The 57,671-nt window shown below is 56.6% G+C and carries 52 protein-coding genes and 1 pseudogene (1 of these 53 running past the window's edge); 24 read left to right on the forward strand and 29 right to left on the reverse strand.

What is annotated here, in order from left to right; genetic code table 11:
- The 5 genes from COMA2_RS19640 to COMA2_RS00030 all read left to right on the forward strand — a co-directional run.
- Window positions 1–97, forward strand: a 97-nt coding sequence (locus tag COMA2_RS19640; RefSeq protein ID WP_139076923.1) for an IS3 family transposase, incomplete at its 5' end; no start/stop codon positions are given.
- A 47-nt stretch (window positions 98–144) separates the two neighbouring features.
- Window positions 145–525 carry a helix-turn-helix domain-containing protein gene (locus COMA2_RS00005; protein ID WP_090893509.1) on the forward strand — a complete coding sequence of 127 codons (381 nt, stop codon included), beginning with the start codon at window positions 145–147 and terminating at the stop codon, window positions 523–525.
- A 1,487-nt stretch (window positions 526–2,012) separates the two neighbouring features.
- The gene (locus COMA2_RS19645) at window positions 2,013–3,413 is read left to right on the forward strand and encodes a PD-(D/E)XK nuclease domain-containing protein (RefSeq protein WP_139076925.1); all 1,401 of its coding nucleotides are present in this window, start codon (window positions 2,013–2,015) and stop codon (window positions 3,411–3,413) included.
- A gap of 166 nt (window positions 3,414–3,579) precedes the next feature.
- Window positions 3,580–3,834, forward strand: coding sequence for an Lrp/AsnC ligand binding domain-containing protein (locus tag COMA2_RS00025; RefSeq protein ID WP_090894181.1), 255 nt, complete (start codon window positions 3,580–3,582; stop codon window positions 3,832–3,834).
- Window positions 3,831–4,316: a hypothetical protein gene (locus COMA2_RS00030; RefSeq protein ID WP_090893516.1), complete on the forward strand. Its 486-nt coding sequence runs from the start codon at window positions 3,831–3,833 to the stop codon at window positions 4,314–4,316. The genes COMA2_RS00025 and COMA2_RS00030 overlap by 4 nt, the downstream gene beginning before the upstream one ends.
- Here the strand turns inward: COMA2_RS00030 and COMA2_RS00035 are convergent.
- The 6 genes from COMA2_RS00035 to COMA2_RS00060 form a co-directional block, all read right to left on the reverse strand.
- A complete protein-coding gene (locus COMA2_RS00035) occupies window positions 4,313–5,725 on the reverse strand; it encodes a sigma-54-dependent transcriptional regulator (RefSeq protein WP_090893519.1) in 1,413 nt (470 codons plus the stop codon). The two genes, COMA2_RS00030 and COMA2_RS00035, sit on opposite strands and share 4 nt — an antisense overlap.
- Window positions 5,725–6,897 carry a sensor histidine kinase gene (locus COMA2_RS00040; protein ID WP_090893521.1) on the reverse strand — a complete coding sequence of 391 codons (1,173 nt, stop codon included), beginning with the start codon at window positions 6,895–6,897 and terminating at the stop codon, window positions 5,725–5,727. The genes COMA2_RS00035 and COMA2_RS00040 overlap by 1 nt, the downstream gene beginning before the upstream one ends.
- Window positions 6,898–6,967: 70 nt before the next feature.
- Window positions 6,968–9,220 carry a 4-alpha-glucanotransferase gene (malQ, locus tag COMA2_RS00045; RefSeq protein WP_090893523.1) on the reverse strand — a complete coding sequence of 751 codons (2,253 nt, stop codon included), beginning with the start codon at window positions 9,218–9,220 and terminating at the stop codon, window positions 6,968–6,970.
- A gap of 162 nt (window positions 9,221–9,382) precedes the next feature.
- Entirely contained in the window at window positions 9,383–10,738 is a 1,356-nt protein-coding gene (locus COMA2_RS00050; RefSeq protein ID WP_090893525.1) for a TolC family protein, read from the reverse strand.
- Between the two features lie 4 nt (window positions 10,739–10,742).
- On the reverse strand, window positions 10,743–12,137 hold the full coding sequence (locus COMA2_RS00055) for an HlyD family type I secretion periplasmic adaptor subunit (RefSeq protein WP_090893527.1): 1,395 nt from the start codon (window positions 12,135–12,137) through the stop codon (window positions 10,743–10,745).
- 9 nt (window positions 12,138–12,146) lie between these two features.
- Window positions 12,147–14,318, reverse strand: a complete 2,172-nt coding sequence (locus COMA2_RS00060) for a type I secretion system permease/ATPase (protein ID WP_090893529.1) — start codon at window positions 14,316–14,318, stop codon at window positions 12,147–12,149.
- A 301-nt stretch (window positions 14,319–14,619) separates the two neighbouring features.
- Between COMA2_RS00060 and COMA2_RS00065 the strand changes: the two genes are divergently transcribed.
- Entirely contained in the window at window positions 14,620–14,940 is a 321-nt protein-coding gene (locus COMA2_RS00065; protein WP_090893530.1) for a hypothetical protein, read from the forward strand.
- A 520-nt stretch (window positions 14,941–15,460) separates the two neighbouring features.
- On the opposite strand, the gene COMA2_RS00070 is transcribed toward COMA2_RS00065, so the two are convergent.
- On the reverse strand, window positions 15,461–16,489 hold the full coding sequence (locus tag COMA2_RS00070) for a hypothetical protein (RefSeq protein WP_090893532.1): 1,029 nt from the start codon (window positions 16,487–16,489) through the stop codon (window positions 15,461–15,463).
- 284 nt (window positions 16,490–16,773) lie between these two features.
- Here COMA2_RS00070 and accC point away from each other — a divergent pair, with 284 nt between their 5' ends.
- The 11 genes from accC to COMA2_RS00125 all read left to right on the forward strand — a co-directional run bounded on the left by accC (window position 16,774) and on the right by COMA2_RS00125 (window position 25,643).
- The gene (accC, locus tag COMA2_RS00075; RefSeq protein ID WP_090894185.1) at window positions 16,774–18,192 is read left to right on the forward strand and encodes an acetyl-CoA carboxylase biotin carboxylase subunit; all 1,419 of its coding nucleotides are present in this window, start codon (window positions 16,774–16,776) and stop codon (window positions 18,190–18,192) included.
- A 43-nt stretch (window positions 18,193–18,235) separates the two neighbouring features.
- A complete protein-coding gene (gene oadA / locus COMA2_RS00080) occupies window positions 18,236–20,191 on the forward strand; it encodes a sodium-extruding oxaloacetate decarboxylase subunit alpha (protein ID WP_175304277.1) in 1,956 nt (651 codons plus the stop codon).
- A complete protein-coding gene (locus tag COMA2_RS00085) occupies window positions 20,166–21,176 on the forward strand; it encodes an alpha/beta fold hydrolase (protein WP_090893534.1) in 1,011 nt (336 codons plus the stop codon). Before oadA ends, COMA2_RS00085 begins: the two co-directional genes overlap by 26 nt.
- Window positions 21,177–21,228: 52 nt before the next feature.
- Complete coding sequence (tpx, locus tag COMA2_RS00090; protein WP_090893536.1) at window positions 21,229–21,894, forward strand: thiol peroxidase; 666 nt, start codon at window positions 21,229–21,231, stop codon at window positions 21,892–21,894.
- Between the two features lie 135 nt (window positions 21,895–22,029).
- The gene (gene sthA / locus COMA2_RS00095; RefSeq protein WP_090893537.1) at window positions 22,030–23,433 is read left to right on the forward strand and encodes a Si-specific NAD(P)(+) transhydrogenase; all 1,404 of its coding nucleotides are present in this window, start codon (window positions 22,030–22,032) and stop codon (window positions 23,431–23,433) included.
- Window positions 23,434–23,591: 158 nt separating this feature from the next.
- The gene (tenA, locus tag COMA2_RS00100) at window positions 23,592–24,260 is read left to right on the forward strand and encodes a thiaminase II (RefSeq protein WP_090893539.1); all 669 of its coding nucleotides are present in this window, start codon (window positions 23,592–23,594) and stop codon (window positions 24,258–24,260) included.
- A gap of 75 nt (window positions 24,261–24,335) precedes the next feature.
- Window positions 24,336–24,650 (forward strand): hypothetical protein, encoded by a 315-nt coding sequence (locus COMA2_RS00105; protein ID WP_090893541.1) that lies wholly within the window; start codon window positions 24,336–24,338, stop codon window positions 24,648–24,650.
- Window positions 24,635–24,859, forward strand: a complete 225-nt coding sequence (locus tag COMA2_RS00110) for a DUF2283 domain-containing protein (protein ID WP_090893543.1) — start codon at window positions 24,635–24,637, stop codon at window positions 24,857–24,859. The genes COMA2_RS00105 and COMA2_RS00110 overlap by 16 nt, the downstream gene beginning before the upstream one ends.
- Before the next feature lie 14 nt (window positions 24,860–24,873).
- Window positions 24,874–25,134, forward strand: coding sequence for a DUF5647 family protein (locus COMA2_RS00115; RefSeq protein WP_090893544.1), 261 nt, complete (start codon window positions 24,874–24,876; stop codon window positions 25,132–25,134).
- Window positions 25,135–25,139: 5 nt separating this feature from the next.
- On the forward strand, window positions 25,140–25,385 hold the full coding sequence (locus COMA2_RS00120; protein ID WP_245630784.1) for a thiaminase II/PqqC family protein: 246 nt from the start codon (window positions 25,140–25,142) through the stop codon (window positions 25,383–25,385).
- A 3-nt stretch (window positions 25,386–25,388) separates the two neighbouring features.
- Window positions 25,389–25,643, forward strand: coding sequence for a SemiSWEET transporter (locus tag COMA2_RS00125; protein WP_090893546.1), 255 nt, complete (start codon window positions 25,389–25,391; stop codon window positions 25,641–25,643).
- Between the two features lie 225 nt (window positions 25,644–25,868).
- On the opposite strand, the gene COMA2_RS00130 is transcribed toward COMA2_RS00125, so the two are convergent.
- The 8 genes from COMA2_RS00130 to COMA2_RS00165 form a co-directional block, all read right to left on the reverse strand.
- Entirely contained in the window at window positions 25,869–26,264 is a 396-nt protein-coding gene (locus tag COMA2_RS00130; protein ID WP_090893548.1) for a PIN domain-containing protein, read from the reverse strand.
- Complete coding sequence (locus COMA2_RS00135; RefSeq protein WP_090893550.1) at window positions 26,261–26,506, reverse strand: AbrB/MazE/SpoVT family DNA-binding domain-containing protein; 246 nt, start codon at window positions 26,504–26,506, stop codon at window positions 26,261–26,263. The genes COMA2_RS00130 and COMA2_RS00135 overlap by 4 nt, the downstream gene beginning before the upstream one ends.
- Before the next feature lie 91 nt (window positions 26,507–26,597).
- The gene (locus COMA2_RS00140; protein ID WP_090893552.1) at window positions 26,598–28,994 is read right to left on the reverse strand and encodes a Tex family protein; all 2,397 of its coding nucleotides are present in this window, start codon (window positions 28,992–28,994) and stop codon (window positions 26,598–26,600) included.
- 274 nt (window positions 28,995–29,268) lie between these two features.
- A complete protein-coding gene (locus tag COMA2_RS00145) occupies window positions 29,269–29,979 on the reverse strand; it encodes a CHAP domain-containing protein (RefSeq protein WP_139076927.1) in 711 nt (236 codons plus the stop codon).
- Window positions 29,980–30,033: 54 nt separating this feature from the next.
- Entirely contained in the window at window positions 30,034–31,470 is a 1,437-nt protein-coding gene (locus tag COMA2_RS00150) for a class II fumarate hydratase (RefSeq protein ID WP_090893556.1), read from the reverse strand.
- A gap of 359 nt (window positions 31,471–31,829) precedes the next feature.
- A complete protein-coding gene (locus COMA2_RS00155) occupies window positions 31,830–32,093 on the reverse strand; it encodes a hypothetical protein (RefSeq protein WP_090893558.1) in 264 nt (87 codons plus the stop codon).
- Window positions 32,094–32,461: 368 nt separating this feature from the next.
- Complete coding sequence (locus COMA2_RS00160; RefSeq protein WP_090893560.1) at window positions 32,462–33,331, reverse strand: nucleotidyl transferase AbiEii/AbiGii toxin family protein; 870 nt, start codon at window positions 33,329–33,331, stop codon at window positions 32,462–32,464.
- 6 nt (window positions 33,332–33,337) lie between these two features.
- Complete coding sequence (locus COMA2_RS00165; RefSeq protein ID WP_139076929.1) at window positions 33,338–34,138, reverse strand: type IV toxin-antitoxin system AbiEi family antitoxin domain-containing protein; 801 nt, start codon at window positions 34,136–34,138, stop codon at window positions 33,338–33,340.
- A 293-nt stretch (window positions 34,139–34,431) separates the two neighbouring features.
- Here COMA2_RS00165 and COMA2_RS19945 point away from each other — a divergent pair, with 293 nt between their 5' ends.
- Window positions 34,432–34,587: a hypothetical protein gene (locus COMA2_RS19945; RefSeq protein ID WP_175304278.1), complete on the forward strand. Its 156-nt coding sequence runs from the start codon at window positions 34,432–34,434 to the stop codon at window positions 34,585–34,587.
- 497 nt (window positions 34,588–35,084) lie between these two features.
- On the opposite strand, the gene COMA2_RS00170 is transcribed toward COMA2_RS19945, so the two are convergent.
- The 5 genes from COMA2_RS00170 to COMA2_RS00185 form a co-directional block, all read right to left on the reverse strand.
- Complete coding sequence (locus COMA2_RS00170) at window positions 35,085–35,963, reverse strand: hypothetical protein (RefSeq protein ID WP_090893565.1); 879 nt, start codon at window positions 35,961–35,963, stop codon at window positions 35,085–35,087.
- Window positions 35,964–36,192: 229 nt separating this feature from the next.
- Entirely contained in the window at window positions 36,193–37,395 is a 1,203-nt protein-coding gene (locus COMA2_RS00175; RefSeq protein ID WP_090893567.1) for a hypothetical protein, read from the reverse strand.
- A gap of 33 nt (window positions 37,396–37,428) precedes the next feature.
- Window positions 37,429–37,848 (reverse strand): c-type cytochrome, encoded by a 420-nt coding sequence (locus COMA2_RS00180; protein WP_175304279.1) that lies wholly within the window; start codon window positions 37,846–37,848, stop codon window positions 37,429–37,431.
- Window positions 37,845–38,228: a hypothetical protein gene (locus COMA2_RS19950; RefSeq protein ID WP_175304280.1), complete on the reverse strand. Its 384-nt coding sequence runs from the start codon at window positions 38,226–38,228 to the stop codon at window positions 37,845–37,847. Before COMA2_RS19950 ends, COMA2_RS00180 begins: the two co-directional genes overlap by 4 nt.
- Before the next feature lie 337 nt (window positions 38,229–38,565).
- Complete coding sequence (locus tag COMA2_RS00185) at window positions 38,566–41,982, reverse strand: DUF7948 domain-containing protein (protein ID WP_090893571.1); 3,417 nt, start codon at window positions 41,980–41,982, stop codon at window positions 38,566–38,568.
- Between the two features lie 1,028 nt (window positions 41,983–43,010).
- Between COMA2_RS00185 and COMA2_RS00195 the strand changes: the two genes are divergently transcribed.
- A protein-coding gene (locus COMA2_RS00195) for an IS3 family transposase (RefSeq protein ID WP_407919001.1) occupies window positions 43,011–44,167 on the forward strand; the annotation gives its coding sequence in 2 pieces (ribosomal slippage) (window positions 43,011–43,275 and window positions 43,275–44,167; 1,158 coding nt in all).
- A 104-nt stretch (window positions 44,168–44,271) separates the two neighbouring features.
- Here the strand turns inward: COMA2_RS00195 and COMA2_RS00200 are convergent.
- The 4 genes from COMA2_RS00200 to COMA2_RS00215 all read right to left on the reverse strand — a co-directional run bounded on the left by COMA2_RS00200 (window position 44,272) and on the right by COMA2_RS00215 (window position 50,010).
- A complete protein-coding gene (locus COMA2_RS00200; RefSeq protein WP_090893577.1) occupies window positions 44,272–44,622 on the reverse strand; it encodes a hypothetical protein in 351 nt (116 codons plus the stop codon).
- Window positions 44,623–44,934: 312 nt separating this feature from the next.
- Entirely contained in the window at window positions 44,935–46,479 is a 1,545-nt protein-coding gene (locus COMA2_RS00205; protein WP_090893579.1) for a S8 family peptidase, read from the reverse strand.
- 363 nt (window positions 46,480–46,842) lie between these two features.
- Window positions 46,843–49,317, reverse strand: coding sequence for an AfsR/SARP family transcriptional regulator (locus tag COMA2_RS00210; protein WP_090893581.1), 2,475 nt, complete (start codon window positions 49,315–49,317; stop codon window positions 46,843–46,845).
- Window positions 49,318–50,010: a hypothetical protein gene (locus COMA2_RS00215; protein WP_139076931.1), complete on the reverse strand. Its 693-nt coding sequence runs from the start codon at window positions 50,008–50,010 to the stop codon at window positions 49,318–49,320.
- 107 nt (window positions 50,011–50,117) lie between these two features.
- Here COMA2_RS00215 and COMA2_RS00220 point away from each other — a divergent pair, with 107 nt between their 5' ends.
- From COMA2_RS00220 to COMA2_RS00235, 3 genes and pseudogenes are all read left to right on the forward strand, one after another.
- Window positions 50,118–51,491: an OmpP1/FadL family transporter gene (locus COMA2_RS00220; protein ID WP_090893588.1), complete on the forward strand. Its 1,374-nt coding sequence runs from the start codon at window positions 50,118–50,120 to the stop codon at window positions 51,489–51,491.
- Window positions 51,492–51,731: 240 nt separating this feature from the next.
- Window positions 51,732–51,978, forward strand: a pseudogene (locus tag COMA2_RS20995) (BrnT family toxin).
- The gene (locus COMA2_RS00235; RefSeq protein ID WP_139076933.1) at window positions 51,950–52,189 is read left to right on the forward strand and encodes a CopG family transcriptional regulator; all 240 of its coding nucleotides are present in this window, start codon (window positions 51,950–51,952) and stop codon (window positions 52,187–52,189) included. Before COMA2_RS20995 ends, COMA2_RS00235 begins: the two are co-directional and overlap by 29 nt.
- Before the next feature lie 256 nt (window positions 52,190–52,445).
- Here COMA2_RS00235 and COMA2_RS00240 read toward each other — a convergent pair whose 3' ends face one another.
- Window positions 52,446–52,895, reverse strand: a complete 450-nt coding sequence (locus tag COMA2_RS00240) for an Hsp20/alpha crystallin family protein (RefSeq protein ID WP_090893594.1) — start codon at window positions 52,893–52,895, stop codon at window positions 52,446–52,448.
- A 370-nt stretch (window positions 52,896–53,265) separates the two neighbouring features.
- Window positions 53,266–54,399 carry a citrate synthase gene (locus COMA2_RS00245; protein WP_175304281.1) on the reverse strand — a complete coding sequence of 378 codons (1,134 nt, stop codon included), beginning with the start codon at window positions 54,397–54,399 and terminating at the stop codon, window positions 53,266–53,268.
- Window positions 54,400–54,549: 150 nt separating this feature from the next.
- Between COMA2_RS00245 and COMA2_RS00250 the strand changes: the two genes are divergently transcribed.
- Complete coding sequence (locus COMA2_RS00250) at window positions 54,550–54,942, forward strand: hypothetical protein (protein WP_139076935.1); 393 nt, start codon at window positions 54,550–54,552, stop codon at window positions 54,940–54,942.
- A 200-nt stretch (window positions 54,943–55,142) separates the two neighbouring features.
- On the opposite strand, the gene COMA2_RS00255 is transcribed toward COMA2_RS00250, so the two are convergent.
- Window positions 55,143–55,511 (reverse strand): hypothetical protein, encoded by a 369-nt coding sequence (locus COMA2_RS00255; protein WP_090893600.1) that lies wholly within the window; start codon window positions 55,509–55,511, stop codon window positions 55,143–55,145.
- Window positions 55,512–55,658: 147 nt separating this feature from the next.
- On the opposite strand from COMA2_RS00255, the gene arsC reads away from it, so the two are divergent.
- Window positions 55,659–56,009 carry an arsenate reductase (glutaredoxin) gene (gene arsC / locus COMA2_RS00260; RefSeq protein WP_090893602.1) on the forward strand — a complete coding sequence of 117 codons (351 nt, stop codon included), beginning with the start codon at window positions 55,659–55,661 and terminating at the stop codon, window positions 56,007–56,009.
- Window positions 56,010–56,124: 115 nt separating this feature from the next.
- On the opposite strand, the gene rnd is transcribed toward arsC, so the two are convergent.
- Both rnd and COMA2_RS00270 read right to left on the reverse strand, forming a co-directional pair.
- Window positions 56,125–57,330, reverse strand: a complete 1,206-nt coding sequence (gene rnd / locus COMA2_RS00265; protein ID WP_175304282.1) for a ribonuclease D — start codon at window positions 57,328–57,330, stop codon at window positions 56,125–56,127.
- A gap of 13 nt (window positions 57,331–57,343) precedes the next feature.
- Window positions 57,344–57,671: the 3' portion of a J domain-containing protein gene (locus COMA2_RS00270; protein ID WP_090893605.1), read on the reverse strand. The gene runs 302 nt beyond the window's last position; only the last 328 of its 630 coding nucleotides appear in the window; its start codon lies off the right edge, out of view — the gene reads right to left on this strand; the stop codon is at window positions 57,344–57,346.

Below are 57,671 nucleotides of genomic sequence, written 5' to 3' on the forward strand. Positions count from 1 at the left end.
CGAATACATCGAGGGGTTCTACAATCGGCAGCGTCGGCACTCAACCCTCGGCTATCACTCCCCAGCTGAGTATGAAGCGCGGGCAGCAGTCGCGTAACCACGTGTCCATGAAATCGAGGGAAGATCAGAGCTATACTTGTCCCTATGAATCCGTTTCAAGGCAACACAAGCAGCCTTTCCACACTAGAAACTCTTCTCCGTCTTCAGGGCTTTTTCCATCACCGATTGCAACCTCTTGGCGTCTCACCTATCCAGGCCAGTATGGTGCTTTATCTTGACCGGCATCCTCAGTGCCAGGTGATGGAAATCTCTTCGGCGCTCTGCATTCCCAACCTCTCAACGGTCAAAACCGTTCAACTTCTTCAGAGAAATGGATGGATACGCAAACCACAGGTCAATGCGAATAGGAAAATCGTCAAGCTACAGCTCACTGAAAAAGGCACAGCCCTCGCTCAGAGGATCAAAGAGAATATCGAAGTCACTGACAAACTCTTTGCACTGGCCAACAGCCGCAAGGCTGCGTAAACGTTTCTTTATCTGACCATCGGCAAAAACACAGACTCAGTTCGCACCATGGGCATCGAGACGCCAACCCTCGCATCGCTTCACGGTTCGAATTACTGAGGATCAGAGACAGGGACCCATCCGGCCGCACTTCAGACGGCCGGGCCATAACGCCTCTGTTATCCGGCCATGTGCAATAGCGCCTACATCAAAAATGATCACCCTTCTGATCCGCGATACCTCTCTCCAATCCAACTGTGCTCATCGTCATCTCGATATCGAAAAAAACCGATCAGAAAACCTGCATTGACAGCACTCCAAACCAGGCGTAGCATCTCAAGAATGGCGCGGGTTTCTGTCTTTCTGGCAGCTCTGCTCGTCGTTCTCACCTTCAACGCCTATGCCTGTGTCCTGCCGTTACAGCAATCAACTGGGATGGACTGTTCCTCGGGGACGGAGGCGCCAGTACGCGGAACATGCGACGCGTTTCTCGACATAGGCCCGCAATCACAGTTATCATCTCACACCGCCGCCTATACGTCCCATCTAGAATGCGCGTTGCCTGTTCATCTTCTTCCCGATACGTTTGTTCCGCTTGTTCGAATCACTAATCCACCACGTAGCGCCGATACACCTATCCATCCCTCGATCCACACAACAGTCTTAAGGATTTGATACCTCCTTCCGTCTTGCATTCGGTTCTAGACTACCAGGCAAGTCTTTACAGTTTCTCTTCTCCAAATCCACGCGATCAACGTGGACCCTAGAGTATGAAAGGGGGACGCATGTCAGATATCAGCAGAAGAACATTTGTGACCACTGGTGCGTCGATACTGGCTACAGGTGTGTCGTTGGTGATGTCGCGAGAGGTGGATGCCGCCACACATGATGCGGGCCATGGTCCGATGCGAGAGCCTCAGGAGCCCCCCGACTCTTCGTTTCGCCACATGTCAGGCGAGGCGACCGTCATGGACGGACATGGCATGAGCGAGGAAATGCGACGCTGTCTTCAGCTCTGTCAAGACTGCCATGCGACCTGCATCAAAATGATTGGTCATTGTTTAAAGTTGGGAAGTCGGCATGCGGCTGCTGACTATATCCGGGTATTAATGGACTGTGCACAGCTCTGTGCGACGACCGCCGATTATATGGCTCGGGAATCTTTGCTCCACGACCGTATGTGCGGCCTCTGTTCGGAGATCTGTCGGCTCTGTGCGGAGAGCTGCGAACAGATAGGAGGAGATGATCAGATGGTACGGCAGTGCGCCGAGCTGTGCCGCCGCTGCGCCGGATCTTGTGAACATATGGCATCGAAAGGGGCAGCCTAGCACGTCGAATCACAGATGACTCGATACAGAATGTACACACCCGGCCGCCACTCTTGGCGGCCGGCCCATTCAGAGTGGTTCAATTAGATCGTCCAGTCCGGACGTCACAGCACACCTCGTCAAAATCTGCTGTTTTCTTGTCATGCCGTACCCCCTCAGTTAGACTTTTTTCACACAACCATGGCACGAGCACGCGCGACAGACCATCAGCGCCCTCGATCAAAAACCGCTCTGATCGAAGAGGCCACACTCGGAATCACCAAGCTTCAGGAGGTGTTGGCGGCGATCAATGACCTCGGTCAAGAAGGGTTTCCCTATCGGGATGCCGCGCAAAGCAAAGCCGAGTTGCAGTTTCGCGAGTGTCTGCGCCACGCGTTCGGTGAGCGATCTCAGGAGTTTCAAACCTACCGCAACTTCAAACTTCGTACAGCGGACAAGGCCGAGGTAGCCCAGAGCCTAGCTGCCATTAAAGGCCTCATACACACTCTGGAGGATCGAAAGTTGGAACTTCAAGGGCTCAAGCCACCACCAAAACCAGAATCACCACCCGAAGGAAGCCTCAGTAATATAGCTCGCATGGCACTGGTCCCGTCTACACCTCCAGTCATCGTGACAGAACAGATACCCTCGCCGATGACCGGCGCTGTGACCGTGACAACCAATGTGGGAGCGTCAATGGCTCCACTGCCTCCCGCGGCTCACTCACAACCGCCCATGCCGGAATCTACGATTACTGCGCCTGCAACGACCCTGATTCCAACGCCGACACTGACTCCGCCTCCTACGCCGTCGCTGACACCCATGCCTATAGCATCCGAGTTACCGCCTCAATCCATCGCCAGCCCCATCCCTTCCCCTCCTCCCGTACCCGCAGCTCAACCCATGCCATCAGCGATTGATAGGCGGATAGAAGCCGCGCAAGCGCCTCCATCGCCGATGGCAGCTCCGCTCGTTTCCGCAATACCGACGCAACCGCAGATCCCTCCCCCACCCTCTGCGTCGAATTACCCGTCGATGCCGCCAGAGATGTCTCCGAGTCTGGTCCAAGGTCCGCAAGATTTCCCAATAGGCAAACAGGCAATCGGCTTGAGTATCGCTCGCGTGATTGAGTCCACACTTGACCAAGACCCACTCAATCTCATCAGAAAAGTCTGCCTGCGCTTCCACTCCGTAGCCCGCCAGCTCCGACTTCGGAGGGACTATCGTCCGACCCTGGAGGTCGACGACGATTACGACCTCCAGGACCTCTTGTGCGCGTTGCTGAAGGTAGAGTTCGACGAAGTTGCAACTGATGAGTGGACGCCCCCCTATACAGGTGGCGCAGCCAGAACAACGCTTCTGGTGAATCGAGATCAAATTGCGATCGTGGCAAAGAAGACCGGACCAGGCGTAACCACGAAAGAACTCGCTGATCAGGTGGCGGCCGACTCCGCCTATTATCGAACGCAAGGGCGATGCACCACGATATTTTGCTTTATGTACGATCCGGAAGGCCGCATCGGAAGCCCGAGGCGGCTGGAAACCACCCTAACAAGCGTCAGCGAGCACTGCCGGGTCGAAGTGCTCGTGGCGCCCAAGTGAGGCCATGACAAAATCAAATTTGAAGAGGATCCCTTCTATCCCGTCGTCATCGAAAACCATGAAGGCCAAGCCCGGGTTGACAGGGCACAGTGACTTTGCTATAACGCAGCCCACTTCCGGGGCAATTCCGTATACTATTCACGGCCCAGCTCCGGGAGATCAAGAGATGTCTGACCGGGCGTACGTGCTCATCAATGTTCTCCCTGGGCAGACAGCTGCTGTCGTCAAGGCACTGGGTGACATTCAAGAAATAAAGACGATCGATCCCTGTTGGGGCAAGCCGGATATTATCGCGATAGCTGACATAGCAGACCAAGATGCCTTGACCCAACTGGTCTTGAGTCGAATACATCGCATAGAAGGAGTGACGCAGACCGATACTCACCTCGTGTACCGACTGAAGGAGGCCAGAGCAAAATGATTCGAAAGGACTGTCTCGCCATTGTCGCCCTTTCCGTTTTCGCGTTTGGATGTACCGGCGTGCAGTACGCCATCCAGCCTGACGTCGTTGACGTCACATTGCCCGCATCGGCAGACCGGGTGAAAGCGGCTGTGACTAAAGTTTTGTCGGATGACAACTACAATGTGGACTGGAAGGATGGAGCGCAGCTTCAGACAGGCTACAGGGGCGAGCAGCCTAGTATCTGGGATTGGCTGGTGAGGGGACGGCTAGGTGTGGTCAGAAGCCGTGCCGAAGCCTCCGTGACATCGGAAACCGATCAGAGCTCTCGCCTCCGGTTGCAAGTCTCGTCAGAAGGCAAGCAAACGATGTTTCAAGAATGGGAGCCCACCGCGCCTCAAGTTCCTCAAAGCGCTGAAAACAAGCTTCGTTTGATCAAGAACGAATTGAAAATCGTGCAGACCACGTATACAACCGAAACCTTTTACGGGTCGAAGCCTTAGACAGGCTCTTTTTCCGCCCCTTCAGTCTCTTCTCCGAGATCCAAGCCGAAACGCTCTGCCATACGGTAGAGCGTTCGTCTATCGATGCCAAGGATTTTTGCAGCCTTCACCTTATTTCCCTTCGTTTCCTTGAGTACTCGAGTCAAATGGCGTTTTTCCACCTCCTCGAGGGTCAGATACACTTCATCGAGTTGATCGGCTTGCGACAGTCGTGCATCGACCTCAGCCGTAGCAGCCTGACGAATGACCTCAGGTAAATCCTCTGGTGTCAGGAGGGGCCCGTGGCTTAATGACACGGCACGTTCAATCGCATTTTCAAGTTCCCGAACGTTGCCAGGCCATCGATATTGGGTCAAAAGGGTCATGGTTTCAGGCAGGACACCCCGTACCGCGTGGTCGGTCCCTGCCGCGCACTTTTGCAAGAAGTGATGCACCAGCATGGGAATGTCTTCCCGCCGCTCGGCCAATGACGGCAATGTAATCGGAACGACTTTCAGCCGGTAGAAAAGGTCGTCTCGAAATTTTCCATCCTTCACCAACTGCTCAAGATCTCGATTCGTGGCAGCGATGATCCGAACATCGACTTTGGTGGAAGTGGTGCTTCCGACCCGTCGGACCTCCTGATCCTGCATGACCCGCAACAACTTCACTTGCAATGCCTGTCCAAGCTCGCCGATCTCATCGAGAAACAACGTGCCGCCATTGGCCGATTCAAAGAGTCCGACCTTGGTCCCGACGGCCCCCGTGAAGGCCCCTTTTTCATAGCCGAACATTTCCGATTCCAGCAAGGTATCGGGCAACGCGCCGCAATTGACGGGGATGAACGGATTGCCCCGGCGGGGGCCATTCGCATGAATCGCACGCGCAATGAGCTCTTTGCCGGTTCCACTTTCCCCCTGGAGCAGGACCGTGCTTTTGCTTTCCGCCACGCGCGCGACTAACTTGTACACCTCCAACATCGCCGTGCTGCTTCCGACCAACGGAGACCAGTCGTCCTTACTCCTCAACTCTTCACGGAACCGCGCATTTTCTTGAAGCAATCGGCAGTGATCCAGGGCCCGCTTGACCACCAGCTTGATGTCCTCCTTCTTGAACGGCTTCGCCAGATAATCGTAGGCACCCTGCTTAATCGCTTCGATCGCGCCTTCCAGCGAGCCGAACGCGGTGAGCACCACCACGGCGGTATTGGGACTCACTCGTTTGAACTCCCGCAAAACCGTCAGTCCATCCACCGCACCCATGCGGATGTCCGTCAGCACCAAATCAACCCGTCCCTGGCGTCCACGCGCGATCACTTCTGCTCCGCCTGCAAACGCCTCGACGTGATACCCTTCTTTCCTGAGGGCCTCCGCCAACAGCTCACGTGCAACCACATCGTCGTCAGCCACCAGAATCGTTGCCGGCCGCATCACACCTCCTCGCTCGCATGAATGGGTTTGCTTTGCATCGCCGGCAACGTCATCGTCACGGTCGTGCCACGCTCGATCTCACTCGTCAACACCAGGCTCCCGCCATGAGCCACCACTGATTCGTGGCTCAAGAATAGTCCCAATCCGGTCCCCTTGCCAACGGCCTTCGTCGTGAAAAACGGTTGAAAGGCCTTCTGGAGATCCTCCTCCGGCATCCCACATCCTGTGTCTTGCACCGCGATCGTAATCACCAACGGCGACATGCCGTCTGCGACCAGCCGACCCCGTTCCAGTTCAGCGGGCGACGCCTCGCGACTTCCTGCCATGATGGTGACGTTGCCGTGTGAGGGAGTTGCGGCGAGTGCATTCGTCAAGATATTCACCAATACTTGATGGATTTTCTCCTTATCCGCCCACACCTGCGGAAGATCCTTTGGAATGTCGACCGTCAGCGCGATTCCTTTCTCATGAAAAGCCGGTTCCATCAAGACCGCCGAGGGACCGACCACATCCTCCACCGGAAGCCATCGCGGCTCAGGCTGGCGCGGACGAGTCGAAGACAGTAAATCCTGAATGATGCGAACGACTCGTGTGAGCTGATCATCGATGATGGCCACCCGTCTCCTCATCTCGGGCGTCGCACCGGGCTCCTCGGCCAACGCCTGCACGTGCCACGCGATTGAATGAAGCGGCGTGCCCACCTCATGCGCCACGGATGCCACGAGCTGTCCCACCGCAGCCAACCGTTCCGATCGGTTCAGCTGATCTTTGGCCTGCACCAACTGTGTGTTGGCTTTGAGCAGATTCTCGGTTTCTCGGGCCAGTGCCGCCCGGGCCGCCTCCTCTCGCGCCTTCCGCTCTTCCCAGCTCACCCCAAGGTACGCCACCGACAGTAAAACACCGACGACGACGCTCCGATTGATGATCGCGGCTTGAAATCGGCCCGGCTTCGTCGGTTGGAGTAAACCTGAATAGGTCCCCATGACACAGGCCAGCACCGTCACCAACATAATGGTTCGATTCCGAAGAGTCGTCACCAACAAGATCGGCAACACATACCCATACGCGCCGACGACGTTAGCCGGGGCAAACTCTTCAATGACCAAAATGATGAGAAAGCACGCCGCCGCGATGGCCAACACAAGGCGGTCACGATGCGTCATGGGGATCATCGATTGGCTCCGTCCGGCCGATGATCACAGCCTCTGAATCGAGAACGTAAGGATTCCTTCACGAAAGTACTTACACAAGAGGGCGGGTCAAACGCAACAGAGCCGCGAGTCGTTCGAATCGGAAATCTTGGGCCAACTCCTCCACCGGCACGCTCAACTTCCGACACCAATTCGGGTGCTGGTCGACTGTCCCCGGTAGATTGGTCTGGACACGGGTGCCGATGACATCGTCAAGATTGGCCAAGACAATCCACGCAGGGGTGCGGGCCAGATACTGATGAATACTTTCCATCAGCTCAGTCGTCATGATCGGCACCTGGGCAGGATCTTCCGATACACCAGCCGGTAGGAGGCCTTGAGACTTCAAAGCCGTGAGAATCCCCGCCTTTTCTCGATGCCGCTCCGCCCACATCGCATGTCGAGCGTCCTCCGAAGGGAAGAGACCCAGTGCGGATCGCGTGTCGATATCCACGCCTTCCCAATACCCCACCAAGGTTGGAAGATCGTGAGTGGTGGCGACGGCGAGCGCTTGAGCGGGATAATGGGCCGGGGGCTTCCACCCGCCCCAGGGCTCTCGCTCAAAATAGAACACTCGATACGACAACACACCGGCTGGTCCAAGTCGGTCACGCACCCAATCGGGAACGGTGCCCAGATCTTCGCCGATCACCATGGCCTTGGCCCGCACGCTCTCCAACGCCAGAATCGCCAGCAGCTCATCGTCCCGGTAATGCACGTAGGTCCCCATCGCGGGCGGAAGACCGCGGGGAATCCAAAACAACCGAAAGAGCGCCATGACATGGTCGATCCGTATCGCCCCTCCATAGCGGAGATTATTGCGGAGTAATTGGATAAAGTACCGATAGCCGTTCGCGCGCAGACGCAAGGGATCGAGCGGAGAAAATCCCCAATTCTGTCCCTCGGGGGCGAACGCATCGGGAGGCGCGCCGCAGTCGGCCTTGAACGCCAAGACCTCCTGATTCAGCCATCCATCGGCGCCATAGCGATCGCTTCCCAGCGCAAAATCATGGTACAAGCCGATCGGCATGCCGGCTTCGTGCGTTTTCCGCACCACCGCAAGCAGTTGTTCCGCAGCCAGCCATTGCAGATACTGAAAGAACCGTACCCGCGACATCCGCCGACGCCGAAATTCCTCCACAGCCTCCGATCTCGGAGTGCGATAGGATTCCGGCCAGTCCTCCCAGATTGCTGCGGTCGAGCATGCAGACTGCCGTTCTTCCTCCAGGGCTTGAAACACTGCATAGTGCGCCAAAGATTCCCCTTCCCGCTCCGTGAAGTGCTGGAAGTGTCTCCCCCGGACGGTCATCGGCTTCAACTCCGGTTCGACGCCTTCGAAGTTGTCCCGCAGAAACACGTGATAGCACAGTTCGAGCACCTCGCGTTTCACCGACCTCACCGCGTTGTAATCCACGAGCTCGCATCGCCGAGCTGCTTCGATCCTCGAACGGACTGAGGGATCGGCAAGCCGGCGCTGCACCTCTGGACCCGTCCAGCACTCTGAAACCTGAGTCACGTCGATGTATAAGTCGTTTAAGAAAAGGCGACTCGTGGGTGAATAGGGACTCATATGATAGGGAATGGTATTCTTGAGCGCGTGAAGCGGATTCAGTCCGACCACCGCAGCGCCCAGGCGCTTTCCGGCCCATTCAATGACGGCACCCAGATCTCGAAAATCACCGACCCCCCAATTGTGGTGACTCCGCAAGGAATAGAGCTGCAAAGCCACGCCCCACCACCGAATACCCTGTTGAAGTTCATCCGGAATGTAACAGCGCTCCGGCGCGACGATGAGGCGAAACGTGGCCTCCGTATTCGTGCCGCCTCCCTGCGCGTGGGCTGTGACGGTGTAGTAGCCAAGCGGCAGGTCTTGTGGAAATCCCACCGCAGCTCGCACAAACCGGCGCCCCTGAATCGTCCGAGTTTCTTGGACTTTGAGAGCGGGCCCTTCGGCGCACCGATAGTGCGTGTCCCCGTTCTCCGCGTAGACTGACCAGTTGATGGACAGAAGGGAATCGTTCGAACTCTCGCATGGCACATACAGCGACCAGGCCCCTGCCTCTCGTCCCAACCGCAGCACATACACAGGTTCGCAGCCCCTGAGCCACCACCGATTATCCCATGTCTCCAGCTCCGCAATAAGTTCCTCGCGATTCGCCACCCGGAGATTCATGGCAGCCAGAATGGCCCGTCGCGTTTCATCCGTCGTCACATGGTGCGTTCCAGCGATGTCGTAGTAGTCGGCAGCAATCCCCGCGCGATCGGCCAACAGACGCAACAGATCACTTTCAGATTGATCAAACATCCGTGTGAGTCTGAGCGAAGGACGAGATCAAGTCAAGGCAATGCAGACTCTGCCCCTTTGCTTGAACCGGCTGGGAAGCACCAAGATAGGTATCGTGAAACGGTCGAGACCGCGCGGACTGAGCGCCGGCAGGCCAACGTTGACTGACGCCTCAAACGGCTTCTACTTCAGCGCATGGAGATTTCCGGTGGAGCGGGCGAGATTGACCCGAGCGGCGTTGAGTTGGAAGAGTGCGGTGACGAGGTTTTCTCTGGCACGGGCCACTGACGAGAGCCCATTGGTGAGTTCAAAGTGACTGGTGGAGCTCAGAACGGCGTACCGTTCTCGCGCAAGATCCAGCTCCTTGGTCGCCATCTGTAATCCAGCCTGCGCAATACCAACCTGCTCTTTTGCCGCAACCAGTGACGCGAGAGCGTCATGGACTTCCATCTTGATGTGGTTGAGCACCGATCTCATGCGTAACGATTCTTGCTGCCACTGACTTCGGGCTTGGGCGATGCGGCCCTCACGCTGGGCTCCGTCGAAGATCGGGATCTGGAGGATCAGTGCCATATTGTACGTATCGAGCGTATTGTTCCATCGATTGCCGATGAGCCCATACTCTCCCTGAGCCACCAGCGACGGCAATCGCTCCCCAGTAAGGGAGGAATAGGTCAGCTCCGAAGCTTTCACACGGGTGTGCTGCGCCTGAACCTCCGGCCGTCGGCTCAACGCCTCTTCCACGGCCTCCTGCGGCGTCGGGATCTCCCACACATCTGTCGACCATTCATCGGTCAAAACAAGAGGCGTCTCCGTCGGCAATGCCAAGAGATCGATGAGGCTCAATTTGGCATGTTCAAGGTCATACCCGGAAGACGACCCTTGTTGCCGCTCCACAGCGAGCTGCGCTTCCAGCCGCGCGATGTCCAACCCTGTGGCCAGCCCTCCTCGTTGCCGCTGCCTGACGGTTCCGAGCAATTCGGTCATCACCTGCTGATTCGCCTCGTGCATCTTGATCATCGCCGCAGCTTTCAACCCTTCCATATAGGCGAGCGCCACGCCGGCCATCGTGTCCGATTTCCTGGCTTCCGCTTCCTGCTCAGTTACCTGGAGCGATTCCCGCGAGGCCCGCCACCGTTGAATCAAGCTGAGGCTGAACAGATTCTGCGTGGCGCTGATCCTCGTATCGAAAATACTGAAGGGGTCGGTACGCACCGGCGAGAGGCCGATGGTCCCGAGAAATTGCGTCTGTCTGGTCTGTCGCACATTGGCGGATACGTTGGGCAGCATGGCTCCCAATTGTGTCCGCACCTGGCCCTTGGCTTCCTGAATTCGTTCTTTGTACAACAGGACGTCAGGATTGTTATCAACGGCTGCGGCCAATGCACCTTTCAAGGTGAGCCGAAGGGGCTGAGGGGCAAGGGGCCGAGACAAGCCGACGCTCGATCCCCCGGTTGGGGCATCGGCCCGTACCACGTCGGTAGCAAGCACTCCGACAACCAGCAGGCAGAATCCAAGCGGAGCCGATGAATTCACCATCCGTTCACCGCTCCCTCAGGCTTTCCTTCATCGATTTGAGCAAGGGACTCAGCAAATACTCGACGATGCGGCGCTGTCCGGTTTTGATCTCAACGGTCACGGCCATCCCAGGTGAAAGATTCACCTGTTTGCCTTCGACCTGCATCGTCGACCGATCCAGACTGACTCTCGTTGGGTACACCAGACCGACTTTTTCGATGGAAACGGCATCATCGGAGACCGTCAGCACAGAGCCGGGGATCGTGCCATACAACGTGAACTGGAACGTTTCGACCTTAATCTCGGCCGGCTGCCCTTCCTTCACAAACCCCACGTCTTTATTTTCGACTTGCGCCTCGACCTCGACCGAATGGTCTTGCGGCACGACCATGAGCAGCTGCTGGGCCGGAGTCACGACGCCACCGACGGTATGCACCGCTAACTGTTGCACCACGCCGTCGATCGGCGCGACAAGCCGCTGCAACCCGGCTTTTTGTCCCGCCTTCGCCACCTCTTGCGCGAGCGAGATAGCCTTCGTTTCGAGAGCCGACAGTTCGGCCCGTTTGCTTTGCTGAAATTCCAACAGCATGGCCTGGTACTGCTTCTCAGCCTCGGCGAAGGCTGCCTGATCCTGTCGGAGCTTCTTCTTTTGCCCGGCCAACTCCTGCGCCTTGTCGATTCGCTGCCCTTCGGCCTGGAGGAAGTCCATCTTCGTGACGGCTTCATGCTCCAGCAGCTTTTTATAGGCCTCGGCACGTTCCGTCTCCATCGGCACCGTGGCTTCCAAACGGAAAATATTTTCTTGCGTCTGCTCGACGGCAGCCTGCCGTTGAGCAACCAGATGTTGAGCCGCCGCCATCTTGGCCTGGTATTCGGCGAACTGGTCGCGCAGCAACTGTTGTTGCAACAAGACATAGGCTCTGTCCGCATCGGGAGGGGCCTCGAACGCGGACTGCCCCTTGATCAGGGCCCGCAATCTCGCCGCTTCCACTGTTGCCGCTCGATACTCATTGGATGCCCGGTCACGATCGGCGCGATTGAGGGTCGAATCGAGTTCGATCAGCACATCGCCCTGTTTCACGGCTTGTCCGTCCTGGATGTGAATTGAAGCAATGACCCCTGTTTCATAGGGCTGGACGATCTTCGAGTACCCGCTGGGGATGATCCTGCCCTGAGCCGTCGCCACGATATCGATCCGGCCGAACGTGGTCCACAGCGTTCCGGCGGTGAAGGCCGCCAAGATGGTCCAGAGGACAGCTCGGCCGATCGGCGAGGGCGGTGCCTGCTGAATTTCCAACACCGCCGGCAGAAACTCTGTGGCCCGCTCGCCGGGAGCAGACGTGCCGGCCGGCTGGCTTGATTCGGCTTGCCACGCCGCCTTCCACACTGTCCAGTGCCGTGAGAACGCTCCGAAGGCCATCGTACCCTTCTACCCCATACAGACTTGATGCGCGTGTAAGCGCGCATAAAACCCACCGACATGGAGCAGCTCGTCATGCGACCCCTGCTCGACAATCTCCCCCTTTTCGACGACATAGATGCGATGGGCGAGCCGCACCATACTCAGTCGATGTGCAATGATGAAGACCGTGCGACCCTGGCTGATCCGCGCCATGTTCCGCTGGATCACCCCTTCGGATTCGTAGTCCAGCGCGCTGGTCGCCTCATCGAAGATCAGAATACGAGGATCGGCGACCACGGCCCGCGCAATGGCGATGCGCTGACGCTGGCCTCCCGACAACGTACATCCGTGCTCTCCGATCACGGTGTCATATCCGTCCTCCAATTCCAGGATGAACTCGTGGGCACCGGCCGATTTCGCCGCTTGGATCACCTGGTCCATCCCCAATCCTGGATCCGTCAACGCAATATTGCTCCGTACTGAGCCGTTGAACAGGAAATTTTCCTGCAGCACGACCCCCACTTGCCTACGCAACCATGCAGGATCGACCTGAGCCAAATCCACGCCGTCTACCAACACACGCCCCCGTTCCGGCACATAGAGGCGCTGCAGCAATTTGGCAATGGTGCTTTTCCCGGACCCTGACCGCCCGACAATGCCGATCACGTGTCCGGGCGCGACGGCAAACGACACCTTGCGAAGAATCTCCGGGCCATCAGGCCGGTAGCGAAACGTGACTTCATCGAACCGAACGTGGCCCGTCACATGGGGAAGCGTCGTCCGGTTCGGGTTGTATGAAGGCTCAGGCTGCGTATTCAGCACATCACCCAACCGTTGCACGGAAATCCCGACTTGCTGAAACTCTTGCCAGAGATTGACCAACCGCAAGAGCGGCCCCGTCACTTGCGCCGACAGCATATTGAAGGCGATCAACTGCCCGATACTGAGGTCGCCTTCAATCACACCGTAGGCGCCGACCCACAAGATGGCGACAGTGGTCACCTTTTGGACACAGGCCGCCGATTGGCCGGCTATCATCATGAGGCTCGTGGCTCGAAAACTCGATCGGACATAGCCGGCCAGTTGTTCCTCCCACTTCCGCAAAAGCGGAGGTTCGACCGCCATGGCTTTCACAGTTTGGATTCCGCTGACCACTTCGACTAAGAACGCCTGATTCTCTGCGCCGCGATTGAACTTTTCATGCAGGCGCGCTCGGATCGCCGGAGTAATGGCGATCGACAGCACTGCATACACCGGAAGCGACGCCATGACCACGAGCGTGAGCGTGGAACTGTAGAACCACATCACGGCCAGGAAGACGAGCGTGAAGATCACGTCGAGCGCCACAGTGACCGCATGGCTGGTCAAGAATTGACGGATCTGCTCCAACTCACGCACACGGGCGACCGTGTCGCCGACTCGTCTCGCTTCAAAATAGGAAAGTGGAAGCGCCAGCACGTGTCGAAAGAGTTGCGCGCCCAGACTCACGTCGATCCGATTCGTCGTGTGAGCAAAAAGATAGGTGCGGAGCCCGCCCAACGTCGCTTCAAAGACCGCCAGCGTGATCATGCCGATGGCCAGTACATGGAGCGTGGTAAAGCCCTTATGGACAAGCACCTTATCGATGACGACTTGTGTAAAGAGCGGGGTCAACAGCGCGAAAAGTTGAAGGAAGAACGACGCAACCAGCACTTCGCCGAAAAACGTGCGGTACTTGACGATCGCGGGAATGAACCACGTAAAATCGAACTTCAAATCTTGCAGACCGCCGTGAGCCCGCTTGGCCAAGAGCAGAAGTTCTCCCGTCCACATCGCTTCGAACTGCTCGCGGGAGAGAACAAGCGGGCGCGCTTCGATCGGATCCTGGACCAATACCGTTTCCGTTTCGACCTTCGCCAGCACGACATACCCGCCGTCCTTCCGCTTTACCATGGCAGGCAGTGGTGCCGTGGGCAGGCTGCGCCACTCGACCTTGCGCAAACCAGCCTTCAACCCAAGGTGTTTGGCCGCGCGGAGCAAATCGATATCCGTCAGGACTTGCCCGGGCTGCGCAAACTGATGCCGCAACTGTGCGCCATCGGCCGGAAGATCATGGAAGCGAGCGAGAATGAGGAGGCAAATCAGGCCGCTGTCTGCCGGCGATCCATTGAAGAAAGCAGCGGAACTGTGATCCACTCGTTGCGGCCCGGAATTGTTCATGGGAGCCACTCTTGTACCGCCTCTGCGAGATAAGTCGCTACGTCAAGGTCTACGCGCCGATTGTATCAACGGATCGGAACGGTTCTGACTTCTCTTAGAGGGGGGATCGTCCAACGGAAGTGGTGTGGTTGGAGCAAGCACGTCGAATACGTTAGTGGATCTCTGAGTTGAGTGAAGCTTAGCCTTTCACTCAACTGACTGAGCATGAGCTCACAAGTCCTCCAAAAAACGAAACCACCACCGAAGCCTGTGCAAAATCTCATATTGACAGGATGTACGTGTTCCGCTATATACGGCGGCCATGGCGACTACCACTCAATATTGGACAGACGAAAACGCCCTTCTCTACCAAGCCTATGGAACCACAGGCGATTGGACCTGGGATCTAGGGGACGGTACGTTCTTTTGGAGCTTTTGCGTGCGGCCCTTGCGACGACAAGCCGACGTCTTTGTCACAGTCGAACGGGTGACAGCGGTTGAAGATATTCGGACGAATCCAAGCGCCGGCAGAGGCGGTCGTCAGGCCACTATTCTCACAGTGAGAGTGGATACGACTTCACGGGAGCTCCAAGGGAAATTCACGGATCTGCGGTTTACTGCCATCAAAGTGAGCACTCCATGAAGCTCTCCCTCGTCTTTAATTCCAAAGGGAATATCGTCGCTGCCGCACGGATTGACGTGAAAAGTAACGTTCCACTTCCCCGGCCGATTGCAACCAAAAAGCTGAAGGCACTCGAACTAGAGGTGCCTACCGAATACTGCCATTGCGATCTTGGAACTGTTTGCCAGAGTCTGCGTGTAGACGCCAAGCGCAAAATATTGGTCCCCCTTCGAGCAAAGAAGAGCCCGAAACCCACCGCCCGCCGTCCACGATCGTCATAAAAAGTCATACATCCACAGGCCATCACGCTACCGCCACCTCATGGCAAGGCATGAGCTCTTGCAGTCCTGCATCACCGCCGACATGCAATCCGCATCGGTAGCCACGCACCAGACTGAATAGCAGCACCTCACAGCTGCACGCCCTGCCTACCCCTCGTGACATTGAGGCCAGCTTATCTCAGAGGCGCTTCGTTTAAAAATGGACAGGCGTCTTTGTATTGCCGGGCTTAGGATTTCCTTTGTAAATTACAGAACGCTTTTCATGACGCTGCCGGCTGGTCTGGGGCGGGTTTCGATCGGAAGTCTTGGATGATGTTCCACACTCGCAGGACATCGAGCGTCAGACTTGCGCCATACGTGGGACCGTAGTCTCGTTCCACGATGTTTCCCATACTATCGTTCCAGGTTTCGAACCGCACCGGACCGGCGGAAGCCGCTATGGACCATGCAAAGTGCTTCTGGCTCTCTCCCGCTGCATTGACGAAGATCCCAGTGTCCCACATGAGCGCAAATTCGATTTCCCAGGTCGGGATCGTTTCACCCGTCTCGGTAGTCCGGTATTGGCCAATGGCAATCGACGGCTGTACCAGCCCCGCCATATTTCTCACTGCATGGAGCGCAGACCCGTCGCTCTGATAACTGACCCTTCCCATAGCAGAGGCCCGGACGTTTATATCGCCCCACTTCTCCGAACGCCACACCGACGGGGTGATCTGCAATCGTCGCACACCGGCTCGCAGAAATCCCTGTTGATAAATAGTCCCGACGGAAAATCCTCCCCCCGCAAAGAGCACCTTTCGGTCGAACATGGAAATCCATCGAGTCACCGACCCATCAATCATCGCGTCGGTCTCGATACGAGGATTCACACTTGGAACGTTCGGAAGCCCACGAAGTTGATGGACCAATTTATTTTGAAGGTGCTGAGTGATTTCGTCCCCCGTGGGACTGATGCCGGCGGTAAGATTGGTGCTCCAGTTCTTCCAATCCCCACCCCAATGCTGGGTCCAGCTCATCGTGATCAAGTTGAAGCCGAGTGTCGTCCCTACCGTGGAATCATACCTGTTCCCCAGCCCGTCAAAGGGAGTAAACCGATTGAGGGTTAGTCCCCCCGTAACGGTGGAATACTGGTCAGGGAATGACATACTCCCCCAGTGGACGGATGGCGCAGGAGTTTCACTCCAGGCCGGAGTGGAGCTGACTCCGACGAGCAGCAGCACACCACCGATCAGCGTCGTGGTTCGGCGCCATGGCCATGGCGCTCTTCGCACAAACAATTCTCGCTTCATCGACAAGGACCACCTTTCAAAGAAACATCCAGCCTGGCTACAGGCCCTCTGTGACGGAACACGTTCAGAATATTGGGATGCGCGAAACGGACGAATTCTACACGACACGGACAGAGGTGGCGACTAAATTATCGACCGCCGGCAACGATCACCTCTCGCCAGGGCGACTCACTCCGACTGATCGTATGATCGCGTCTCTCGACAGGCCTCTCGATCCTATGCTAGCTTACGCGTTCGTTTTTCCGTGCTCATTCCTTTCCACGCGAGAGCTGACAGGCTCAGACATGTTCAAGAAAATCTTGATCGCCAATCGCGGTGAAATTGCCATGCGGATCATCCGCGCCTGCCGCGAATTGAACATCGCCACCGCCGCCATCTATTCCGAAGCGGACTCGACCGGGATTTATGTCAAGAAGGCGGACGAATCCTACCTGGTCGGCCCAGGTCCGGTGAAGGGATTCCTGGATAGCAAGCAGATCGTCGACCTGGCCAAACGGATCGGCGCCGATGCCGTTCACCCTGGATACGGGTTTCTGTCTGAGAATGCGGAGTTCGCCGAACTCTGTCAGGCTTCCGGCATCACGTTCATCGGCCCGTCTACCCATGCCATTACCCTGATGGGCAGCAAGGTCAAGGCGCGCGAGCTTGCCGAATCCGCCGGCGTATCGATCGTGCCCGGCACCGATGGGGCGATTGCCACCGTCAAAGAAGCCCTGGCCTTCGCAAAACAAGCGGGCTACCCGGTCATGATCAAAGCGAGCGCCGGCGGCGGCGGTCGCGGGCTTCGCGTGGTCCGATCCGACGATGAGCTGCGAGAGAATATGGTGGTCGCGGCTCGCGAGGCCCAGGCGTCTTTCGGCGACGGCAGCGTCTTCATCGAGAAATATATCGAGCGGCCGCATCATATTGAGTTTCAAATCCTGGGAGATCGGCACGGGAACATCATCCATCTTGGAGAACGAGACTGTTCGATCCAGCGACGACACCAGAAGCTGATCGAGATCGCCCCCTCGTTGATTCTGACCCAGGAACTTCGGGAAAAGATGGGCGACGCCGCCATCGCCATCGCGCGCGCGGTGAACTACGACAATGCGGGAACCGTGGAGTTTCTGCTCGATCAGCAGGGAAAATTCTACTTCATTGAAATGAATCCGCGCCTCCAAGTCGAGCACACGGTGACCGAGCAGATCACGGCCATCGATATCGTGCGGAATCAGATTAAAATCGCGGCGGGCCTGCCGCTCAGCATCCAGCAACAGGACGTCATTCTGCAAGGCCACGCCATCCAGTGCCGGATCAATGCGGAAGACCCAAAAAACAATTTCCTCCCCTGCACAGGCACGGTCACGGCGTATCTCTCTCCGGGTGGAATCGGCGTCCGCATCGACGGAGCCGTGTACAAGGATTACACGATCCCACCCTATTATGACGCCCTGCTGGCCAAGTTGACGGTCCGGGGACGCACCTGGGAAGAAACCGTCAGCCGGATGCGCCGGTCCCTTGAAGAGTACGTGCTCCGCGGGGTAAAAACCACGATCCCCTTCATGGAAGCGATCATGCACGAACCCGACTTTATCGCGGGACGTTTCGACACATCCTATCTGGACACCCACCCTGAGTTGTACTCGTACCACGAGTTTGAGCAGCCGGAGGATCTGGTGCTGGCGCTGTCTGCGGCGATCGCCGCCTACGAGGGCCTCTGATTCAAACAAACCCTCTGCTTCCCAAAGAGATACCTTAACCATCATGGCGAAAAGACGACCACCGACTAAGAAACCTCAGAAAAAAACCAGAGCGGCCGCTCCGACGATCAAGACCTCAAAAAGCGTCGCATCCCGCCCCAGCGAGCTCACGATCACGCCGGCCGCCGGCAAGCCGGTACTGATCACGGATGTCGCCCTGCGAGACGGCCATCAATCGTTGTTGGCGACGCGCATGCGCACGGAAGACATGCTGCCCATCGCGCAAAAGCTCGATGCGGTCGGCTATTGGTCGTTGGAAGTCTGGGGCGGCGCCACCTTCGACACCTGTTTGCGTTTCTTGAAAGAAGATCCCTGGGAACGGCTCCGGGCCTTGCGGGCCGCCATGCCCAACACCAAGCTCCAAATGCTGTTGCGCGGACAAAACCTCGTCGGCTATCGCCATTACGCCGACGACGTGGTGGAGCGGTTCATCGAACGTTCGGCCGTGAACGGCATTGATGTCTTCCGCATCTTCGATGCCCTCAACGACGTGCGGAATCTCGATCGAGCCGTGAGCGAAGTGAAAGCCTGCGGCAAACATGCCGAAGCCACCATCTGTTACACCGTCAGCCCGGTCCATAGCATCGACCGGTTTGTGGATTTGGCCAAGAAGTTGGAAGATCTGGGGACGGATACGATTTGCATCAAGGACATGGCCGGACTCTTGGCCCCGCTCGACGCCTACCACCTGGTGCGTCGGTTGAAGACCGCCGTCAAGGTTCCACTGCATCTCCATTCGCATTACACCTCCGGCATGGCGTCCATGGCCTCGTTGATGGCGATCCTCGGAGGCCTCGACATGCTCGATACCTCCATCTCTCCGCTGGCGGGAGGAACCTCTCATCCGGCGACGGAAACGTTGGTCGCGTCGCTCCAGAATACCCCCTACGACACGGGGCTGGAACTCGCATCCTTCCAGCCGATCACCGAACACTTCCGAACGGTCCGCCGAAAATACCGCCAGTTCGAGAGCGACTTTACCGGCGTGGACGCGGAAATCCTCATGTCGCAGATCCCCGGCGGCATGCTGTCGAACTTGGCCGCCCAGTTGACGGAGCAAAATGCCCTGGACCGGATGAAAGAGGTTCTCGACGAAGTCCCGCGTGTGCGAAAGGAAATGGGCTATCCCCCGCTCGTCACCCCGACCAGCCAAATCGTCGGAACCCAGGCGACACTCAATGTGCTGACCGGTGATCGATATAAAGTCATCACCACCGAAACAAAAAACTATTTCTTGGGATTGTACGGCCGCGCTCCCGGACAGGTCGATCTCGACGTGATGGCGCGCGCGACCGGCGATGAAACACCGATCAAGGCCAGACCGGCCGATCGGCTGGACCCGGAAATGGATGACGCGAAAAAAGAGCTTCCAGGCTCGGCTCAGACCGTCGAGGACCAACTGTCGTTCGTGCTGTTTCCCGCCATCGCGCGGGACTTTTTCGAAGCCCGCGAGAAAGGCGAGTTGATCCCTGAGCCGCTCGAATTGGGATCGACGAAAGGTCCTACCACCGCTCACGAATTGCACCTGGCTCCCGTGGAATTCAACGTGACGGTGCACGGCGAGACCTATCATGTGAAGGTCTCGGGCTCCGGTCGCAAAATCGATGGACGGAAGCCCTACTACATCCGTGTCAACGATAAACTCGAAGAAGTGTCGCTTGAACCGATCCAAGAAGTGCTCGCCGGTGTCCCGGAGTCCCAGGAGACCGGAGCGGGAGGAAAACCCAAACGCCCCAGACCGGCGAAACCGGGTGATGTGGCTCCGCCCATGCCTGGCCGGGTGGTGAAACTCCTGGTGGCGGTCGACGATCATGTCAAGGCCGGCGATCCGCTGTTGATCATCGAGGCGATGAAGATGGAAAGTCGAGTCCCGGCGCCGATCGATGGAAGAGTCGCCGCGATCCTGACCGCCGAGGGGGACAATGTGAAGACGGATGAAACTCTCATCCAACTGGAGTAATCCCATCACCGGCTCGATTCTCCGTTTCCCCGGACCTGGGCGGTTTGCACTGCTCGTCCTCTGCCTCGTATCGCATCTCATGACCTCCTGCACCACGCCTCCACCGATCCCGCCCTATTTTGAGCCGTTGGGAGGCACCCCGATCGAGCGCATCCCGATCAAAACCGTTCTCGTCCATGGTCAACGGATTGCCTACCTCGATGCCGGTACCGGCCCGCCGGTCATCCTCATCCACGGCTTCGGCGGATCCATGTGGCAATGGGAGCATCAGCAACATGCCTTGTCTCAACATTTTCGCACCCTGACGCTCGATCTTCCCGGTTCCGGCTTATCCGATAAACCGGACATTGACTACCTGCCGGATCAGATGTTGGACTTCTGTATCGGGTTCATGGACGCGCTACAGATTCCTCGCGCGACACTGGTCGGCAATTCCATGGGCGCCGGGTTGGCCATCGGCATGACCTTGACCCACCCCGCTCGCGTCGACAAGCTCGTGCTCATCAGCGGACTCCCGTCTCAGGTCATGGCCAAACTCACGAGCCGGTCGTTCAGGCAAGCCCTGGAATCTCGAGCCCCGGTCTGGCTGATTTCGTTGGGCAACTGGCTGTTCGGCGGGCTGGTCACCGATTCCGTCCTGAAAGAAATCGTCCACGACCACCGCCTTCTCACGCCGGCCGTCATCGAGCGATCCAACCAAAACCGCCGACGCCCCGGCATCATCAAACCCATTCTGGCCGCCAGGAACGCCCTCCCCTCCTGGGAAGCGGATTTCGCCTCACGCATCAGCAGCATCACGCACCCGACCATGATCATTTGGGGCGAACACGACCGGGTGTTTCCCCTGGCTGTCGGTGAAGAACTGCACCACCGGCTTCGCGGATCCACCTTCGTCAGAGTTCCCAAGGCCGGTCATATGCCGCAATGGGAACGGCCTGACCTGGTCAACCGATCGATGATCGCGTATATTCAACCGTCACCCTGAACAGAGAGGTCGAGTGGGATCCCCACTCTTTATCTTCAGAAAGGAGCCTACGATGCGGACAAGATATGCTGGTTTCATCGGCGCCACGCTGTGCTTTTCGCTGGGCCTTGTCGGATGTCACACGATGGGCGGATCAACCGGCGCCGGCTTTTCCTACAAGAATATGCCGGTGGCGGATGGAACTGCGGTTGCGGGCGAAGGCAACAAGGTCCTCTTCAAGGGCAACCCGTTGGCGCTCGCCGGTAACGGAGTCAAAGTCGGTGACGCGCTCCGCGATGTGAACGTCGCGCAGAACGACTTGTCCCTCGTGAACATCGCGCAGACGAAAGGCGCGGGAAAAGTCCGTATCATCAGCGTGGTCCCCTCGCTCGACACCCCGGTCTGCGAACAACAGACGCATCTTCTGAGCGAGCGCAACAAGGGCCTTGATAAGATGGTCGAATTGATTACCGTGAGCGTCGATACGCCCTTCGCCCAAAAACGGTTTGCGGCAGAAGCGAAAATCGCCAACGTCACCTTCCTCTCCGATTACCGGGGAGCCGAGTTCGGCAAGACGCATGGTCTCTTTTTAGAAGGGCCGCACATTTTGACGAGAGCGGTCCTGGTCGTCGATAAGACGAACACCATTCGCTATCTTCAAATCACTCCGGAAATCACTCAACTTCCGGACATGGAAGAAGCCTTGCAATTTGCTCGTCGGCTGGTGACGGAGAGCTGAGATGAAGACAGGTTGAGGTTGAGCCGGGAACGATGAAGGTTGGAAAGGTTGAGGCGTGGAGCGGCGACCTCCAACCTTGCACCTCACACAACTACCCTTAATCCGTAACCTCAGCCTGAAACCTCCACCATACCAATGGCTCATTACGATTTACTTGTCATCGGCACGGGACCCGCCGGCCAAAAGGCCGCCATTCAGGCGGCCAAGCTCAATCGGAAGGTCGGGATCATCGAGCGAAAGGCCGTTGTCGGTGGGGTCTGCATCAATACCGGCACCATTCCAAGCAAATCCCTCCGCGAAGCGGTGCTCTACCTCTCCGGGTTTCGACAGCGGAGCATCTACGGAGGTGCGTACCGTGTCAAGAAGAAGATCACGATCGAAGACTTGGCCTTCCGCGCGAATCATGTCATCAAGCGCGAGATCGAGATCGTGCGGAATCAGATGGCCCGCAATCAAGTCGACATGGTGTTTGGTTCCGCCAGTTTTCTCGATCCTCATCGTCTGCGCATTCAACGAGAGCATGGCGCGCTTGAGCTGACGGCGGACTATATTGTCATCGCCGTGGGGACGGAGCCGGCTCGGCCGTCCCACATTCCGTTCGACGACCATGCGGTCATCGATACGGACGGCCTCCTGACCCTGAAACACATCCCCGACAGCATCGTCATTGTCGGAGGCGGAGTGATCGGAACGGAGTACGCCTCGATGCTCGCTGCCTTGGGAATCCCCGTCACCCTTATCGACAAACGACCGCGGCTGTTGGAGTTCGTGGACGCTGAGATCATCGACACGCTCCAACAACGCATGAAAGACCTCGGTGTGACGCTGTATCACGATGAAGAAGTCCTGGCGATCAAGCGAGAGCGGAACAACTCTATCCACGTATCCTTGCGGAACAACCGGCCGATTCGGACGTCGACACTCATGTACGCGATCGGTCGCGTCGGGGCGACAGGGACGCTCAATTTGGAAGCCATCGGACTGCAACCGGATACCCGAGGACGGGTTACCGTGAACGCTCACTTCCAAACCTCGATTCCTCACATCTATGCCGCCGGCGATGTCATCGGGTTTCCGGCACTGGCCTCGACGTCGATGCAACAGGGCCGCCACGCGGCCTGCCATGCGTTCGGTCACCCGGATCGTACGGACACCTCGCTCCTCCCGTACGGCATCTACGCCATTCCTGAAATCTCCATGGTGGGACGAAACGAGGACGAGCTGCAGCAGGCAAACATCCCCTTCGAAGTCGGCATCGCCCGTTACAGGGAGATTGCCCGCGGGCAGCTCATCGGCGACGAAACCGGCATGCTCAAGCTGCTGTTTCATCGGGATACCAAACATCTACTGGGCGTTCACGCCATCGGCGAGGGAGCGACCGAGCTGATCCACATCGGTCAGGCCGTCATGGCCTTTCACGGCAAGATCGATTATTTCATCGACACGGTCTTCAATTATCCGACCCTGGCCGAATGTTACAAAGTCGCAGCCCTGGACGGCATGAATCGCATGTCAGGGCCGTGGGTTCCGTACATCTAAGGCTCGTGGGACGTCGTTCGTGAAGCGAATCTCGCTCATGAGTTCCAAGTTTCACGTTCCAAGTTTCAAGTTGTGCCAAAACCTCAAACCTGAAACATGAAACTTGAAACCGTTGGCCGATATACTTCACGAGATACGCTTTTCCTTTAGGAGGACCTATGTCATTTTCAAACCATCTGCGCAAGCTCGCCACATCCATCTGGGATGCCCAATTGAGCCATCCCTTCGTCGTCGCCCTCGGCAACGGCACGTTGCCTGAACAGAAATTCACCTATTACATTCTGCAGGACGCCAGATTTCTCGGCGATCTGGCGCGTGTGTTTTTCGCCGCCGCGCTGAAGGCGCCTGATTCGGAATCGGCCTTGCGGTTCAACAAGCTGGCCGAAGAGACCATCGTCGTTGAACGGAGCCTGCACGAAAGCTACGGAAAGAAGTGGGCGCTGACGCCGAAGCAGATGACCTCCGTGCCGATGGCGCCGACGAACTATGCCTACACCAGACATATGCTGTCCGTCGCCGCCTCAGGCACCGCGGCGGAGATCACCGTCGTCGCGCTCCCCTGCGCCTGGGTCTATTGCGTCGTGGGGCAACACCTTTTGAAGAAAGGCGCGCCGCCCAAGAACCATCCCTACCGCGACTGGCTCATGTTGTACGCGTCGCCGGAGTTTGCCCAAGTCCAGCGGTGGATGCGCAAGAAAGTCGATCAGTGGGCCAAGACCGCCGGCAAGGAAGAACTGCGGCGCATGGAAGACTCCTTCATCATCAGTTCACGCTATGAGTGGATGTTCTGGGATATGGCCTGGAACGAAGAGCAGTGGCCGGTATAGTGGAATGCCGGGGGGAGGCCACAAGGAAGGAGGCGGAGCGCGTGACTGGAGCCCGCATGGGTGCTATAAAAGAGCGTGGCTAGCTTCCGCTTTGAGGTTCAAACTCCGCTCGGCTTTACTGTTCGGACCACTGAAAAGTATTGGGAACGCATTGTTACTGAGAAACATCGGAACATGCGAGGCCAGGAAGAGGAGGTCAAGAAAACACTGGGCGATCCTGACTTGGTCAAACAGAGCGTGGCCGACCCTAAGGTGATGCTCTTTTACCGACCATGCCAAGAAGGTTGGATAGTCGCGGTCGCCCGTCGTCTCAACGGAGAAGGGTTCTTGATTACCTGCTATCTAACGGCTGCCATTAAGAAAGGGACGGAGATATGGAAACGAAAATAAAGCTATTCTTCGACCCGGTTGGAAACACCTTGACAGTATGGTTCGGAGACCCAGATCAGGAACATATCTGTGAAGAGACCGGCAATGATGTCATTTTGATGAAGAACCGGACTGGACAAGTCATTGGATTCGAAAAGCTGAACTTCGTTCCCGCTGGGACAGACATGCCTCTTGTCAGTTTTGAAACCATGGCGACACCGGCTCCCTAAACAATCGAACGACGATGAATCTTCTTGAATCTCGAAACAGTCTCCTCGGGATGGAGTTTGATCGACACCTCAGAGAGCATCCCGAATTCGTTGACAAGATACCGGAGAACGCTCAGGTTGTCCTACTACTCGAAGGAGATGAGGACTTCAATACGTGGAGCCTGCGCGTCGGCAAAGAACAAGCGACGCACGATCAACCTCTACCCTATGTGATGATCAAAAAGCTCGCTCTAGCCCACTCGCGCATTGAAGAACTGAGTCTCCTGGCTGGATAACTCACTTGACAAGCCAATCACTGCCGAAGCAGCTCCCAGACAATAACCATCCCGACCGCGACTGGCTCATGCTGTACGCGTCGCCGGAGTTTGCCCAAGTCCAGCGGTGGATGCGCAAGAAAGTCGATCAGTGGGCCAAGACCGCCGGCGAGGAAGAACTGCGGCGCATGGAAGACTCCTTCATCATCAGTTCACGCTATGAGTGGATGTTCTGGGATATGACCTGGAACGAAGAGCAGTGGCCGGTATAGGCAATGGACGGAGCCATCATCCTGGGGATAACGGCCGGAACCTTGACCACGGTTGCCTTTATTCCACAACTCGCGAAGGCCTTGAAATCCAAGTCAACCGGCGATCTATCCTGGGGGATGGTGCTGACGTTCACGATCGGCGTGCTGTTGTGGCTGATCTATGGAATCTGGATCGATTCGCTACCCGTAATTCTGGCCAATGCAGTAACCTTTTTTCTCCAGCTTGGCATCATCTCTGTCAAAATCAAATACGGGTAGCGCGGCCGAGCTTCAAAGGCGGCCGATGGTCGTCCTGCCAGACAACGAGCGTTAGAGATGTTACCAGACTGTCAGCATCTCGGAAGCCGTAAGGTCACTCACCAACTGTAATACAACAAGCCCTAATTATACGGAACAATGCTCGCTACGCCTTCGCCAATGCCAACGCCATGGCGCCGATCGGCTGAGGCGCTCGCGCCGCCTGACTTGATGCCCATATCGATGTTACAACCGGCGAAAGGTGGCAAGCTTTGCAGTTCCCTGATCCAATGTAATCGTGGTCTCGCAGCCCGCCTTACGATTCTTGATGCCGATCAGGCAATCCGCAAAATCGGCCTGTGACGAGCGGTAGTCGGCGATCGCAGCCCACACCGACGGCTTGTCTTCGATGATGAACTGCTTGGTGGTGAGGAGTCGATCCAATACATCGATAAGAGCAGCTTTGGGAAATCCGTAACTGTAGCTGAGCACCCAGACACACTCGCAGAGAACGATGTGATTGAGAAACAGGGATTCGTCCTGATCCTTTGCAGCCGCAAAGCACCGCTGCACCCGGCGAGTTTGCTCTGGGTCGTCCTGCGTGAGAAACCGTACGAGAACATTCGTATCAATCGCGATCATCCGGCGTGTCTGGTCGCTCCTTTCAGAATCCCTCGCTGCATCTCTTCAAGCGAGAGCGCCTTTTTGCCCTTTTGGTGCAAGAGGCCCGCGAGATCCATTACGTCGATGGTGGCGGGGCGCAGGGTCACACGCCCATCCGCCTCAATGACAAAATCGAGTTGGTCTCCGGCGTGAAGACCAAGATGGTCTCGGATCGGTTTGGGGATGGTCGTTTGGCCTTTGCTGGTCAGCGTGACAATCATAACAATTCCTTTCTTCTTCTGGTAGGTATTACTGTAGCGTAAGGAATTGTTGTCGTCAACGCTCGCATTACAATGCGAAGAAAGATGCTGGCTACGCCTTCTGCCTTGCCTTCGCCAATGCCAACGCCATCGCGCCGATCGGCTGAGGCGCTCGCGCCTGACTAGACACCGACGGCCCATGCCCACGCGAGTCGCGTGCGGTTTCACTTCGAGATTGTGTCGGCATAGATGAGCAGCTCGCGGCATCTTCAAGCCGCATCGTCAACGCAATCCGCTGACGCTTCAGATCAACGTCGATGACCTTCACCTTGACGATTTGCCCAGGCTTGACCACCTCGTGTGGATCTTTAATGAACTTATTGGCCAGCGCGGACACATGCACGAGCCCGTCCTGATGCACGCCGACGTCGACGAACGCCCCGAACGCCGCCACATTCGTGACGACTCCTTCCAACACCATGCCGGCCTGCAAATCACTCAGCGATTCGACTCCCTCCCGAAAACTTGCCGTCTTGAATTCAGGACGAGGGTCTCGGCCTGGCTTTTCGAGTTCAGCAAAAATATCCCGCACCGTCGGCAACCCGAATTGTTCATCGGTAAAATCAGCCGGCGCCAATCCCTTCAAGACCGCAGGCTGACGCATCACGTCGGTGATCCCGGTTCCGAGTCGTACCAGAATGCGTTCAACCACCGGATAAGCCTCCGGGTGAACGGCGGACTGATCCAAGGGATTGTCGCCGTCGGGAATACGCAGGAAGCCTGCCGCCTGCTCGAAGGTTTTTTCACCGAGACGCGGAACCTTGCGGATCGCCGTCCGGTTTGAGAACGGTCCGTTCGCATTGCGATATTCCACGATATTCCTGGCCAATGTCTTGTTGAGGCCCGATACCCGTTCCAACAAGGGCACCGAAGCCGTGTTGACGTTCACGCCGACCGCGTTGACGCAATCTTCGACCGTGGCATCAAGCGACCGCGCCAAGGCCCGCTGATCGACGTCATGCTGATATTGCCCCACTCCGATCGCCTTCGGCTCGATCTTCACCAGTTCGGCCAACGGATCCTGCACTCGCCTGGCGATGGACACCGCCCCGCGTAAACTGACATCCAACTCGGGAAACTCGGCCGCGGCAAAGGCCGACGCCGAATAGACCGACGCCCCTGCCTCGCTCACCACAAGTTTCGCCACATGCTGGTCAGGTCGTTGCGCGGCGACCGCCTTGATCGCCTCGCCGGCTAACTTATCCGTCTCCCGACTGGCCGTCCCATTCCCAATGGACAGCAATTCCACGCCATGTTGAACGATCAGACGAACGAGCGTCTGTAACGACCCCTGCCGATCATTACGAGGCTGATGCGGGTAGATCGTCTCCGTCGCCAATAATTTCCCCGTGGCATCGACCACCGCCACTTTGCATCCGGTGCGAATGCCGGGATCCAGGCCGAGGATGACCTTGGGCCCGGCCGGCGACGCCAATAACAACTCATGCAAGTTCCTGGCAAAAATTTTGATCGCCTCGGCCTCGGCGGCTTCGCGCAACTGCACCAAGAGTTCGGTGCTGATCTGGAGATGCATCTTGACGCGCCACGTCCATTCGCACACGCCGGCCAGCCATTTGTCCGCGGGTCGCCCGCGATCTTCGATGCCCGCGTGAGCCGCGATCGTTGCCACGCAGGGATGGGGAACGACCTTGTCCAGAGCCTCCCCTAAACCCAATTCGAGTTTCAAGACTCCCAGCGTACGACCTCGGAATAACGCAAGGGCCCGATGCGAGGGAATGGTCTTGATCGACTCCGCATAGGCATAGTAGTCACGAAACTTCTCCTCTTCCGCCGTTTCATTGTCTTTGACCACCGTCGAAGTCAGGACACCTTGGTCCCACAACCGCGTCCGCAACATAGCTAATAGGTCGGCCGTTTCGGCAAACCGCTCCATCAGAATGTCCCGTGCCCCTTCCAACGCAGCCTTGGCATCAGGCACATTGATCGCCTCCACTCCTTCGGCAGCCGGCACGGCGCGAATGTACTTGAGCGCTTCTTGTTCGGGATCCAGCTTCGGATCAGCCACGAGGCTATCGGCCAACGGTTCCAGCCCGGCTTCGCGGGCGATCTGCGCGCGCGTGCGGCGTTTCGGTTTGAACGGGAGGTACAGATCTTCGACGGCCTGCTTGGTGGCGGCGGCCTCGATGCTCGCCCGCAACGCATCCGTGAGCTTCCCCTGTTCTTCAATCGAAACTAATACGGCAGTGCGGCGCTCTTCCAATTCGCGCAGATAGAACAACCGTTCCTCCAGCGTGCGCAGGTGGGTGTCGTCCAGGTTGCCGGTCGCCTCTTTCCGATAACGCGCGATGAAGGGCACCGTCGCCCCGCCGTCGAGCAGCGCCACGGCAGCGGCAACCTGGGCGGCTCCGACCTTGAGCTCCTTGGCGATGATCGGAATGATTTTCACCCGCGCCGCGTCTGCTGCGCTCTGAGTCGTTTCAGTCGTCATCGGTATCACTGACCTATCTTTCCGAACGCGTCAGCGGTCCGCGCTCTCTAAGACTTGGATAAAGGACGGTCACGTTACGAACAGGTTTGTTCGAGTCTAAGAGGACATCGCAGGATAATTCGCGCACACGGTAGCAGGCTGTCGAAAACTATTTTGATATTCAAAAAGACCTTGTTCTTAGCCACCCACCCCGGCGCACCCGCTTCGCCCGCTCAGCCCGCATCGACGAGTCTGCGAGGCGGGAACGACGCTGGAGGACATTTTCAACATCCGTTTAATGAGCGAGGGTTCCAAACGCAGCAAACAGTCGGCCCGCAAGGTAGTAGGTCCCAGGGGCGTCCCCCGCGTGCCTGCGTCGGAGGAAATCGTTCAGGACTCGCCCATCCGAAGCTTTGTGTGTGTCCGGATGCTTCAGGTTCATGCGATACCGTTCAATCCCCGCTGAAACCGAACTGACGAACACCACGGTCCCATCGAGGTCCACCTTTTCGACGACACCGACATGCGTGAGCGGGTCGTTCGGCAATCCATCTCGGTTGAAATCCCACGTGTTGTGGAAAAAGACCAGATCTCCGGGATGGACAGTGGGGCCATAGTGAATCCGCCCATGTTCTACGACATGGGTAAAGATGCGCCCGACACCGTTGCCGCCGTCGAGCTCGCCCAGCCCACCATACAAGTCCACACGCTGCGAGGCGTAGACACCCCGAACGAAGCCGGAACAATCTGGAGTAAAGTTCCGTCCGCCCACCTGAATACGGGACTGCCCGACAAATCTCACCGCTGTCCTCGCCAGCGCCGCCTGCCGTGGAATACCCTTCTCCATGGCACAGCAGTGGGTTCCACGCGCGCCCATCAGAGGAATCACGCTCCTCTCATCCTGTAGCGAGTGACGCCCCGTCGCGGCACATCCACCGAACGTGCCTGCGACCAGCAAGGCCACGAGACCAACCCCGACATGCTGTCTGTACTCTGCTCCCCTCATGATGCTTCAGTATACAGACCAGCCGCTGTAAGACAATACCTGCGCGCGGTTCGGTTATCCTCCCGCGCTCCCTACCGGTCCGCCCGGTTCGGTCATACGCCAGGGATCAAGGAGTTGGGCGAGACGTTTATCCGGTAATACCTTTTGGTCTTTCGCCACCTGCCTGACCGTCTTGCCGGACTTATAGGCGTCCTTCGCCAGTTTGGCCGCGGCTTCGTAGCCGATCTCCGGCGCCAAGGCCGTACACATCGCCAAGCTTTCCTCGATAAGGCTCTTGCACCGCTCTTCGTTCGCCTTGATCCCTTCAATACACTTGGCCGAGAAGTTATCGGAGGCTGTAGCCAACAGCTCGATGGACTGAAGAAGATTATAGGCCATCACCGGCATCATGACGATCAGCTCGAAATTCGCCGCCTGCCCGCCGACAGTCACCGTCACATCGTTCCCGATCACTTGCGCGCAGACCATGGTGACGGACTCGGCAATCACCGGATTGACCTTCCCCGGCATGATCGAAGACCCGGGCTGCGTCTCGGGCAGATTGATTTCACCGAGCCCGCACCGCGGCCCGGAGCCGAGCCAGCGAATATCATTGGCGATCTTCATGAGACTCACGGCCAGGGTGCGCAGGCACCCGCTCGCCTCAACCAGGGAGTCCTGTGCCGACTGAGCCTCGAAATGATTCTTGGCTTCTTTAAACGAGCAGCCGGTTTCTTTGGAAATGACGGCCATGACTTTTTTTGAAAATTGCGGATGACAGTTCAACCCCGTGCCGACCGCGGTCCCACCCAATGCGACTTCGCTCAAGGCCGCCTGGGCTTGTGTGACCCGCTGAATACCGAGCTCTATCTGCCTGGCATAGCCGCCGAATTCCTGCCCGAGGCGGACCGGCGTGGCGTCTTGAAGGTGTGTGCGCCCGATTTTTACAATCTGATCGAACTCCTTCGCCTTGCGCTTCAACGCCTTATTCAATCGAGTCAGCGCCGGCAGCAACTGCTGCTGCATCATTTCCGACGCGGCGATGTGAATGGCCGTGGGAATCACGTCGTTGCTCGATTGGCCGAGATTCACATGGTCGTTGGGATGCACGAGCTTGCTGCCGCGCGCCCCGCCGAGCAGCTCCGTCGCGCGGTTCGAGATCACCTCGTTCGTGTTCATATTGGTGGACGTGCCGGACCCCGTCTGAAAAATATCCACCGGAAATTCCGCATCCAGTTTGCCGTCGACCACTTCGGTCGCCGCCAGTTTGATCGCCTCGGCCGGTTGTTTGTCCAACAAGCCAAGGGAGTGATTCACCGTCGCGGCGGCCCGCTTGATCATCCCCATGGCCCGAATCACTCCCCGTGGCATGCGCAGCGAACTGATCGGGAAATTCTCGATCGCGCGCGCGGTCTGCACTCCGTAGTACGCCTCAACGGGGACAGCCAGCTCCCCCATGGTATCCTGCTCAATCCGAGTCGATGCCGACGGCTTGTTCTGATCCTGTTTCATGCACAGTGCTCCATGTGTAAGAGGTTCCGACTGCTTGCGGGCGTCATGATAAACTCAGCCCCCTCACTTTCACAAGAGCAGAACACGATGACTTCTCGTCAATTAGCTAAGGGTCCTCTATCACTGATACACAGAGTCCCGGTTGCAGTAAGGTCCGCGCCGGCGACGGTATCGGCATGTCCTGAAAATACCTCCGACGGAGGGCTCTGGGAATTGGTGAGGCAGGAAGTTGCCTATCGACAAATGCAAAAGCCCGCCTGTGGAAGGCGGGCTTTTATGAAAACCGGTGAATCCAACGATCCGTTCCAACCGCTCATCCTAGGCAAAAAGCCCGCGCGTAAGAAACCCCTCTCAGATCATCAGGTGCGAGTGACGTCCCCTTTGACTCCTTTAGACACATTCGTCTCTGGTTGAAATACGTATGCCGGTTCGCGTTTAGCGATCGTGAACAGCTGCAAGATATCCATCCCTATCCCTGTTAAGACGAGACACCATCCACCGACAATCATCCACCAGGCCGACGAAAATACATCCGAGGGTTGATCGAAGTCGAACACGGCCACGACTCCCCCGAGCGCCAGTATCAGTCCCACTGTCATCAGCGAATAGCTGAGAGTCTTCATCTTTGCCTCCTCAAACAGGTTGGATGTTTGAACAGGTTCGACAGTCACGCGGAGGACCGGCCCCCCCTTTCTGTTCGTCCGCGACGGGTATCCGCACCTCCTCTGCATACAGTCGTAATCTACGCCGACGAAAGTTATGACGATCCTGTGGAGACTCTACTCGCATTCCTCAAAGACGCAATCCGGCAAGATGTCTCTACCTTGTAGATCCGATTGGATCTTCATGGTCGACGTGCTGAATGACCCGGTGGGCTATCGGGGGAAGAGTGTGTCGGGTGGTGTTCGGCTGAAAGACGCGTCCCATTCGAATCGGTCGCGCAAAAACCCGGCAAGAGTGGAGCACCGATTTTCGCTACGGATGTCGGTGATCATCGGAGACTCCTCAACCGCTCTTCCAGGCGTGCAGCGATTCCAAATGCCCTGTCCAAATCGAACTCCCGAAAATCTTCAGACCGCAAAACGGGGCGCAGTTGCGGCTCAAGCTGCTGCCGTAGATCGGCCATGCGGCTTGCTGAAACATCGATCGGATCGTTACCGGGAATTTGCATCTTGTCACGCACCAGCGCTACCAATTCGCCGTCATCGGGTTTCAAGTCCAGGTTCCGGACGGCACAATCCAAGTCAAAGAAGTCCCGTAAAGCAGATTCTCGCCGTGACAAGGCGGCTTGAAACTTTTCGGCAAGAGCCTCGGTTCTGGAAATGCAGCGCACTTTGATGACAGGAACGAGTCGTTCGCGAGACACAGGGTCAAGCAGAACCGTCTTGGCCGCTGCATCGACAGGCGGCAGCCTTAGCGGCTCACGAAGGCCCACTTCGATCTTAATCGTCTCTTCTCGTCCCCCAAGAGAGGAGGCATACCCGACAACAGCATTGTATTGCATCGAGTTATTGAAACCCGTCAGTGGCTCGACCACACGCACAAAGGGAAATTGCTCCGGAAGCGCGCCGATGATGTCTTTTAGACTCTTGGCATGCGCGCTCCTCTTTGAGCGAGACGCGTCCACGGGCATGGGAATCACAAAGTCCAAATCTTCGCTCATGCGGTAGAAATCGGCATACACCTTTGCCAAACAGGTGCCGCCCTTGAATACCAGCTCATCATGCGCCGCAGTCAAAACTTCCAGCAACAACGTGCAGACATAATCCTTTTCGATCAGCCGCTCAGGAAAACCGGAGCTCTGGCTCGTGAAACTCAACGCTTCACGAAAGAATTCAATCTGAGTGAAGAGATCCCGCATCACACATCACATCCGCTCGTTCATCACCACACCCCAGCGTTGATTCACTGGGCCTCGTTTTGGCTTCCTGGGATTCAACGGGATAGGTCCGCTCGTTCGCCTGATCTCCCGTTCCAGCTTGCGCAATAGCTTTTCCTCGACGCCTTCCCCTTCCAGCAGGGCACCAATTCTGCGGATCGTACCCTTGTCTCCATAGCGCAGGGTGCTGGCCACCAACTCCCCCGCAGTGATCCGCCGCGTCTTCAACTCCCGACGAATCCACTCATACCCGCGCGGGATGCCGTTGAAACGCGACCAGTCATATACGACATCCACTAAGGACCGTACGCGCGATGAGTAGATGGCTTCCTCTCCATCCGTTGAAGCAACGATTTCCGTGTCACCTAGTCGCCTATCAGTTACCTTGATGAGCGTGAGCTCGACCGCACCGATTTTCCGCTCTCCGGAAATCCGATTATTGTACGCATACACACGAATCGGGACTTGTTCGTCAAAGCCGTACAGATTGAAGGCATTAGGACCGCAGATTTGGTACCGTCCTCCTGCATCCTTCATCAAGGCGTTCAACGCCTCTGCCTCGCGGGGAGTCCAAGCCATGCCCAATGGCAGACGCGGTGGAATGACGTACAGCCCAGGACGGATTCTGGCGATCAGCTTGGCTCGCGCCATACGGCTGAATAATTCGCGCTCCTGTTTGGCGCTGAGACGCAGTGGTCCACGAAGATCACCAATCCTCAAGGTGCGGGTCTTCCGCATATGCGCAAAGGCGAGCAGTTGGGATTCGAGCTGTCCAAGCTTGCGTTTCATGACCGTGTTGTATTTTATGCAGATTGCTTGATGGGCAATTTTCATAAAATACAACACGAACCTCTTAAACTGCAATATCCGCTCAAGAAGCTCGAAACCTTCCCCTCCTCGAGGAACATCTCGGAAACAAAGCCGGCTTCGACCTCAGAGGTTATTGCAAGCTCTACGCGGCTAAGAAAGACATCAGAATCGTCTACCGTATTATCGAGCAAGACGTGATTGTAGAAAATTGTGGCGATCTGCAAACGCGAAGAACTACGGTATATTGCACTGCGCAGAAGCGGATTCGATGAATGAGCCTATCAGCTCTTGGTGATGAGGTTCAGCCGGATATTGTCTTGAGTGGGAGGGGAAAAGAACTCGGGAAAACCTATGCCCTTCTCGAAGCGGGAACCATATGGCTCTCGCCTCGATTCTCGCCTAAAGGCCAAAAAGAATCGTATGGCTAGGTTCCTTCGACAGCTCGGTCCTTGTTGTTGCGGGGCACTTGAACCTCGATCGTGCCGGTGCAGCCCGGATACGGTGTCTTTAGTAGCGGCGCAAGGCGGAGAAGGTGACGGCTGATGGTCGAGGAAGTTGTGAGTGTTGAGTTAAGATTCTTCAAGACAAAGCCCCAGCACTTCTTTCAGATTCTTCCGCAATTCGTCCAAGCTTTTCCACTGCTATGTGCCCTGGATTCCCAGGCACAAAGCCCACATACAAGTTTGTTTCGGGATCCCATTCTAAGTACGCGGTAAATGTCTTCATCCGCCAGCACCTCCCTCACAGCACTCATGCCCTTTACTGACCCGGCTACGATACCGGATCGCACCGCAATAGCGGAGAGGAGATGTTTGGACTTACTATGCGGATCTAGCAAAACGTTCAGAGGCTTATGCGGACTGCCCACATCATACGATTGTGCTTTCCCTCACAGGTTAGCCTTCCACCCCAGCTGTTACGGCTTTTATTTTCTCTGTGTATTACCCTCAAGTTCCAAGAGACGGCGCTGGAGCGTGCGCACTTTCTCCTTTAATGTTTCCAACTCCGTCTCTTTTCCACTACCAGGCGCTTGGACGGAATTCTCCGTACCTGGTGCCACATGTGTATTGTGAGAGGCGGCGGCATCGCGTGTCGAATGGATGGACTGATTATGCCGTGGGATAACAGGAGCCTGGTCGAGTTGAGGTTGGGGCTGTGTCGATGATGGTGCCAACCAGGCAGGGATAGCCTCGTACTCAATGACGAGTGAGGCGATAGGAGGCGTCTTGGTGACGTCCGGCTGCGTGTTCCTGCTTGATCGCCTCGCAGATTCCGGAACGAAACCGAGCTGACGTGTGTTCAATCCTGTGGGATTAGGGTCAATTCGTGCTGACATACCAGCCGGACTAGCACGGTCTCGCTGTGCGCGGTAGTGGGTGAACGTGAGGTGCAACAAACGTCCCTGTATGTAGAGTATTCCGCCCGTTGTTTCACTTCCCATATCCGTATCGCGACTGACCCGGAATCCGACCACCTGACTTCTGACGGCCTGAGAGAGGGCAGTACTAATTAATGGGGTGAGGAACTCGGTATCGTCATCGGAAAAGACAGGACTTTCATAGTTTTGCCCTCTCTCCGTAGCTTTGACGTGCACCCCTCGAAAAACAGAAGCCAGAAAAGCAGGACTCATCGCCAGCGGATGGGCGGTCCCGAACCACCCATCCTCAGCTTTCTGAAGAAATACGGCACCGCGTGGGTTATCCACCAGCATTTCGTCCACGACTTTCGTGTTGGTGAGCCCACATGCATTGGCAAGCAAACAGATTGCAAACGATAAGACCGGGACAGGAAACAAAAAACGCATTCCAAAACTCGAAAATAGAGCAAGCATGGTTAGAAGGTGTATCGCATCGTCTTTTCTGCCATGCGGCCCATGAACTGACGGGGCGGAAATGTCAGCCTAATCTCCCGTGGTAAAGAGCTGCAACTACGCATGTGACTACATAACATCAGCGAAGCTCCGCTGTTCTAGAATCGCACAAAGGATCGCATCCTCTGCGGGCTCGGCATATCCAGGCCGTCGCTCAATATGGCTAAAAGCCGGCATTCATAAACAATCGCCCCTGTAACGAATCCGGTTCGAATTGTCCGGTGTTGAACGAATTCGTCACGCGCCACTCTCCTTGAGCGTAGACGCTGGTGGTGATGTGATACCGAATCATCGCGGTCGTGCGTGAGCCGGACTGGGCTCCCTGTTGCATCAGATGATCCCATCGGGCACCGAACGACCACGTTTTATTTGGAATATACAGGCCTTCCACAAGAACATTCTGAAAATCGCGGCGATCGAGCGAGGCTGACCTGAAATACCCAGCCGTGACGATCAGCGGTCCGAACTTGCCTTCCCCGGCAATGCCCCACTTATTGAGGGCCTTCCTCCCGTCCGGGATCACAACCGAGGGATTGTTGACGACATCCCGCTTATAGATGGCCCCGATTTGGTAGTTATCAAACAGCGTGAGCGCATAAGTCGCATAGACCCCCGGATTCTCAAGCCGGTTCACCTCCGTCAATTGTTGTGGTTGAAATACGCCCACCATATAGCGATGGGTGAGCGTGTCTCCTACCAGTTGTCCGTTGAGCTCCACCGCCGTGTTGTAGAATTCTATGGCTTCATCGGCCACCGCGACCCCAGGCGGCGTGACGGTCTGCGCACGTGCCCCGAGGAGACCGAGTGCGCTTTGGGCAAAGTATCGTTGCCGCATGACCCGTTGCGAATGAGACAGAAACGGAAGTGCAATATCAAACTGGCCAAATCTAAGGTTGAGCAATCCATGCCCGGTCGCTCCAATCAGATCGTTTACTTGTCCATAGGCCTGATTAATCGCGACTGTCCTATTCGCATACCCAATATCGATATAGGGAGAAAATATGCCGGTCTTGCCCAGGGGGGCACCGGCCATGAGTTCAATCGTGGCCACTCCTAGCTTCGACGTCGGCTTGCTATTACCCGCGTTGTTGTATTCGGCCTCCACGATAATTCGCGTCGACACAGGCACATGTTTCATATCTTGGATGTCGGACCACTCCTTGTCCTCTGGAAACCGGAATCCGTTCATGCGAAAGCTTTGCCCCGTTTGATTCAGCTTCGGGAGTGCTTGGTGACAGGTTGAACAGGACTTCTCCGTCTGCCGGCTAAACGCGGGAATAGATTTCGCCTCCTGTGGCGCCATGATTGTCAGCAATCCCGACGCCGCGATGCTCAGCATGAACGCAAACAACGCTCGCATCCGCATTCCGCTTCCCTTCCATGTCATGATCCTGCGAGGTTACTGTGTGAACTTTCTGATGTGGTGGACGAGCGCCCACATCTGTTCCTCGGAGAGCTTTTTCTTGTAGGCACCCATCTCCGTCGCCTCAGGGTCGCTTCCATTCGCGATGATCCAAAACAGTTGCCCATCCGGGATTTTCTCCATCACGCTTCTGTCCGTATAATTTCTCGGTTTGACGTCTAATCCTTTCGTGGCGGATCCTTTCCCATCACCCTTCTCACCGTGACATTTGCTGCACTTGGTTTCATAAATACTCGGAGCTTCCTTCACCACCTCGGAAGTCGGTGGTATCGGGTTCGAGGACTTAAGAACTTCCTCCGGAGCAATCGGGGTCTTAAAATCTCCCGCAATGACTGCTGCTGGCCACGCCAGGAACGCTGCGCTCAACGCGACAAGACTAAAGTGTGTCATCTTCATGTTGTCCTCCTTTTCCACATGCCTGCATATCGCCCGGCGAGCAGCGTCAGAGTGGAGCTGCCGCCGGTGATGGCCGGGGTTAAGGTGATTTGGTCGTTCGTCGAGTCCGCGGTGTCCGGTTGAAAGACTGCGGTGATGACAGAATATCCCGATGAAACCTGAACGAAGGAACATCGGACAATCGTGAAGTCTGAGGTCATGGTCACATGTTCGAATTCAGCGTTGCACATTTCAGCCACCGTAGTGATCGCCGCTTGGAGAGAGCCCTGACGCTCATTACGCGGTATCGATCTGGGACTGCTGTTATCCCTAGCAAATCCTGTGCTCTCGTCGTAGTCCGCCAATGGGCGCAAGTATTGTGGGAAATATCGTCGTTTCACGCGAATTCGTGTGAAGCACGCCCTGGCTGTCTTCGACCCCTCGATCGAATAGGCCGAATCCAAACAGATTCATTGAATCCAGTCCGATTCATGCGACAGATCCTACCTTCATCTCCTAATCAGGCTGCTATCGAGGTTTGAGACGAGGCTGAACAGCTATGCAAGATGCGCAATAAGGCCATCCAGCAAGGCTGCAACAAGCGAAGAAGCGAATCGTACTCCGCGCCATAGGTGAGCCTCTGAGCGGTGACAGAACGCCGCTGGAGGACTTTTTCCACATCTTTCTATGCCCCTTCTCAAAGCGGGAGCCATATATGGCTCCCGCCTCGATGCTCTCCTATGGGCCAAACGAGTTGTAGAGCTGCGAGCCTTCGACCGCCGGATCTTTCTTATTGTGTGGAACCGCCACCTTCACGCTGCCGCTGCAATGGGCGCCGTCGCTATTCGTCGCCGTGAAATGCACCACATAGACCCGGCCATTCCCGGACCCGGATCGTTCCGCGCGCAGCAGGATGTCATTCCCCGATACGGCCGCATCCGGAGTCGTGTCTCCATCGCCGAGACCATTGATCGGCTCATCCTGCGTCACGTTCGGATAGGTGATCGTGAGCGTCTGGTTTTGTGGATCTGTCAGCCCCATGATGCTCACCTGAGCCATGGCGTGATTCGGCGGCCAGAGAAGACTCGGGCTCGCCTGGGCCAGGCTACAGACCGGTGGGTCGTTCACGTTCACCACCGCAATTCGCACGGTATCGGCGGAGCTGCTGACGTGCCCATCGTGGACCACCAGTTGGAAGGTTAGGAACGCTCCACCGGCGGCTACACTCGGCGCAGTAAAGGTCGGATTGACCGTGTTCGCGCCGGTAAGGGCCACGGACGGCCCGCCGGTCTGGGTCCAGCTATAGTTCAGGCTGTCCGAGTCTGGATCGTGACTGCCGCTGCCGTCGAGCGTCACCAGCGTTTGCTCGTTCTTCGTTTGATCCGGACCGGCGTGGGCCAGCGGCGGCTGATTGACATTGCTGATAAATATCGAGACGTAATCCGCATGGTTCAATCCATGGGCATCGGTGACGATAAGCTCAAAATCAACTTGTCCTCCTCCGGCTCCCACGGACGGAGCCATAAAGCTCGGCGTCGCCGTCAGGGGATTGGTCAGGGTGATCGGCTGGCCGAACACTTGGAACCACGTATAGGTCAGCGGTTCGAAGTCGGGATCGAAACTGGCTGTGCCGTCGAGCGTGACCGGACTGCCTTCTTGCACGGTCTGATCCGGGCCGGCTTGTGCCATCGGCGGCTGATTGACATTGGTCACGCGGACGTTCACGGAATCGAGATCACTGCAGTTCGTCGTACTGGTCCCTTCGCACACATGCAGTTCGAAGGTCAGCATGTCCCCGGCCGGCGGCACATGGGGAGCCGTGAATGTCGGATGCGCCGATCCGGAATCGACCAGAGAAACCGGGGGGCCGGCGATTTGTGTCCACGTGTAAGTGGGATCGGCGGCCGTGCTGCCGATGCCGTCCAATGTGACCAGCGCCCCTTCCGACGCCGTTTGATCAGAACCGGCATTCGCAATGGGCTTCCCGGATAACTTGGTGACAAACGCATCACCAGATCCCGCATGCGCCCCTTGGCTCGCGGACAATACAGGAAAGTTCAGGGAACCTGTCTGTCCCGTGACGTAGGCTGCCCCGGCGCCGTCCACCGCAATGCCATATCCAAGATCGGCACCGCTCCCACCCAGATAGGTGCTGTAGATCCGAGCCCCAGCGGTATCGAGTTTAGTGACAAAGGCATCGAGCACTCCTCCATATACGCTCTGGCTCGCGGACAGAACGGGAAAATTCGTGGAGTTCGTCCGTCCCGTCACGTAGGCTGCCCCGGCGCCATCCACCGCGATGCCACGTGCCTCATCGTTATTGCTGCCACCCAGATAGGTGCTGTAAACCCGAGCGCCCACAGCATTAAACTTGGTGATAAAGGCATCAAGATCTCCACCGAGCACCCCTTGGCTCGCGGACAGCACGGGAAAGTTTGGGGACTCTGTTCGCCCCGTGACATAGGCCGCCCCGGCACCATCCACCGCGATACCATGTCCCTCATCAGTATGGATGCCACCCAGGTAGGTGCTGTAGGCCCGAACCCCTGTGGCATCCAGCTTGGTGACAAAGGCATCGATAGATCCTGCCAGCGCCCCTTGACTCGCGGACAGTACGGGAAAGTCCGTGGAGATTGTGTACCCGGTCACATACGAGGCCCCGGTGCCATCCACCGCGATACCCAATCCAAAATCAACACTGCTGCCACCCAGATAGGTGCTGTAAACCCGAGCCCCCACCGCATTAAACTTCGTGATAAAAACGTCAGCCCCTCCTGCGAACACTCCTTGGCTCGCGGCCAGCATAGGAAAATTCGCGGACTGTGTCTCCCCCGTGACATAGGCCGCCCCCGCGCCATCCACCGCGATGCCACGTCCCTCGTCAGTGTTACTGCCACCCAGATAAGTGCTGTAGACCCGAGACCCTGTGGCATCGAGCTTCGTGACAAAGGCATCAAAACTACCTCCTCCGAACGCCCCTTGGCTCGCGGTCAACACGGGAAAGTTCAGAGAGCCTGTTTGCCCCGTGACGTAGGCTGCCCCGGCGCCATCCACCGCAATGCCATATCCAAGATCGGAACCGCTGCCGCCCAGGTAGGTGCTGTAGACCCGAGCCCCCGTGGCATCGAGCTTGGTGACAAAGGCGTCAGTGACTCCGGCAAGCCCCCCTTGGCTCGCGGACAGCACAGGAAAATTCGCAGAGATGGTGTCCCCCGTGATGTAGGCTGACCCGGCGCTATCCACCGCAATGCCACGTCCACTCTCAGCCGAGCTGCCCCCCAGGTACGTACTGTAGGCGATGACCGGATCGATCACCACCGGTTTGCTGTGATCGTAGGCTGCGAGTTGAATGCCGACAGTCCGTGCCGGCAAAAAACGGGACGTCATCAGTGAGTGATCCGGTGGCGCGGCCACGACATAGGTCCCCGCCACCAGGGTTTTGTGCCCATCCTGTCCGAGCTGATAGACGATCGGCTTCTGAAGGCGCACATCGCCCAGCGCCGTGGTCAGGAGCAGATCGCCGCGCTCAGCGACCGTGATGTCGGACGCTCCTTCGAAGACCAGCTTGATTTGATTCGGATCGGCACCCGGCGCCACAATGAAGTCGTATTCCAGTTTGCCTTGATTGCCGTAATACGCCAGGTCGATGCCCGGATAAGCCTCTTGGTAGTGCACTTTGGCATAGGTGGGGATCTTGGTGCGCCACTTCGCCGGGTCGTTGCCGATGAAATAGTTCACGACACCCGGCAATTGCTCCATACCGCTGACAGTTGGTGAAGGATTCGCCCCTTTAAGCTGCATCCGCACCACGCTGTGCTTGTACTCCTGCGACTCATGGCCAATGACATCTGGCGGGTCAGACTCCGCTTCACGCTTCACATTTGACGCTTCACGCCCGGTGAGCACCAGGACCGATTCCGTCGGCGTCAGGAACAGGGTGTAGCCGCTGCCGCGCGCCAGGAACTTGACCTGGGCATCGACCTGGCCCTGATTGACTTCAAACTGAAGCGGCATCCCCAGCATCGTGGTCGTGACTGCCTGTCTCGTGGGCGTTGGAGCTGTCGGAGTAGCAACGGAGGCCGCCGCGATTCCCTCCCAGGCGATCACCAATGCGGCACACGTAAGCGCGCGACCGATCATTTTGAGCAGCGTCATGGCTTTCCCTCCTATTCATAATTCGGAACACAGGGTCTGACTCTTATCTGACTTGCCTTCCCTTCGGGTGAACGGATAAGGATGGATTTATGGTCCTCTCCCACAATGTCCCTTCTGCATCCTGTTGCAGCCATACGCAGAGGCAGCGGGGGATACTGGGACTCTGAACCAAGTAGTTCGACTGAAAGGAAAGGCCGCCTTTAACAGCATGCTGAAGAACAAAGCATCGCGCATCAGCATCCTCCTGGAATCAGTCAGCCACACGCATCGACGATGCGGCCGCCCCCGCGCCAAGAGCACCCGCAACTTGCTAAAGAAGAGGGTGTCACGCGTAGAAACCTCCGTGTTCATATGTGAGTGGATAGCTGCTGTATGGCCGGCACCTATAGCGCAACGCTAGGACAATCAGGGGGACAAATTCATTCGATCGGCGCTCATGCTCGACACATCGAACAATTACGGCACCCTCAATTGTGAGGGTTCGCAAGACACGCTCGCCTCCTCTTGAATGATGATCAGCAAGTCTGCGAGCTCTTGAGCTAGATGCGATCCGGCGTCGGGCGCAACAGACTCTTCGACCGGATTCGCCGCGGCCAGCAGTAGCCACAGCAAAGCCGCCACTGTCGAAACTGCATTCGCGATCGCGATGGGACGTCTTGTGCGCCAGGTCCGCACCGCACACCTCTTTATTCGGTTGTATAGGGCGCACAGTGAACCATGGTGCGCGGGACAAATGGAGGGACAAATTCGAAAACGGTCGGGGGAAAGACTGGTAGAGGGGAAAGGGACTAGGGTGAGGGATCTAGCTTGGTTGCAATAGCTTCAGCAGCCGTTGGGTTTCAGGTGAAGGTTGGTGGTCTGCCCGACGGGTTAATGCGGACTTGCAGCGATAGAACAAGGATACGGCTTCGGACTCTTTGCAGCTGACGAGCAGTCTCATTAGTCTGAGCTGGCGACCAAATCAGTGCCCTTCCCCCGATTTCACAGACACCTCCCTAAGTGGGAGAATGAGGAAATCGGAGGACAGTATGAGCTCGAAGACACGACGGTCGTATACGGAGGCGTTCAAAGAAGAAGCGGTGCGCTTAGTCCGGGAGTCAGGACATCCCGTTGCACAGGTGGCGCGGGATCTGGGGATTGCGGACCATCTCCTCTACCGGTGGCGCGCGGAGCAACAGCAGGCTGAGGGGTGTGGACAGACCCGGCACTCTCTCCGGGCCGAACAGGCGGAACTGATCCAGCTCCGGCGGGAAAATGCTATTTTGAAGCAGGAGCGGGATTTTTTAAAACGTGCGGCGGCGTTCTTCGCGAAGGAGTCGCGATGAGATACCGCGTGATCCACGAACACGACCGTCGCTATCCGATCCGCTTAATGTGCCGTGTCCTCGCCGTCTCGGCAGCGGGCTATTACGCGTGGCGATCACGGCCTGAAAGTGCCCGGTCCATCCAGACGCGTATACTGCGCTCAGCCATTCGGGTGATCCACCAGGAGTCGCGGGAAACGTACGGCAGTCCCCGGATCTGGGACGCCTTAGTCAAACAGGGGCACCGCGTTGGCGAGCATCGCGTCGCTCGGCTCATGCGCCAAGACGGTATTCGGGCGAAGACCGTGACGAAGTGGCGCGCCACCACCCAGTCCCAGCATCAGTTCCCGGTGGCCGCAAATACTCTGGATCGGGCCTTCACGGTTGAAGCTCCTAATCGAGTGTGGGCCGGAGACCTGACCTACGTCTGGACACGGGAGGGCTGGCTCTATCTGGCGGTTCTACTCGATCTGTATTCACGCCGGGTGGTCGGCTGGGCGATGGGCCAGCGATTAACGGGTGAGTTGGCGGAGCAGGCCCTCCTGATGGCCGTGATGAACCGAATTCCCAGGGTAGGGCTCCTGCACCATTCGGACCGCGGCAGTCAGTATGCCGCGACGAGCTACCAGCACCGACTCGCTGAGTATGGCCTTATTCCCAGTATGAGCCGCAAAGGCAACTGCTGGGACAACGCGTGCGTCGAAAGTTTCTTTGGAACGCTCAAGCGGGAGCTCGTGTACCATCGGCACTATGCCACCCGAGACGAAGCCAAGAAGGAGATCTTCGAATACATCGAGGGGTTCTACAATCGGCAGCGTCGGCACTCAACCCTCGGCTATCACTCCCCAGCTGAGTATGAAGCGCGGGCAGCAGTCGCGTAACCACGTGTCCATGAAATCGAGGGAAGATCACAGTCACCTCGCCGTGTCCTCGATCAAAATCGTCTCGACCTAATTCTTAGGTTGCGCGATGAGCGTAAGCCGCTTCAAAATGCGCGATCAATGCGGTCTTCTTGGATCGACTCCACGAGACCTGTAGCGATCAATCGATCCAACTGATCTGCGCTTAATTCCATCACTATCAAAGGCTGTCCTTCCAGAGGTTCAACGACCGGCGCCCCCTCCTGTCGCATAACCTTCGCGATATTTGCCTTCGCAGATTCAATCTCTCGCTGAGCTGATGATGGTCGGACTTTGACGATGACTCGGACCATTCCCGAGCCAGCTTTCTTTTTAAGAATTGAAACCGACTTCGTTAATTCTTGAGCAGACATCGCGTGACTGGAACGCTCCGGCATTGAGGCGAAAACAATCAAAATCGTCAGCAGCACCCACATCAATTTCCTCTGGTCACAAATGGTTGAACCTATCTTTCAAGCGTTACACTGACACAAAACAAGGTACTTCGTAGGGATGTTTGGCTAGAAAATCGATTAGGCTTTGGCGATCCCACAAACCAGTACATCTCAAGAACATTATTATGAGCCAAAAAAGTATTTGACCACTACGTCATTGTTCACTTGATTGTATTTACCCTTGAGAAGGCATCTCTTTACAAGAACCATTCTTATACCAATCTGAAGCCATTAAACGTCTCTGAGTTAGCCGATCGCATCAACTACGGTACTCGGACGGACGGTTACGCTTCACTAGCGCCCAGGAAACCACACCACCAAGTCTGCCTTGCCGCCTCCATTCACGTCCGCCACAAACGGCCGCCAATACTCCCCGGTCGCCCAGCCTTTGATCCATTCACCGGCATGCGTAAACTTAGTTCCATCGCTCGAGGCCACTTGCCAATTGCTTGGCGGAGCAAGAGCCTCTAGTGCGTTTCCAACATTGATACGTGGCCGTGAGAGGTTATTTCTCGTATCAGTCACATCTACACCGGTGCTTATCAGCGCATTTTGAATCTGATCGATTGTCGCCCCCGGAGCACGTGACGCCAGTACGGCGAAAGCGCCAGCCACGTGAGGAGCAGCCATAGATGTACCACTGAAGATTGCAAAGTTATTTCCGGGAACGGATGAGTTAATCGACGAACCAGGCGCTAATAAGTCCACCGTTGGCGCGCTATTAGAGAAATCCGATACGATGTCCCTTTTCGTCGTAGAGCCGACCGTTACAGCCGTGGAGATACATCCTGGAGCACCAACTGCGTTTGTGAACCCATCGTTTCCGGATGAGATTACTGTAACAATGCCGTGGTCACGCAATCGATCAATGACCGCTTTACGAGAGTCGGTATCGCAAGCACTCTCAAACCGGTCCCCGCCAATGCTCATATTGGCAGCGATGATTCCGAACTGGTTTGATAGGTTCAGAACCTCCTGTAGCCCTCGGATCTGATCAGATATGAACGACCCAACACACGGTGAGGCTCTGCCCATTCTGCGACAATTCTGGGCGCCACCAGGTGTATCAACAAGTCTAGAGAACACTTGAATCGCGATTATATTGGCATCGGGCGCGACACCGGAGAAATTATTCCCACGCCCCGCCGCAATCCCGGCTATATGAGTTCCATGATCGCATCCTGCAATACCGACACATGCTGCCCCCGCTCTCGCACCAGTTTGGTTGGTCTGCCCGTTTGGGCAGACCGTAGAAGCACCCTGCGTTGCTGAATTGGACGAAAAACAAGCCTCGCTCACAACCCGTCCGGCCAAGAACGTATGATTGGAATCAACTCCTGTATCGAGAATTGCAACGGTTTGCCCAGCACCTCTAGCTCCAACATTCCAGGCATTCGGCACATTTATTAATGGAACGCTCTGAGCAAGAAATGTATGGTCAATGCGATCTTCTTGTATGGCTTCGATCATCCCGCTTCTTAGTAACGAATCTAGCTGTCTTCTGTCCACTTCGAGAACTACATACGGCAACCCTTCTATTGGCTCGCTGTTGACCGCACCAACAGACTCCATAGCCTGTTCTAGATTGCGGCGCGCTGATGCTAATCCCTCTCTCTCGAGAGGCTGTCCCTCTGGCGCCGCCGGCTTTGATAGACGAGCAATGACCCGAACCATTCCTGCTGAAGTTGCTTTGCGAACTACTGCATCTGCACCCTGCACTAAACCATGAGATTGTGAAAACGCTGGTACAGTCAAGCGAGGACTGAAGTCATTTACAAACAGCGTCGTTAGTAAAACAGCCATACTTTTCCAATATGAGCCGGAAATTGTTTTACCCATAAGACTTCTCCAATTGTTGATTGTTGATCAAGTGTTTTCCTCGGTCTTCAGCCACCGACCTCGAAGGTATACAACAAATTGAATCAGTAACTTTCGGACCCCATATGGATAACTTTCATAAGATTGAGCATGCCTCAGAAAGTGGGACTGTTATCGTCAATGACTGAGTGACGACATCTCATAGGCGACAATCTATACGCTTGATCGAGGGACCGATTGGGGGACAAATTCATTTGTTACGCGTTCTTCATTTTCTGGATATAAAACTATTTGTGAATGCCGGGGAATATTGTCCAGAAGTTGGACGGGTCTACAGAACTCGTCTATTGAAGAAGCCTTCGCTTGCTAAGGGAGGCCTTACCGTCACTGAGTGAGCGTCTGACCAAGGCGGAGGGTTTCAGAGGAGAGGTCTCCGTTTCCCCATCGTTGATAGGCCTTCACGCAAGCCTGATAGTACCGTCGCGCATCAGCTTGGTGGCCTTGCGCCATGAGTAACGGAATCAACCGTTGATAGAGAGGTTCGACCAGTGGATCGATTTCGATCGCATGCTCAAGCGAGTGAATCGCCTCTTCTACTTTTTCGGCATTTTTGCTCTGATCACAGTGGCGGTTCACTAGACGGACGAATGTGGTTCGTAGCTGATCTCTCTCTGACTCAGCCCAAGCTGGGATCTCGTCATATCCCAAAAATGGCCCCTTATAGAGTGCAATTGGCCACTGGTCTTGTTGCTTGGCGAAGCTGTCGAACGCCAACGCATCCACCCAGCAAAGATTCTTATTGAGCGAGACCTTCCCCTCCTGCCAAAGGATGGAGTCGGCCACCGAGAGTAGTTTTCGCAAGCGCGCGATTGATTTCTTCAGATTTTCCTGCGCCTGATCGCCATCCGCATCCGGCCACAGCACATCCATCAATCGCGACACCGGCACGTCTTGTCCACCGCACACGATAAGCGCGAGGAGCAGATCCAGTAAACGATGCGGGGCCTTGCGATTTTTGCCGAGCGGCTGCCCATCGACCAGCACCTGAAACTTACCCAACGTATAGATTTTAACCCGCCAGGGCCAGGCTGCCGGCCGCAATTCCGGTGTGAGTGGGAGCCAGCGCTTGCGGATTAAGTCCTGCACATAAGGCACTTCGATTCCTTCATCGAGGGCGGTGGCACAGAGCCGCGCAATAGCCTGAGCTTGCCAGCCTGGATACTCTGTCATTTCTTGTTTCCTACCGAGGGCGAATGCGTCTCGCAACGATTCTAGACCTTTCACCCGGTCACCGGAGTCAAAGGCAAACTGAGATGCCAAAAGCCATGCCCCATACCGCAAGAGGTCACTACCCATTGCTTCGCCGATGGTCTCAGCACGAGTCCTGTGTGCCTTCGCCTTTTGATGATTGCCACAATTGTGATTTGTCGAAGCCGCCAGCAGGCAGCAGAGGGCTTCTGGAAACGGTCCACCATCCTGAACCGCTGTTTCTAACGCTTGTTCGGACATACTCAATGCGCTCTGCAAATCGCCTATCAGAAGGCTATACCAGGCAACCTGATAATAGTATTGGCTGAGATACAGCCCTTCTAAGGATCCCCGTTGAACGTTCTCGAGCTGCTGCCATACAGTCTCGAGATCACCGTTCAACAAATTGTTCTGAATGCCCTGAAAAATTAGCCAGCCGTCCCAGAGATGTATACCTTCGCGCTCGGCTAATGACAGCCCTTTCCGAACGGCTGTTCGACAGTCTTCAGCTCGACCATCAATCCAACTCAACATGGCTTCCCCCATGTAGTAAACCATTTTCATTGAAGGAAGAGCGCCGAGCTTCGATGCCCGCTCCAAGAGTCGATCGTTACCTTTCCGAGCGCCTGCGAGATCGCCCAACCATGTCAGGTACGATTCGGTCGAAAAGATCGCATGTCCTGCGCCCAATCCAGTCAATCGATCGTTGAGGACGATAGCGCGTTCCAACCAATATCGGGTCTGAGGATTCTGCGGCCGCCTCCAGACCAGAGCCCCCGCCATCGCTTCAGCCACGTGGGCTTCGATCTCGTCGCTCGGATAGGGCGCTCCGTCAGGCTGCAGAGCAGCGAATCGATCGATCCATTGATCCAGACAGGGAAGACACTTCCATTGAAGAAGGATGCACCGCACGAGGTTTGTCCAGGCAAGCAAAATGCCTGCTTGATCACCATCCGCCACGAATCGCTCAAACACTTCTTCGAAGATATGTTGCGCTTCGCTCGGGTTCAGAAATACACGACAACAGCCCTGCCAGAAACGCAGCCACGTAAACTCGCGAGCTGCCGTCGGAGGAATCGAAGAGATCCACCCTTCTACGGTCGCCACTCGTCCCTGCCCGAGCATCGTTGGCGCAATCGCAATGATCTGCCGGCTCATCGTGGGCCAATCTTCCGCATCCCGCAACAGGGTGATCGCATCTTCTTGACGCCCAGCCTCGGCCAGCAATCCGGCTGAGATCTGTCGCAGGCGCTGGACGTCTTTTGGCTCATACTTGCTCAGAAGTTGTGTCAGCAGGAAATCCCGGAACAAGGGGTGGAAACGGTACCAGACCGTCTGCCTATCTACCCGTTCAGTGAAGTATCGAATCCGGTAGAGTCGTGTCAGTAAGTCCCCCGCCCCAGGCAAGCCCGTCAATGTCACCGCCATCTCGGCCGTCGTTTCGGGCAACAGTCCGATCTTAAGCAGGCTCTCCTGAGCGCCCGGTTCCAACCGCGCCATCACTTCTCGGGCAAGATACTGAAAGATCGTGCGTGATGGCGCGGTCTCTGACGAGACCATTGCCGCTGTTTCTGCTCTCGCATGCTCCAAGAACAGCACGACTCCTGCCATTCAACCTTGGGTGATGGCGTGGATCTGCGTCACCCACCGAGAATTCCTGCTCGGGCCGTTCTTAAGTCGTTGGAGCTTTGCCAATTGCTGCGTTTCACGGGGCGTCAATCGTAACGCATCGGCCTTCACCCAACTCAGTGTTCGCGCCACCTCCAGGGACACCATCTGGTCCGGTGGCTCCTCGCGACTCAGGACAATCGTCCACACTTTTTCAGGCAACTCGCTTAGTCCGACTTGGAGGAGTCCATGCAATGGCGAGGTGGTTGGTACATCATGGTAGTTATCCAGGACCAGCACGCGAGGCAGGGAGATATAATCCCAGAGTTGCGCGAAAAATCGCCGGGCATAGGTAGGGAGACCGAGGAAGTATTCGGGCGTCAATGCGGCCAACAGCATGCGCCGACGTGGCGAGAGCGCTTTGGCTGCTGTCGCTAGATAGTGAAAAAATGAGGAGGGGTCCGCGTCGCTCTCATCCAGCCGATACCACAACACCGGCAGACGCCGTGCCTTCAGGTAACTCGCCACCAACGTGGTCTTTCCCGATCCGGCCGGTGCTGTAAGCCAAGTGATCGGACGCCGCCGCGCCTTGTCGAGGAGCCGAAAGAGCCGGGGTCGCTTGAGGATCATTGGCAACGTCGACGGAGTCAGTTTGGCCAGGCCAAGAGACTTACGGTTTTGCCTTCGTTGCCCCACGATACGCTCCCATTGACCGAGGAGGGGAACCATTACACGGGTCTTTCGAAAAAACAAGTCCGTTGTGATTGAATTACTGAAGATGTGGCTGATAGAGTCCCGCCCTTATGAATCGGCTGCTCTTCTTTCCAATCATTGTCAGTGCATGTATTTCTTTCCTCTTCGGCCTCCCTCCTTCCGCTTGTGCCGACGGCTTTCGCAATCCGTTTCACGACGCCTCCGCGATCGCACAAGGCAACGCCTTTGCGGCACAGGCGGACAACGCCTCGGCGGTGTTTTACAATCCCGCCGCGATGACACAACTACACGGCCTGCACACGGCCGGCGGCATGCAATTCGTCAGTATCAATACGACATTCACCAGTCCGATAGGAACTACGACCAACAACAGTAGCCCGGCCGTGGGGTTGCCACCACCTGGACAGTTCTTCGTCACGGCAAACTTGAAAGACTTGAGGATTTCCGCCTTGGGCAACCTGAGTGTCGGGCTGGGCATACTCAATCTATACGGCTTCGCGGCCAAGTTTCCGACTAACGGTCCCTTTGCCACGGCGGTGACCTTTGCTCAACTGCCCTTGATCGCGATCAAGCCGACGGTGGCGTACAAAGTGACGGAGTCTCTGTCGGTCGGGTTGGGGGCCGATATTTATACCTTTACGGGTTTGCTGGGAGAAGGCCATGCGGAACGACGGTTTCAGGCGGCGCCTGGATCAAGCTTCACCCCGGGCACTGAACTGGAGCTGAACGGAAAGGGGACAACGGCGGGGTTGAATGTGAGTGTGCTGTATACACTCTGGCGAACCGACGAAGGCAAGCCGCGCCTGTCCATCGCCGGAATCTGGCGGAGTCAAGCCGTGCTGCCCTTGAACGGCGATTTGCTCGCCAATGGCGTCCGCGTTGCGGGCGCGTCCACCTCGATACGGCTTCCGGAAGTCTGGACCGGCGGCATCGCCTATTGGCCGGTGCGCAATCGCTCAGGGGAATGGAAGGTTGAGGTGGATGTGGATTATGTGCGGTGGCAAGCCATTCGCGACGCTTCGGCGCATCTGTCCGACGGCAGCGTCTTGCCGAGCCCGCAGCAATGGCGGAATACCTTCACGGTCAATGTGGGAACGGAGTACAAGTTGCTCGGGATCACATCCACGCAGGGATGGGATGTGGCCTTCCGCACCGGCTACATTCGCTCCCACAGCCCCGTGACCGATCGCAGCTTCGATCCCGCATTCGCGGACAATGATGCGCATGTGGCGACCGTCGGCATGGGGGTCTTGTGCCATGGCGGCGGAAAGCTCTTGGGAGTGATTGCGTGCGCGGATACGGAGAAGAGCCTCTTCGCCACATCCGCCATCGGTCTGGATCTGTTCTATGAAGCCTTGGTCTTCGATACCCGCACGGTCTCCGATAGCCCCAACCCCACCGTCAACGGCACCTACCGCACCACGAACCATGCCGGAGGGGCGACCTTTCGGATCAATTTCTAGATAAGGTGCCTTAGGGTTGAACCTACTTTGCCGTCTCAGTGGTGTCCGTAAAAATTCGGGCCTGTTCATACCGATCGCTTTTCCCCCACTCTTACTCTGTCGTTTCTGACTTCGGTGGAGCCTTGGAACCACCGTCTTCCTATTCATTTACAAAAAGAGCCGCAGTGTTGTATGGTCCCATATAACTATATGGCATTGTGAAGTACCTAAACCAAGTTTGAATGGGATGAGGAGAAAGACATCCTCAACCAAAAGAAGCATGGTGTTTCCTTTGAAGAAGCTCAACAGGCCTTTGACGACCTCAAGCGTATTATTCGAGATCTTGATCATGAACAAGGCGAGAAGCGGTTCTTCTGCCTCGGATTGGTCGAGAGGAATGTTCTAACGGTACGATTTTCATAGAAAGAAGCGCGTACGAATTTACGGAGCAGGTTACTGGCGGCAAGGGAGGAAACGCTATGCGCAAGAAAATCAGATACACCAATGAGCGCTTGACCATGGGGGACCGTGTCGCAGATTTTCTGCCGCCACCTTCGGCCTTGGTCAAGCGTGAGCCAACCACCAAGGTCACGCTTGAACTGACGCAGAGCAGCCTTGCGTTCTTCAAGAAGCAGGCCAAGCGAGCACATGTACCCTATCAACGGATGTTACGTGGTCTTATCGATGCCTACGCAAAACAATACGACGTGGCGGTGTAAAAAACCTGCGCCGCCGTATATTTCCCGCAAACTTCCGCTTGCGCGCAATAGTCATCACGAAACCAAACAGACCTTGATCGGAGCGAAGCGGCAAGCTCTAGCGGATGGGGCCTCAAGCCGAGAAACTTTATGGGGAAAAGTGTTATGAGGAAGCAGACGTGGCTTGGGACATTGGTGATCCAGGAACAAAGTGCGGGAAACATAAAGGCCCGCCTATGAGGCGGGCCTTTGTTCTCGGAGACTCTATCGGAACAGCTTAGGCCACCTTGACTTCGATGGCCTTCGGCTTTGCCTTCTCCGACTTCGGCAGATGGAGGTTCAGCACTCCATCCTTGAACTCGGCCTTCACCTTCTCCTCTTCGATCACGTCAGGCAAGGAAAAGGTTCGTACGAAGCTGCCATAGGATCGCTCGATCCGATGAAACTTTTTCCCCTTCTCTTCCTTCTCATGCTTACGCTCACCTTGAATGGTCAGCACACCATCCTCGAGCGTGACCTTCACATCCTCCTTCTTTACATCCGGAATCTCGGCCTTGATCTGATACTCCCCTTCGGTCTCACTGATATCGACCGAGGGCGTCCAGTCCGCTACGATCATGGTTTCCTTGCCGTTCGTACGAGCGGCAGCGGGACGCGCGAACATGCGATTCAACCGATCTGAGACTTCTTCCAATTCCCGAAACGGATCCCATCGCACGAGTGCCATAGTAACCTCCTTCACAGCTGATATTTGAGTATTAGGTTAGCTCGACTGGCGCCACGTCGATTCAAACCGCCTGAGTGTTAGATAAATCGACCGATGGGTAAGTCAAGGGCAAGCAGAATGTTGAAAAAGTCCCCCGGCTTTGTTCTCGCATCGCTTGGAAGTGTGTGAAGCGTATCTCGTGAAGCGTGAAGCGGACAGACGGGAAAGCGAAAAGGTTGTGGGTCAGCTGCGGCCATCATCGCGGAACGGCGCGTCTTGGCGCGCCGGGGTCGAGCGAGTGAGATCAACGGCTTTTTTGAACATCCTGCATCAATGCTTAGTATTAAATTAAGTCTACAACAGCACGATCGGCGAGTTTGTCAATATTGAATTACCGCTGATCGATCGGCACGTAGGGTCGATTGTGTTCTCCGGAGTAGATCTGGTCCGGCCGGAACAGTTTGTTTTCGCGCAACTGCTCCAACCAATGGGCCAACCAGCCGGACACCCGCGACATGGCAAAGAGCGGCGTAAAGAGATCCATCTCGATACCCATTTTGTCGTAAATGACACCGGAGTAGAAATCGACGTTGGGATAGATACCTTTACCTTTCAATAATTCCCCGGCTGCCGCTTCCACTTCCAATGCGACTTCATACAGCGGCGAGCTTCCACATTCCTTGAACAAGCGCCGGCAGAGTTCCTGAAGGACCGTGGCGCGAGGGTCTTTGACTTTGTAGACACGGTGGCCGAATCCCATCAATTTTTTCTTGTTCCGCAACGCCTGCTCGACATAGGCTTTCGCCTTCACCGCGGTACCGATCTCTCTGAGCATGACCACCACTTCTTCGTTCGCGCCCCCGTGCAGAGGGCCTTTCAGGGCGCCGATCGACGAGGCGACCACCGTATAGGGATCGGCCAGAGTCGACGCCGTGACCAGTCCCGTAAAAGTGGAGGCGTTCATGGTGTGTTCGGCATGAAGAATCAGGCAATCATCGAAGATGTCGGCCCACACCGGCGGAGACGCGGATTCCGTCAGCATGTGCAAAAAGTTCTCGCTGAACCCGAGATCATCACGTGGGGGTATCGGATCATCGCCGTGGCGAAGCCTTGCCCAGGCCGCCACGATCGTCGGCAACTTGGCGACGAGTCGCACCGCGCTCCAATAGTTATTCTCGACGTCCTTGACGTTGCGGCCCGGATAAAACATGCCGAGCGCCGCCACTGCCGCCTGGAGCGCATCCATCGGATGCCCCGACTCCGGGAGACACTTCAGCAAATCGATGATGCGGAACTTGACGCGCCGATGATGGGTGACGTCCAAGGTCCATTGTTGAAATTCACTCGTCGAGGGAAGATGCCCAAAGAGCAGAAGATAGGCCGTTTCCAGGTACGATGAACTCGAACAGAGCGTTTCGACTCGAATCCCGCGGTACTCGAGAACGCCGCGTTGACCGTCGACATCGCTGATCGACGAGGTAGCGGCCGGGACACCGGCCAAGCCCGGCATGAAATCATGGGGCATGATTCACCCTCGGATGAAAGGAAATCTTCCAGCGCTTGTCCTTACCCTACCATGGCTGCGCGGCATTCTTGCAATGAAAAACCGTGCTTGGCATACTGAATGCCGCAGCGAGGTCAGACTCGGACGTCGGCGCATCGACCAGAGATGGGCATGATACGAACAGCCGTCCTCATCGGCAGCTTTTTCATGGCGATGGCGGGAGTCGGAGGGATTTCATTCGCCATGGCGGAGGAGGATGTTATCGCGTTCGCCGTCGTCACCGAGCTTCCCAAGGACAAGACTCGGATTCCCGCGAAGGTCGCCATCGATGGATCGGTCACCGACATGAAGTTGCTGGCCTCCGATCACATCCTCTCGAATCTGGTCTGGAAAAAATTGGAAATCTGTCATGCCCTCAAGCTCGAGGGGCGAAAGTCTTCAGAGGGATTCCACATACACTCCGTGCGGGCCATCGATGCAGCCATGTTGCCGATGGTGTTACAGGGGGTCGCGGGGGATTGTTTACTGAAAAAGGCGTTGGAAGTCGCTCCCATGGTCGACTAACAATTCCTCCAGCAACGTTCCCCGCCTTGCCGAAGCGGCTTCGCGAGGCAGGTCGCCTCACTTGGAAATGTGTGAAGCCCGCTTCGCCCACTTCGACGAGTCTGCGAGGCGCGCGAACGTATCTCGTGAAGCGTGAAGCGGACAGACGGGAAAGCAAAAAGGTTGTTTTGAACATCCTTGTAGGCTGAAGGCCAAGCTGATCATGACATACAGTCCGGACATTGCTCGGGCTCATGGTCAGACTCGCGTTCCTCCATGGTCAGAGGAAAGAGCATCTCACAGGACCGGCAGGGCCGGATCTCAAAATACGGAACGCCGTGCTCATCGATTTCGGTGGGAAGAAGGAGCTCTCGGGGGTCATAGCCCATGAGTACCTCATCACTGAACTTCACAACGGCCAGCCGGTCGTTGAAGGCTTCGAACGTCGCTTCCTGCCCTTTGCGAGCGAGCACATGCCCAAGGACAAGGACCGGCTGGCCCTTGCGCTTGATACGAAGTTCTTTCAACGTTCGCTGGGAGGCAGTGGCGCAGGCGAACTGACCGGCGGAGCTGGTTCCGACCCACGGCATAGCATAACCCTGTTTCAACCTTCACGTTCAAAGTTTCAAGTTGTGCACGAACCGAAACCGAAACCTCAAACTTGAAACCTGACCGGCTGCGATCTAACATAGACCGAAAAAAATCGTCAAGACGCGTCTTCTCACCAAGGAGTGACTATGGCAGATATCACGATTTATCACAAACCGACCTGCACGACGTGCCGACAAGCCGTCCAGCTGCTCAAGGACAGCGGCAAACCCTTCAGGGCCATCAATTACTATGAGCAATCATTTACCAAAGCGCAGTTAAGAGCCCTTTTGAAGAAAGCCGGCCTGTCTCCCAAAGACGTGCTCAGAACCAAGGAAGATCTGTACCGCGAGCTTGGCCTGGCGAAGACACAGCTCTCCGACGATGAGCTTCTCGACCTGATGGTGAAACACCCGGATCTGATTCAACGGCCGATCGTCGAGAAAGGCGACCAGGCAGTGCTGGCGAGACCGGCGGACTCGATCAAGAAGCTCTTGTAGGATGTTGAAAAATTCATGCGGCGTCGTTCTCGCCTGGAAGTGTTGGCGCGCCGGGAGCGGGCGGGTGAGATCAACGGCCTTTTTGAACCTACTGCCACTCCGAGTACGTCCCAGATCAGCGGTCGGAGGACGGTTCGGAGCGCGCCCACCGAATCGTCCTTGTGCGTTGATCGACGCTGAAGGCGACCTTCCCGTCCAGCGTGTCAAGCAATAGCTCACCCACCAAGATTCGTCTCCATCCCCGCAAGAGCGGGAGATCCAGCGCCGATCGATTCGTTTTGGCCTCGACCAATTCCTGCAGGTCGGCCGTGGTGGCCAACAAAGTCGGCGCAATCTCTTTTTCCAGCGCGCGCGCCTTGACGATCGCCTGCAGCAACTCGACAAATCCGTTCGATTCCGGTTCCGGCTTCCGTTCCTTGGCGGGCACCGGCCACGCCGAGGATGGAAGCGCAAGCGCCGCGTGAATCGCGGCGAGTATCGACTCTCCATTGCGATCGATTTCCGACGCATGGAGACCTCTGACTTTGCGCAACTCATCCGGATGTCGTGGAGGCTGTCGCGCCAGCTGAAGCAGCACTTCATCCCGGACGACCCGACTTCGTGGCACATTTCTCCGTTTCGCTTCGCCCTCGCGCCAGGCGGCAAGCTCCCGAAGCACGACGGCGGATTTCGGCTTGAGTTGATCCCATCCTCGTATGCGTTGGTAGCGCTCTTGTGGCTCTCGACGAGTCTCGCCGACGGCTCCTTCAAGGCGAGAGAACTCTTCATGCGCCCACTGGAGCCTTCCAAGTTTGGACAGCCGGCCGTGCAGATGGTCATGGATGGCCAACAAAAACGTCACATCCTCCAGCGCATAGGCCAGTTGATCATGGGACAACGGGCGAGCACTCCAATTCGTAAAGGTATGGGCTTTGTCCAGCCTCTTTCCATGCACCCGTTGGACCAGGTTGGCATAGGCAACCTGCGGGCCGAAGCCGACCATCGCCGCGGCAATCTGCGTATCGAAGAACGGCTTTGGGATTTGTCCGGCATGGACGGCAAAGAGATCCAGGTCTTGCCGCCCGGCATGCACGACCTTCTGAACCCGCCCATCGCAGACAATCTCCCAGAACCGATCGAGCGCGCCTCCGGATAGAACGGCTGGAAAGTCGATGATGGCGGCCGTGTGTTCAGTGGCGACCTGAATCAGTTCGAGCTTCGGCACAAACGTCTCTTCGCCCACGAATTCCGTATCGAGCGCCAGACGAGGGCTGTCGCGCAGTTGCTCGCACAATTCGATGAGCGCGGTCGCGCTCGTGATGTACCGTTGTGGGGTGGTCATCGTCACAGGTGCGTCACTCAGACGGGCTGTAGGAACGATCCGGGGGCGACATCGGTTCCGTATTGCTGAGACTGAGGTATTCTTTGAGAAACTGATAGGCTTCCAACATGCGGCGGAGTTCCGGTTCTGAACTGCGATCGCCGTTGTTCGCATCCGGGTGCAACTGTTTCGCCTTGAGTCGAAAGGCGGCCGTGACGTCGGCGAGTGAACTGCCGAACTCCACCCCCATGATCGCATAGGCATCCACGGCGTTCGTCACGGCATGTGGACTCTCCGACAACTGTCCGGATCCGCTCGCGGCCTTGAGCATATCGGCGAGACTGACCCGCTTGCGACGCCGT

The sequence above is a fragment of the Candidatus Nitrospira nitrificans genome (genome assembly GCF_001458775.1).
Lineage (GTDB): Bacteria > Nitrospirota > Nitrospiria > Nitrospirales > Nitrospiraceae > Nitrospira_D > Nitrospira_D nitrificans.

Bases quoted from the DNA above. Each gene is read 5' to 3' on its own strand.
- tpx (WP_090893536.1), top strand. From the start codon at position 21,229: ATGCGGACAAGATATGCTGGTTTCATCGGCGCCACGCTGTGCTTTTCG.
- malQ (WP_090893523.1), bottom strand. From the start codon at position 9,220: ATGTTTGATCAATCTGAAAGTGATCTGTTGCGTCTGTTGGCCGATCGC.
- rnd (WP_175304282.1), bottom strand. From the start codon at position 57,330: ATGACCACCCCACAACGGTACATCACGAGCGCGACCGCGCTCATCGAA.
- COMA2_RS00035 (WP_090893519.1), bottom strand. From the start codon at position 5,725: ATGCGGCCGGCAACGATTCTGGTGGCTGACGACGATGTGGTTGCACGT.
- COMA2_RS00255 (WP_090893600.1), bottom strand. From the start codon at position 55,511: ATGCCGTGGGTCGGAACCAGCTCCGCCGGTCAGTTCGCCTGCGCCACT.
- COMA2_RS00110 (WP_090893543.1), top strand. From the start codon at position 24,635: ATGGAAACGAAAATAAAGCTATTCTTCGACCCGGTTGGAAACACCTTG.
- COMA2_RS00240 (WP_090893594.1), bottom strand. From the start codon at position 52,895: ATGGCACTCGTGCGATGGGATCCGTTTCGGGAATTGGAAGAAGTCTCA.
- sthA (WP_090893537.1), top strand. From the start codon at position 22,030: ATGGCTCATTACGATTTACTTGTCATCGGCACGGGACCCGCCGGCCAA.
- COMA2_RS00155 (WP_090893558.1), bottom strand. From the start codon at position 32,093: ATGAAGACTCTCAGCTATTCGCTGATGACAGTGGGACTGATACTGGCG.
- COMA2_RS00180 (WP_175304279.1), bottom strand. From the start codon at position 37,848: ATGAAGATGACACACTTTAGTCTTGTCGCGTTGAGCGCAGCGTTCCTG.
- COMA2_RS00055 (WP_090893527.1), bottom strand. From the start codon at position 12,137: ATGGCCTTCGGAGCGTTCTCACGGCACTGGACAGTGTGGAAGGCGGCG.
- accC (WP_090894185.1), top strand. From the start codon at position 16,774: ATGTTCAAGAAAATCTTGATCGCCAATCGCGGTGAAATTGCCATGCGG.
- COMA2_RS00175 (WP_090893567.1), bottom strand. From the start codon at position 37,395: ATGCGGATGCGAGCGTTGTTTGCGTTCATGCTGAGCATCGCGGCGTCG.
- oadA (WP_175304277.1), top strand. From the start codon at position 18,236: ATGGCGAAAAGACGACCACCGACTAAGAAACCTCAGAAAAAAACCAGA.
- COMA2_RS00060 (WP_090893529.1), bottom strand. From the start codon at position 14,318: ATGAACAATTCCGGGCCGCAACGAGTGGATCACAGTTCCGCTGCTTTC.
- COMA2_RS19645 (WP_139076925.1), top strand. From the start codon at position 2,013: ATGGCACGAGCACGCGCGACAGACCATCAGCGCCCTCGATCAAAAACC.
- COMA2_RS00210 (WP_090893581.1), bottom strand. From the start codon at position 49,317: ATGGCAGGAGTCGTGCTGTTCTTGGAGCATGCGAGAGCAGAAACAGCG.
- COMA2_RS00205 (WP_090893579.1), bottom strand. From the start codon at position 46,479: ATGGGTAAAACAATTTCCGGCTCATATTGGAAAAGTATGGCTGTTTTA.
- COMA2_RS00220 (WP_090893588.1), top strand. From the start codon at position 50,118: ATGAATCGGCTGCTCTTCTTTCCAATCATTGTCAGTGCATGTATTTCT.
- COMA2_RS00025 (WP_090894181.1), top strand. From the start codon at position 3,580: ATGTCTGACCGGGCGTACGTGCTCATCAATGTTCTCCCTGGGCAGACA.
- COMA2_RS00200 (WP_090893577.1), bottom strand. From the start codon at position 44,622: ATGTGGGTGCTGCTGACGATTTTGATTGTTTTCGCCTCAATGCCGGAG.
- COMA2_RS00070 (WP_090893532.1), bottom strand. From the start codon at position 16,489: ATGAAGCGAGAATTGTTTGTGCGAAGAGCGCCATGGCCATGGCGCCGA.
- COMA2_RS00085 (WP_090893534.1), top strand. From the start codon at position 20,166: ATGAAACTCTCATCCAACTGGAGTAATCCCATCACCGGCTCGATTCTC.
- COMA2_RS19945 (WP_175304278.1), top strand. From the start codon at position 34,432: ATGAGCCTATCAGCTCTTGGTGATGAGGTTCAGCCGGATATTGTCTTG.
- COMA2_RS00165 (WP_139076929.1), bottom strand. From the start codon at position 34,138: ATGAAACGCAAGCTTGGACAGCTCGAATCCCAACTGCTCGCCTTTGCG.
- COMA2_RS00170 (WP_090893565.1), bottom strand. From the start codon at position 35,963: ATGCGTTTTTTGTTTCCTGTCCCGGTCTTATCGTTTGCAATCTGTTTG.
- COMA2_RS00135 (WP_090893550.1), bottom strand. From the start codon at position 26,506: ATGATTGTCACGCTGACCAGCAAAGGCCAAACGACCATCCCCAAACCG.
- COMA2_RS00050 (WP_090893525.1), bottom strand. From the start codon at position 10,738: ATGGTGAATTCATCGGCTCCGCTTGGATTCTGCCTGCTGGTTGTCGGA.
- COMA2_RS00065 (WP_090893530.1), top strand. From the start codon at position 14,620: ATGGCGACTACCACTCAATATTGGACAGACGAAAACGCCCTTCTCTAC.
- COMA2_RS00185 (WP_090893571.1), bottom strand. From the start codon at position 41,982: ATGACGCTGCTCAAAATGATCGGTCGCGCGCTTACGTGTGCCGCATTG.
- COMA2_RS00250 (WP_139076935.1), top strand. From the start codon at position 54,550: ATGATACGAACAGCCGTCCTCATCGGCAGCTTTTTCATGGCGATGGCG.
- COMA2_RS00145 (WP_139076927.1), bottom strand. From the start codon at position 29,979: ATGAGGGGAGCAGAGTACAGACAGCATGTCGGGGTTGGTCTCGTGGCC.
- COMA2_RS00160 (WP_090893560.1), bottom strand. From the start codon at position 33,331: ATGCGGGATCTCTTCACTCAGATTGAATTCTTTCGTGAAGCGTTGAGT.
- COMA2_RS00115 (WP_090893544.1), top strand. From the start codon at position 24,874: ATGAATCTTCTTGAATCTCGAAACAGTCTCCTCGGGATGGAGTTTGAT.
- COMA2_RS00150 (WP_090893556.1), bottom strand. From the start codon at position 31,470: ATGAAACAGGATCAGAACAAGCCGTCGGCATCGACTCGGATTGAGCAG.
- COMA2_RS00005 (WP_090893509.1), top strand. From the start codon at position 145: ATGAATCCGTTTCAAGGCAACACAAGCAGCCTTTCCACACTAGAAACT.
- COMA2_RS00245 (WP_175304281.1), bottom strand. From the start codon at position 54,399: ATGCCCCATGATTTCATGCCGGGCTTGGCCGGTGTCCCGGCCGCTACC.
- COMA2_RS00040 (WP_090893521.1), bottom strand. From the start codon at position 6,897: ATGATCCCCATGACGCATCGTGACCGCCTTGTGTTGGCCATCGCGGCG.
- COMA2_RS00125 (WP_090893546.1), top strand. From the start codon at position 25,389: ATGGACGGAGCCATCATCCTGGGGATAACGGCCGGAACCTTGACCACG.
- arsC (WP_090893602.1), top strand. From the start codon at position 55,659: ATGGCAGATATCACGATTTATCACAAACCGACCTGCACGACGTGCCGA.
- tenA (WP_090893539.1), top strand. From the start codon at position 23,592: ATGTCATTTTCAAACCATCTGCGCAAGCTCGCCACATCCATCTGGGAT.
- COMA2_RS00235 (WP_139076933.1), top strand. From the start codon at position 51,950: ATGCGCAAGAAAATCAGATACACCAATGAGCGCTTGACCATGGGGGAC.
- COMA2_RS00140 (WP_090893552.1), bottom strand. From the start codon at position 28,994: ATGACGACTGAAACGACTCAGAGCGCAGCAGACGCGGCGCGGGTGAAA.
- COMA2_RS00130 (WP_090893548.1), bottom strand. From the start codon at position 26,264: ATGATCGCGATTGATACGAATGTTCTCGTACGGTTTCTCACGCAGGAC.
- COMA2_RS00030 (WP_090893516.1), top strand. From the start codon at position 3,831: ATGATTCGAAAGGACTGTCTCGCCATTGTCGCCCTTTCCGTTTTCGCG.